Below are 57671 nucleotides of genomic sequence, written 5' to 3'. Positions count from 1 at the left end.
CATTACTCGTGCCAGCAAAAACAATACTGGGCCGGTGATACTTTTCTTTTAAACGACCAGCAACAATACCGATAACCCCTTGATGCCAATCTTTTTGAAACAAAGAAATCGCATGCGGTAAGTTATCATCTGAAAAATTTAAGCTTTTTAATACTTGTTCTGCTTCTTGCTGCATCCCCTGCTCGATTTCCCGGCGCGACTTATTCAAATCATCAAGATCAGCAGCCATGACCCGAGCAGAAGCAAGGTCTTTAGCAAGTAAACAATTAATACCGTACGACATATCGTCTAAACGCCCTGCGGCATTTATTCTTGGACCCAAAGCAAAACCAAAATCACTGGCAACTATCTTTTTCTGATCTTTACCGGCTATTTCGAGCAACGCTTGAATGCCTGGGCGCGTAACCCCAGCACGAATTCTTTTTAAGCCTTGTTCAACCAAAATTCGATTATTGTTATCAAGAGAAACAACATCGGCTACTGTCCCTAAGGCAACTAAGTCAAGGAGTTGAGCAATATTAGGCTCTGCTATATTTTTGTCAACGAACCAGTTTTTCTCACGTAAATATTTACGCATTGCCATCATAAAATAAAAAGCAACACCAACACCCGCCAGCGCTTTACTGGCGAAGTCACAGCCAACTTGGTTGGGATTAATAATAGCGTCGGCATCAGGTAGTGTCATGCCCGGTAAGTGATGGTCAGTAACAATAACACCTAATCCTAATGACTTGGCTTTAGCGACGCCGGCAACACAACTAATACCATTATCAACGGTTATTAATAGCTCTGCGCCTTGCTTAGCAGCTATTTCGACAATTTCTGGTGTTAAACCATAACCATATATAAATCGGTTAGGTACTAGAAATTGATAATTTTCACAGCCAAACAAACGTAAAGCTTCCATCATTAATGCGGTGCTGGTCGCACCATCGGCATCAAAATCCCCAATAATGGCAATGTTTTTATTCGCGACTAAGCCTTCATATAAAACCTCACAGCCTTGATTAATACCTTTTAAACTTTCAATGGCACAGAGTTGGCTGACATTAAGTTCGAGTTCAATTGCCTTATCAATACCGCGGCTGGCATATATTTGCTTAATAAGTGGATGAAGATGATTGGGAAGATGGTTATCTTCGACTTTGACACGGCGTACTATTTGCTTTTGCATAAGGAGAGTTTCTGATGATTAATTCAATGAGGTTAAGAGAGCAAAATGGCAGGCTATTGGGCCTGCCATTTAGGTTAGATCATTAACAAACGATTATAATTTATCCTGCCATTTTCATCTGTTCAATTATAGCAACAAGCGCATCGGGTTCTTGATAGCCAGGTAACATCATACCGTTTTCTAAAATAACAGCCGGTGTGCCACTAACCCCAACTTGACGACCAAAATCAAACTCACCTTCAATGGGCTTATCACATATACGTTGAGCAACACTTGAACCCATTTTAGCTTTTGTTAACGCATCTGCTGGATTTTCGTGACACCAAATAGAACGTAAATCTTTAAAGCCTTGAGAATATTGACCAGAACGGTCTTTCACACCTGAACGAGGGTAAGCTAAATAACGTACTGTGATACCTTTATCATTATATTCATCCATTTGTTCATGCATCTTGCGGCAGTAGCCACAAGTGATGTCGGTGAATACGGTAACAACATGCTTTTCATTTTTTGCTGGATAGACAATCATCGCATCAGCAAATTTGTCCATACCGTCAAGTCGAACTTGTGCTAAACTTGCTTCTGAATAATTGACAACCTTGCCGCCTAAACCATAGAGTTTACCTTGAATGAAAAATTTACCATCGGCACTCGCATAGAACAAACCTTGGTTAGTGATAAGTTCAACTAAACCAGGCATAGCTGATGGTTTAACGGCATCAATTTCTAAGCCTAACATTAAACTAAGCTTTGCTTTTAATTGAACCGCATCGAATTCGGTAGAATTATTGATGGTAGACGTGGTGGCTGAGACGCTATTTGCAACAACAGTCGGCTGCTCTACAGCAAACACTAAACCAGCAACACCAATACAAACCGCCGTAAGGGCAAGGGAAATTTTCTTAAACATTAATGACTTCCTAAAAGTAGAACTAACAATCGGTAATCTCAGTGATTACACAAGATTAATTGAGCTATATAACATGACCGTTTCTTGGTCGCTAAAATTACAGGGAATTGAAATAAAATGCAATAAACCTAGTCATATCACTCGATTAATAAGTGTAAACAGTCACTTTATAACGATATATATATTTTACTGCCTTGATATAAACTATCTGTTAAACTCTCGCAAAAATAGTGACCCTAATGTTAATCGGTCAATATCTTACTTCTAAGCTCAAAAAAGATGCTAAAGGCTACCTCATGAAAATTGGTTTATTTTACGGTTCTACCACTTGTTATACTGAAATGGCGGCGGAGAAAATTCAACAATATTTTGCTGATAAAGCAAAGTTCAAGACAGAGTTCGACGTTGAATTATTTAATATCAAAGAGACACCGCTAAGTAAGGTTGACGATTTCGACCTGGTTATTATGGGTATTTCTACTTGGGATTATGGTCAAATTCAAGAAGATTGGGAAGGCCATTGGGATGATATCGCGACTTTAGATTTATCAGGAAAAATTATCGCGCTTTATGGCATGGGTGACCAAATTGGTTATACCGAGTGGTTTCAAGATGCGCTGGGCATGTTGCATGAACAAGTCATCGCACAAGATGGTTTTGTGATTGGTTTTTGGCCCAACCTAGGTTATGAGTTTGAAGCCTCTAAAGCGCTCACCGAAGATAATAGTCAATTTGTCGGTTTGGCATTAGATGAAGACAATCAATACGAACAAAGTGATGAACGTATTGCGCTGTGGTGCCAACAAATTCAAAGAGAAATAGCTGAGATTATTGAAAGTGAATAAAAACTAAAAATAAATAGCTTTAGCTTTAGCTAAATAGCCTGTTTCGCTTTATAATTCATGGCAATATTATCCTGACCGAAATTATACTTTATGTTTGAGCAATTTGACCTAGATTCAGCCCTACTAGGCGGCATTACAAATGCTGGTTATAAAAAACCAACATCTATTCAAGAGTTGGTTTTACCTGTCGCCATGACAGGTAAAGATGTTTTAGCTTCAGCGCCAACGGGCACAGGTAAAACAGCTGCTTTTATATTACCTATCGCTCAACATTTGCTAGATTATCCGCGTAAAAGCCCAGGTTTTCCTCGGGTACTTATTTTATCGCCAACGCGCGAGCTTGCTATTCAAACCAGTGAGCAATGTACACAATTAACTGAATTAACTGATATTAAAACTGGCCTGATCACTGGCGGTGTTAGTTATGACAGCCATAAAGATGTCTTAACTAAGAACACCGATATTCTAGTTGCTACGCCAGGTCGTCTACTTGAATATCTTGAATCAGAACAATTTGAAGCCCGCGACATTGAAATTCTTGTACTTGATGAAGCTGACCGTATGCTTGATATGGGTTTCTCTGATGCGATTAACCGTATTGTTGGTGAAGCTCGCTGGCGTAAACAAACCATGCTTTTTTCAGCAACCCTCGAAGGTGCAGGTGTTTTACGTTTTTCAAAAGAAGTACTTAACGAGCCAGTATTTTTAGAGTCTCACCCATCACGAAAAGAAAAAGCCAAAATTCACCAATGGCTTCACTTAGCAGATGACAAAGAACATAAATTTAAATTATTAATCAACTTGTTAAAACAAGAAGGCTTTGAACGCACGGTTGTTTTTGCCAATAAACGTGAAACGGTCCAGCATTTGTCAGGAAAACTCTACGCTGAAGAAATCCCTTGTGCTTGGCTTGAAGGTAAAATGCCACAAGACAAACGTAATCATGCCATTAACCGATTACGCTCAGGCATGGTAAAAGTGTTGGTTGCTACTGATGTTGCTGCTCGTGGTTTAGATATTGATGACATTACTCATGTTATTAACTTTGATATGCCACGCAAAGCAGATATTTATTTACACCGTATTGGTCGTACAGGCAGAGCGGGTAATAAAGGTACAGCTATCTCTTTAGTTGAAGCACACGATATGCCAGTCATTGCCAAGATTGAACGTTACATGGACGAGCGTTTATCACGTCGAAATATTGAAGGCTTAAAACCACAATATAAAGAGTCTAAAGTTGCCTTGAAAAAACCTAAAATCAAAATTAGTAAATCACAGAAAAAAGCTAAGGCGAAAAAACAAGCAAAACGTGCAAACAAAAAGAAATAAAGGTAGAGTAGAAATATAGGAGGGTTTTCTAGTTTTGAAAGCCCTGATTATCATATTGATTTGTTAGGTAAAGTAAGTTTTAATTGATAATAAAAACCGTTTGCTATTACGCTAGGATGCACGGCATGGTCGAATAAATATATCGATGTTTGCGTGAATTGAATGAAGACAAAATATTTATTATGGCTAAAATACAATATAATAATGAAATAGAAGTGCAGGCCAAGTATTGGCTATCTCGCATTGAACAAGGATTATCGCAACAAGAGCGACAAGCTTTTGTTGCTTGGGTTAATCAAGAAAACAATCATCACTTAGCCCTTCATAAGTACTCACCTTCGACCAAAATTTCTAAGTTACTTGCCGAGTTTAATGGTTTATTTCCTTTAGAAAAAAAACACTCTCCTCACTCTAAAAAATTATTCATGCAATTATCAATGGCTGCCAGTGTTATTTTCTTTGGTATCATCACCAGTGAGTTTTTTTTAAATAAACCGATATTTTCGTTTTTTCAATCAACGTCATCTGAAGTTATTTACGATCAATTTTCAACAAAAATAGGCGAGCATAAAAAAGTGACCTTACCCGATGGTTCAAATGTCGAGTTAAACACTGATAGTTTACTCACTATTAGCTTCAGTGAAGGACATCGTCAATTAAATTTGATCAAAGGCGAAGCCTCTTTTGAAGTCGCAAAAGATAAATCACGCCCCTTTAGTGTCACTTCTGGGCAACAATCATTTACCGCTTTAGGCACCATTTTTAATGTACAAAAAAGCGATAATAATCAGTTAGAGTTAATTGTTACCGAAGGGCGAGTATTAATCGCTGATTCGAATGAAACATTACCGGCATTAACTGAAAAAATAGCCAGCACGGTTCAATTTCCGCAAAAGAATAGCATTATAGTTGCAGGTGAAAAATCGACTATAATCAACAAAATTCAATCACCGACAAATAAAATTTCATCACTCACATTATCTCATGAACTTTCCTGGAAAAAAGGCATACTTATTTTTGATGGTGAATCACTGGCCACTGCACTTGATGAAATTAGTCGCTATACCGATGTTAAATTTACCATCAAAGATAAAGCGCTTGCCCAAATGAAAGTGTCCGGTTATTTTAAGTCAGACGATGTTGGTACTTTATTAGATTCAATTAGCTATAATTTCGACCTAATATATACCAAGACAAGTCACAATACTGTAGTTATCACCAAAGCCACTGACGCCATAATTTAATGGTCAACGCCTCAAGTAGGCTATAGATAAATACAGTGAATGAAAATTATAAATAGAAGGTGAGCTTTCTGTATTCAACGAACACAATTAAAGCACTAGTTGACACCTTGCTAAACTATTTATTTAAAGAAAGAAAAAAGCAGCCACTTAGTGCCGTTTTAATAAAAAAAGTGATACATTTTTTTTGTTCATTCTTTATTATTCTTCCATTATCTTTTAGTTTAACTACTCAAGCTAAAGTACAAGCTATTGCACCTAATATAACGCACTTTTCTGTCGCCGCTCAATCCGTTGATCAAGCATTAATTAAACTTGCCCAGCAAGCCGATCAGACCATTATATTTTCTTATGATTTAACCCGACGTTTTAACAGTAATGCCATAGAGGGTTATTACTCAGTTTCTTTGGCTTTGAGGAAACTCCTTAAAAATACGGGTCTTCATGCAGAAGTAAATAATAAAGGCCAATGGTCGATAAAGCAGAAAAATAACGTTACCGCACAGAGCAAGTCTAAACAAAAAATTAATACCACAGAAAAAGCCAAATCCATTGAAAAAATAGTTATTGTAGGTAGTCATATTAATGGCAGAACCGTAAAAGAGTTACCTGTTCCTGTTGATATTATATCTGCTGACACTCTGCGTAATAGTGGCCAGACTAACCTTGGTCAAATATTGCAGGCACTAGTACCTTCTTTTAATTTTTCTCGTTCAGCAATAAGTGATGGCAGTGACGTATTACAGCCAGCAACGTTGCGTGGTTTAGGGCCAGATCAGACACTGATTTTATTAAATGGCAAGCGTCGTCATCAAGCGAGTTTAATTCATATTAATAGCTCTGTTGGGCGAGGTACAGCCGGAACAGATATGAATGCCATTCCAGTAGGAGCGATTAAACGTATTGAAATTTTACGTGATGGTGCAGCCGCACAATATGGTTCGGATGCTATAGCGGGTGTTATTAATATTGTGTTAAACGATAGTAGTGAACAAACAACCTTATTAACATCAGCTGGTGCTTATGAGCAAGGCGATGGTCAAGATTATCAGCTATCTTATACACAAGGTTTGCCGTTGGGTGATGATGGTTTTATCAATGCCACATTAAGTTTAGTCGACCATCAAAGTACCAACCGCTCAGGTTTACATGGTGCCTGCCAATTTGGCCAGTGCACTCAATTGGACAATGGTCATTGGCAAACCGATGATCCAAGAGAGTTAACAGCTAACCGAGCAACATTTCGTATTGGCGACCCTTCGTATCAACAACTTTCTTTTGCCGCAAACAGTACATTTGAACTGAATCACGGGCAACTTTATGGCTTTTTAACCTATTCACATCGAGAAAATCAATCTGCCGCTTTTTTTCGTCACAGCGCGAATAGTAATGAAAACCCATTATTAAGCGATGGGCAAGCCGTTATTCCTCAAGGTTATTTACCCAAAATAGATTCAGATATAAAAGATATGTCATACAATTTTGGCTATAAAGCGGCTTTCGATAATGACAGCGCCATTGATATTTCATATACCTATGGCAAGAACCAAATAGACTATACGACTAAAGATTCACTTAATGCTTCTTACGCTAACTATCTATCACAAACCAGTGACTTAACAGCAGATGAATTACGTGCTCAATTACCAAAGTCTGCTTTTGCTTACGGGCTATCTTTGTCACTTGAGACAGTGAATTTACTCTTCAGCCAAGACTATGAAAATTATTCACTCGCGTTAGGCACAGAATTTCGCCAAGAAATATACAAAATAATACCAGGTAACCCCTACAGCTTTCAGGATTATGATACTGACAATAATCAAGCATTGTTTGACCAAGATGCCGCCGGTGGTATTCAAGGTTTTCCAGGAGTTGCACCTGAACTTGCGGTTAACGAGAGCCGAGATGTTGTTTCAATTTTTGCGGAGTCTGTGACCCAAATCAATAACTCTATCGAGCTCAGTGCGGCCATTCGCTATGATGATTATGATATATTTGGTAACAGTACCAACACAAAAGTTGCGGTGCATTGGCAAGCACACCAACAACTTATTTTACGTGGTGCCTATAGCACAGGTTTTCGTGCACCTTCTATGCAGCAAATGTATTTCAATAATATCAGTACACAGTTTATTGTTGACGAAAGTGGCTCTCTGTTGAGTGAAGAAGTGGAAACCTTCAGAAATGACAGTACTTTGACCACTCGACTCGGGGTGCCTTCTTTAAAAGAAGAAGAATCTGATAACCTCAGTGTTGGCTTTATCTACAGCCCTACTGATAATATAGATATAAGTGTTGATTTTTATCAGATTGATATTGATAACCGTATTGTCATTAGTAGTAAATTGGGCATGGGAATATCACCTCTACTCGATCAAGCTTTTACTGAGGAGTCTGCTACCAAAGGACAGTTTTTCTTAAATGGCGCTGATACCGCAACTCAAGGGACAGATATTGTTGCTACTTGGCAGACTCAAGCTTTTGCTGGAGATATTAACTTCACCTTGGCGGCAAACTTTACCAATACTGAGGTAACCAAGTTATTTACACCTGATCACAGCACTCTGCATACCATTAGCGTTGAAGAAATTTTTTCACAACAAGATATTTCTATCATTGAAGAGTGGCAACCACGCAATAAAATAAGTCTAAACACCCTCTATAAAAACCAGCATTGGACCATCAATATATTATTCAATCACTATGGTAAATATACGATAACCGATGGTGGTAAACAAACTTATGGCGAAGAGCTATTAACTGATATTAGCGTTAGCCATCAAATGACAAAAAATCTTGCGGTCACTGTGGGTAGTCATAATTTATTTAATGTTATGCCTGACAAAAATCGTATAGGAAACTCTCGAGGAGGCACGATTGAAGATCAACAAGGTAATATCATTGTTGATAGCCCGGGTGTATTTAAATATTCACGCCGTTCAGCTCCTTTCGGTTTTAACGGCGCTTATTTTTATGCAAGTCTGCAGTATAATTTTTAAGGGTGTGATGTTAACACTTAATAATAAGTAACCGCTTTAATTTCACGTTTTGGTGAAGAAGCTAAATAAATATTATAAACATCTTCAAAGTCTAAACTTAACTCTGTGGTATAGCTGTCGCCAACAGGATAGCTTTTAATCACTTTAGCTGCGCGGATAACACCTTGAACTGACGCCGACACTTCATTTTTACCCATTATCAGTTGTGACATGGTCATTTCACCATTTATTTTTTGCCCATAAACTTGTTCTGCAAGTTCGGCATAAGCGGCAAGCTTTGAGGCATTAATCGCCATCAACATGCGCTGAGTTTCATGTTGGGAGTTTTGCAAACTTATCGGCGCTTGACCAATAGCATGTAACACTGGGAAGGTTTCAGGTTTAACACTTTGCCATTGTACGTGTTTGTCATAAACACTAGAACAACTGACGAGTAACAAAGCCAAACTACCAGCGGTTAATATATTAAGAATAATTTTTTTCATCATAAATACCAAAAGTTAGTCCTACATCAATGTAAAAAACTAATTAACAATTTTAATTGAACGTTCGTCATCTGCTAACATAACGCTGTTTCGAATAATTAATCCATCTTTTATCCGAACACTTTCATCTTGATTAATCTGTTCACCTATTACCCAGCTTGGAATAAAAGATTGTGCCGTGGCAACAACAACACGTGATTGCATTCCAATCATCCGAGCATTAATCATCACACCATTTTCTTGTTCCATCATGGTACCGGTTACAACATAGTCAATAATCTGCCGCTCTGGTAGCTCTTTCCAGTCGCGACTAAAAACATAATCGCCTTGAGCAGTAACACGAATATGTCCCGTCGTTTTAAAATCAATAACAACTAAACCATGGCGCTGTAATTCATGAACAAAGTTCTCTGATATTTGATTACCCAGCCAATTAGTTGACTCAAGGTTTTCTAATTCGACAAAAGAAGCTACCGCGATAGGTGTTTTAGGATTTACAAAAGAGCTACTTTCAAGCATCTGATAAGTAAGCCCTTTAACCACATCTGCTATCGCATGCCTAGGGAGATTGAAACTGTCAATTTCACCTCGCACTTCTTGCTTTGATTTATAAAAATTATCTTCATCACTCATCATATTCATTGATGAACACGACATCAACGTTGGAATAAATAATGGAATAAGCCACTTTTTCATTGAGCTCCCCTTAATCGCTCTGAAAGCGAATAATCAGTTTTGCAGTAATATCGATAAACGACATTAAATAGTTTCTAAAATAAATAAAGCACAAATCGCGCCAATCTATAAAGTTACCAGAGCATAAAAATAAGTGGGCATAGAAACTGCATATTCGACAGGAGATATTAAACCCTTTTTACTGACGGACTTCATATGCGTTTATTTATATCAGCTCTACTTTTATTTTTTATCACTCTTTCTGCTGATGCCCAGTGGTATGAAGCTCAGGGAAAGTCAGTAATAATGCAGGGCAATGCCGAACGAGCAAAAACATTAGCCATAGAGAACGCATTAAAAAAAGCCTTACTGGTTGCCGGTGCTTCAGTATCGAGTGTGCAAAAAACGGTTAACGGATTATTGACACAAAATGAAATTAATATTCGCGCCAGCGGTACTGTTAATTCTTTTGAGCTGGTTGATGAAAATTATGAGGGCAATTTGGTCACCGTAACCATTCGTGCTGACATCTTCCCACAAAGTAAACAGTGCTTCTCTTCTGATTATCGAAAGTCTTTATTAATTACCCGTAGTAACTTAATGCATAGAGAGCAAGCAAGTATCGGTAAAGTTTATGCGCTTGATAATAAATTGATGGCTAAGCTTGCTTATAAAATTAACAACCAAGGTATTTATCTAGACACCAGATTGTTGTTAAAAGAAAAGTCTCAGTTCTCAAGATTAAATAACAGTTTGCAAGTTGAAGCAATAAAAAGTCTTACCATGTCGTTAGCTAATATCAGCGATACTCAGTATGTCATGTATTCTGAAATTAATGACATTAGCTTTGCACAGGGCTCAACCAATGGTTGGCAGTTTTGGCAAGAAGATGTTTTTAACCGTCAGTTTAGTGTCAGCCTATATATTTACAACGGTAGTAATGGTGAATCTGTCTTCACTAAGCAGTACCGTAGCTCTGCCCCATGGGAATTTGGCAAACGTCAGCAAGTTGATGTTCATAGCGAAGTATTCTGGCAAAGCCAATACGGAATGGCTATTGAAAAAGTGTTAGGCGATATGATCATTGATATCGACGAAAATATGATGTGTCAACCTACTCGAGGCAAGATAGTACAAATAGCCGGTAATTCGTTAACGATTAATTTAGGCAAAAAGCATGGCGTAAAAGTTGGTGATGAGTTTTCTCTATTACATTTAAATAATATCATTACTGACGCAGGAAAAACCTATGCCGGTTTTAACGTTAGCCCTTACACAGTAAAAATAACGCAGGTGTCTCAGCAAAGTGCACAGGCAATGACTACTGATGGGCAATTACTGGGTAACATCCAATTAAATGATTTAGCGGTCCGTTACTAGCTTCATCGTTATATCGATAGTTAACGTTAACAGCAGGCTGTTAACGTTAACATTGCCACTGTTTTTCGCCTTACTCGTTTGACACAGTAATACGTTTGATCAATAAAGCTGAAAGCCCTGCAAACAAAGCGGAAATAATTAAACAGGTAATTAAGTTAGTAAATTGATAAATAACACCTGACATCACGGTACCTAATAACCTTCCCAGGGCATTAGCCATATAATAAAAGCCAACGTCCATAGAAACGCCATCTTCTTTCGCCATGGCTACGATCACATAGCTATGCAGCGCGGAATTAATAGCAAAAACAGCCCCAAAAATAAATAAACCAGCGATAATGATGATTTCAGTACTGATGTTGAGCTTGGTCGCATAAAACATCAACAGTGCTAACAACAAGGTGACACTGGATAAAATCATACCCCAAGTAAATAACAAATGACCGTTGATATTATGTTGGTTGTTTTTAATAAAAAATTTAGGTGTTGAGCCTTGAACAATACCATATGCGATAATCCATAACGCCATAAATATCCCAACATTAGTATGTTGCCAACCTAAATTACTGACCAAATATATCGGTAATCCAACAACAAACCAAATATCTCTAGCGGCAAATAAAAATAAGCGCGCGCCCGCCAAGTAATTTAATGATGGGTGATTTGAGAATATCTCTTTAAATTTAACGTTGTGCTTTGCCTTACCTAAATCACCCTGTAATAATAATAGACTAAGCACAAAAACAATCGCCAACACACTCGCCATTATTAGCATTGCTGCTGAAAATCCGACGGTACTTAGTAACCAGGCACCTAGGAAAAAACCTATGCCCTTTAAGGCGTTTTTTGATCCCGTCAGATAAGCAACCCAACGAAAAAGAACAGCGTGATCTTGGTTGTTATTGGTCGTTGGTACCAGCGTTTTAATACTACTTTTAGCGCTCATCTTATTAAGATCTTTCGCTATACCCGACAGCGCTTGTGCCAACATAACCCAAATAACGGTTAAATATTGCTCAGGAACTGTCAGCATTAATAATGCAAAAACTTGGCTGAACAGACCAATATTCATGGTTTTATTCAAACCAATTTTTGCTCCTAACCATCCACCCACTAAGTTGGTAATCACGCCAAAAACTTCATAAAATAGAAATAACATCGCAATGGCAAGCGGGGAATAACCTAGATGATGAAAATGTAATAATACCAGCATACGCAAAGCACCATCGGTTAAAGTGAAAAACCAATAGTTAGTGGTAATTAATAGATACTGTTTTACCGCACTAGGCAGTGCGGTTATTTTGTTTAACATAAAGGTACCAACAATGGTATTTTCGATTGATGTTGGCGAATACTAATAAATAACCAAAAGTATTTAACACTAGCGTAACGCCAAGATATTATTCGTTTAAAAACGCCGTCTATGTCGACATTCTCAAAGACTAGTGCTTAATATCAGATCGCCCAACTAACAACATTAACTCTGCAGCTCGATTGGCATAACCCCATTCGTTGTCATACCACAAATACATTTTCAATTGGGTATCGTTAACAACCATGGTTGATAACGCATCAACAATACATGAACGTGGATCCGTTTTATAATCAACAGAGACCAAAGGACGTTCTTCATAGCCAAGTATATTTTTTAACTCTCCTTGCGCCGCCGTAGACATCAATTGATTGATTTCTTCAACAGTTACGGCTCGATTTAGCTCAAATACACAGTCAGTAATTGAGGCATTCGCTAACGGAACTCGCACGGCATGACCATTTAATTTTCCCTTCAGCTCAGGAAAAATATGGGTAATAGCGGTTGCAGACCCGGTAGTCGTTGGAATTAAACTTTGGCCACAAGCTCGTGCTCGACGTAAATCTTTATGAGGCGCATCAAGGATAGTTTGCGTATTAGTAATATCATGGATAGTTGTCATACTCCCGTGTTTTATGCCAACACTGTTTTGGAGAACTTTAACCACTGGCGCTAAACAATTAGTGGTACAAGAAGCAGCAGTGACAATTTTATGCTGTGCTTTGTTATAAAGGTGATGATTAACACCCATGACAATATTTAAGGCGCCCTCTTCTTTTACGGGTGCTGTGACCATAACCCGTTTAACACCTTGTGCTAAATAAGCGCTTAATAGCTTAGTCGTTTTCATCACTCCAGAAGCTTCTACAACAACATCACATTGTGACCAATCGGTTTCAGCTATGGTTAAATTATGACTAATATTAATGCGATGTTCACCGTCTTCATCACAAACGACCATTTGATTATTGTCGACTTGTGCATCAAATTTCCAACGACCATGAATAGAATCAAAATTCAGTAAGTGTGCTAATGTTTTAGCGTCACCTGCGGGATCATTAATTTGAATAAACTCTATTTCTGGCCATTGCCATGCCGCACGCAAAACTAAACGTCCTATGCGACCAAAGCCATTAATACCTACTTTAATTGTCATGATTTATTCCTCTTTATTTCGGTTATTCGCAACATTTTTGCTGTCTGCTTGGACGATTGCCCATATCAATAAGGTTTGTTACACATGCGCTTAAATATGCTTGATTGTTAAGACTTGATAACTCGATGACTTCTTTTTGCCAAAGTGGCATAGCATCAACGAGACTATAAAAAACCCAGCGTCCTACTTTTCGTTCACTGAGAATATGATGCAATTTAAGTTGAGCAATATGACGTGATATTTTAGGTTGGGATAAAGACAAAGCGGCCGTTAATTCACAGACACACAATTCCTTTTCCGTTTGTATCAGTAAGATTATTTTTAGCCGAGTATCATCAGCTAAATTTTTAAAAAATTGAACCGCCCTATCATTATTCATAACTGGCACCGCATTTATCCGAAAGCTAATTTGGAGCATATATAAAATAACAATATACAGCTAACATATGATTTTTCATACATATGAAAAATCATATGTTATTTTATATTGAAAGTGTATGCAAATAACCTTTTTAAATAAAAGCAGTGGTTAGATAAAATGAGCAAAAAAAAGCATGAGTTAACTCATGCTTTGGTGTTAAAAACTAAACCAGGCTAAATTTCTACCATGTCACCTTTACTTTGCAGCCATGTTTTTCTATCTGGACTACGTTTTTTTGACAGTAGCATATCCATTAACTCCATCGTTTCAGAGTGCTCATCTACAGTTAGTTGCACTAAACGACGGGTATTTGGATCCATTGTCGTTTCGCGTAGTTGCAGAGGGTTCATTTCACCCAGACCTTTGAAACGTTGCACATTAACTTTACCCCGTTTTTTCTCAGCTTCTATTCGATCTAAAACACCGTCTTTTTCGGCTTCATCTAAGGCATAGAAAACTTCTTTACCGACATCGATACGATAAAGTGGTGGCATAGCCACATAAACATGGCCGCGTTGCACTAAGGGTAAAAAGTGCTGCATGAATAAAGCACATAATAACGTCGCAATATGAAGACCATCGGAATCGGCATCGGCAAGAATACAAATTTTACCGTAGCGCAATTCTGATAAATCATCGCTATCGGGATCTATGCCTAATGCCACTGAAATATCATGGACCTCTTGTGAAGCCAGTATTTGTCCGGAATCGACTTCCCAGGTATTTAAAATTTTACCTCTAAGCGGCATAATTGCCTGAAACTCACGATCTCTTGCTTGTTTAGCACTACCTCCTGCCGAGTCTCCTTCCACTAAAAATAATTCTGTTCGGGCAATATCTTGACTGCCACAATCAGTTAATTTCCCAGGTAAAGCAGGTCCTTGAGTGATTTTTTTACGAATAATTTTTTTGCTGGCACGCAAACGTCGCTGCGCATTTGAAATACAAAATTCAGCAAGGTTTTCTGCGATTTCAGTGTGTTCATTTAACCATAAACTAAAAGAATCTTTTACCACACCGGTAACGAAAGCGGCGCATTGTCGAGAAGATAAGCGTTCTTTAGTTTGTCCTGCAAATTGTGGTTCTTGCATTTTCACCGATAAAATATATGAACATTTGTCCCATATATCATCTGGCGTTAATTTTACACCACGAGGAATGAGATTTCTAAATTCACAAAACTCGCGCATTGACTCCAATAAACCTTGACGTAAACCATTAACGTGTGTACCACCTTGGATGGTTGGAATTAAATTAACATAACTCTCTCCAATCCCCTCACCACCTTCAGAGAGCCAAGTTACTGCCCAATCAGCTGCTTCATGCGAAGAAGAAAAAGTCCCAACAAAAGGATCCTCAGGTAAACAAATACAGCTTTTAAGAGAATCTTTCAGATAGTCGACTAAACCATCTTCGTAATACCATTGATATTTTTTATCTTCATTCTTGTCATGAAACTTGATGGTCAAGCCTGGACATAAAACAGCTTTCGCTTTTAATAAGTGAACTAAGCGACGCACTGAAAAATTTGCTGAATCAAAATATTTAGGATCAGGCCAAAATTTTACGCGTGAACCGGTATTTCTTCGGCCAACCGTACCAGTTTCATGTAACTCTTCAACTTTTTCGCCATGCTCAAAAGCCATTTCATACACTTTACTGTCACGGCGAACTGAAACATCTACGCGGGTAGAAAGAGCGTTAACCACAGAAATGCCAACACCATGCAAACCACCAGAAAATTGATAATTTTTATTGGAAAATTTACCACCAGCATGAAGTTTACAGAAAATAAGCTCAACACCTGAGACACCTTCTTCGGGATGAATATCGGTTGGCATACCTCGACCATCATCAATAATTTCGAGTGATTGGTCTTTATCGAGCACAACGGTGATATTTTGCGCATGCCCAGCCAAAGCCTCATCAACCGAGTTATCAATAACTTCTTGACCTAAATGATTAGGGCGAGAAGTATCTGTGTACATACCTGGACGGTGTCGTACTGGGTCTAGACCACTGAGGACTTCAATGGAGTCTGAATTATATTGTTCGCTCATTTAACTATTCTAATAATGATTATGATTAAAAAATGTTTTAATACCTATCGGTCTACTTTATTGACTTTTAGGGTATAAATTAAAAAACATCGCAATTTTAGGTAACACTTTCGAGTAATCAATAAAGCTGTGATCCCCGCCTTGCTGGACAATTATTTGGCAGTCACAATATTTATCGACAGCTTTTTGATAATCTAACACTTCATCGCCTGTTTGTACCATGACCAAGTAATTATTTTTCGAAATAAATTGTTGTTCAAGACTTTTTAATGACTCAATAAAATGCTTTTCAATGTAATAAACTTCCTGGGTGTAAGGATTAGTTTGTTCACCTAAATAATCAACTAATAATTCAAAGGGCTTTACCGCAGGATTAATTAATACAGCTTTGCCTTGATATTTCTCTGATAAATACGTTGAAAAATAGCCACCTAGTGATGAACCAATAAAATACCAAATGTTTTCTTTATCGATTTTTGAGTCTATTAGTGTCGCTAATTGTTCGATAACAGCCGTTGGTGACGAAGCTAACTGAGGGCTAAAAAATGAGACTTCGGGAAAATTATCATTAAAATAATGCTTTGTCAGTTGCGCTTTCATCGATTGTGGTGATGAATTAAAACCATGTAGATATAAAATATTAACCTGTTTTGACATTTTATTCCTTTGTTAAAAAGTAGCTGTCTGACTTTATTTTTCCATCAGTAAATAGCGAAAAAACACGATAGCCTGGCCCTTGTCCGTTTGAAGCACCAGCGCTTTTATTCGTGTCAAATTGAATCGATGTAGCGGGACAGGTAAATAAAGGTATGGCTGGTGATTGGTTTGAATACAAGGTTAATGCTTGATGCACATGCCCACAGGTAATGGCTTTGATACTCGAAAACTTATTAATCGTTTGCCAAAACTCTGCTTGATTTTCTAAACCGTGTTGATCAATAAAATAACCAACATCTAATGGGTGATGATGCATCATCACTAATTGATGTTTTTTACCATCCACGATTGACTCAAATGCAGATAAATCACTTGGTGTTACTAGACCTTTCGGTGTTTCACTTTTACTATTAAGTAAAACAATTTGCCAATATTTATCATTAAAGACTTTTTCACCATTGAAAGGAGGAACAGATAAATATTTATCCAATAACTCGAGTTCATCATGATTCCCCGCCAAATAATAAAAAGGTAACGTTATGTTACTTTCAACAACAGCTTGCACAAAAAGTTGATAAGACTTTTCACTATGGTCTTGAGTTATATCACCGGTGAATACAATAGCATCTACTAAATGCTGATTTTTAATCTCGTGTAATACACTGACTAAGTTATGGTAAACATTAGCACCATGATGCAAACCATCTGTTTGAGAAAACAAATGGCAGTCGCTTATTTGCGCAATTTTAAAAATAGAAGACAAAAGGATTACTCAAAAAGTGATAAGTTGACTTGGCCTAACTTTAAACAAAGTTGCAGCCATTCTTTAAGAAACTGATTAATTTGCTCTTTTTCATCAGGTAAATGCATTTTACTATTGGGGTAATCGTAACGAGGTTGAACTTGTTTAATGTCTTGATTACTGATCACCTCAGCCATTCGAGCATCATGGTATAAGCGGATAATCATTTTGGGACGTAAAATGTGGTCAAATACCGTTTTATTATTGTTATCTTCTTCAGTAACTAGTGGTTTTGTCTTAGGCAGTTCTTGACAAATACTCACCAAGCTGGTGTAACGAGTAATTTCGAGTATTGTTATCTTATAGGATAAAAAATCAGAAATAAAAAAACACCGCTCATCACCAACCGCTTCTTCATTGTTCTGACTGGCCAATAAGCGAACTAAAAACATATAATTAACGTCACAAAGATTCATTAAGGTTGATAATCTTGGCTGATATTTTTTATTTTGCTGTATCATTTACGAAGACCATTTCTGCTGTAGTTGATGAAAGTTATTTTGTAACCATTGTAACCCAATTATTGTTGCTGCATTGGTGATTTTTCCATTTTCTAACAACGACATGGCTTGCTCTCTTGACATAACATGCAACAAAATATCTTCATTTTCAGTCTCTAAACCGTGCACGCCTGAGACATTTTTGCTGTCTATGTTAGCAACATATAAATGTATAACTTCGCTCATACCACCAGGACTTGAAAAATACTCCAGCACTTTATCGAGTTGATTAGCATTTAACGTTAAGTCAGCTTCTTCTTTAGCTTCTCGAATAGCAACATCAATAGGTGATTCATCTTGACCAAACATACCGGCGACAAACTCTAATAGCCATGGCGTATCTCCTTGACCAATAGCGCCAACCCGAAATTGTTCGATTAACACAACGCGATCAGAGGTCGCATCATAAGGAATAACGACTACTGCATGACCACGTTCAAAAACTTCGCGCGTTAATACTTTACTTTCGCCACCATCAAATAATCGATGGCTAAGTTGATACTCATCCATTTTAAAAACACCTTGGTAGCAGGTTTTTTGTTGATAGATGGTGACGTCTTTATTTGAAAACTTTGATGGCTTTGTATTTTTGTTAGGCATTGAGTGGCTTTATTTCCCATATAAAAAATTTAAATAAATGAAGATACTATAATAAAGCGACCACTAGCATAAAACATTTTGTTACACTAGAATGCATTCGCAAACACTTATTATATTTAGCTAATTCAAAAATCAAGATACGATAGTATCATAACAATATAGCGTACATGGCACACTCAAAGGAATAGCTCACTCATGAAAAAAACAATTACGGCACTCATCATTGGTTTGGTTTGTGTAACTAATACTACGTTAGTTAACGCTGAAGATTTATTGAGCGTTTATCAACAAGCACAAAAAAATGATCCTACCGTATTGAGATCAAAGGCTTTATTTAACGCATCAAAAGAAGGCATAGATCAAGCCCGAGCTGTTTTATTACCAGAGATCAGTGCTGCAGCTAGCTACACAATGAGTAAAGATCAATTTATTCCAACATCAGATGATGGACAATCATCAAATAGAACATTGACCAATAAATCTGATACTTTGCGCTATGGCTTGAGTTTAAGTATGCCATTATACAATCATAGTACATGGCTAAGATTAGATAATGCCAAAAAAGCCGCACACCGCAGTGATGTTTCTTATCAAGCAGCAAAACAAGAGTTGATTGTTAGAGTAACGACCGCTTATTTTGATGTTTTAAGTGCTAAAGACGATTTAGATTTTGCTAAAGCAGAGAAAGCGGCTATTGAACGTCAATTAGAACAGACAAAGCAACGTTATTCTGTTGGTCTAAAAGCGGTAACAGACGTGCATGAAGCACAGTCGCAATACGATAATGCCGTTACTTCTGAAATTCGCGCTGAAAATAGTGTTTACACTGCAGAAGAAGCGTTAAGGGTAATTACCAATGTGTATCCAAGAGATTTAAGTGTTTTAAACACTGAACGTTTCAGTACCTCACGCCCTATACCCGACAGTGCAAACGAGTGGCAACAAACAGCAGAAGCAAAAAATTTAGATTTAATTAGCCAAAAAATAGCGGTTGATGTCGCTAAAGAGAATATTAATATCGCAAGATCTGGTCATTATCCAACATTAAGTTTATCGGGCAGTTATGGTGCTAGAGATCAAGATAACGAAGTTAACAATGCTACTTTTGAAAACCCGGCTCTAGATAGTCAGTCTATCGGCATAACGTTAAACGTACCTATTTATTCTGGTGGGGCTACGTCAAGTGCTGTTCGCGAGGCACAGAGCAACTATGTTGCTGCCAGTCAAGATTTAGAGTTAACTTATCGTAATGTTGTTCGTAATACACGTAATGCTTACAACACCGTTATTGCTGCTGTTTCGGCAATCAAAGCCCTTGAGCAAGCTGTTGTTAGTGCTGATAGTGCATTAAAAGCAACGGACGCTGGTTTTGAAGTAGGAACTCGTACTATTGTTGATGTATTAGATAGCACGCGTAATTTATATAACGCAAAACGTAACTTATCATCAACACGCTATAACTATGTACAATCAATTTTATCGTTAAAACGTGCGGCAGGTACAATCAGTGAGCAAGACTTAATCAACATCAACCAAGGGTTAAGTGCCGCTAAGTAAGCTTATTAAACCTCCTTTGTGAAGTATTGATTGTAAGTATAAAAATTATTGATATAAAAAACCCTGATATTTCAGGGTTTTTTTATTGTCTACAACTTTATTGTTATTAACTGAACATAGTTTTTACATTAGTAACCATCTGTTGAAATTCTTCACTTTCCATAAAGTCAACGTCGGGTAAAATACCTTTATTCACATAGCTTTTTAATAGCACTTCACAGGTTGATACATTCTTGAAAATACCGTTGTAAATAGCCCCCGCACGAATGAAATCCAAATAATGAGTTTCAGGAGGTAGTACCGTTAAATCACTCCAACTGGTCACTAAGGTGATAAATTCATCTGAGAATCCCCACGCTTTAGTCACTTCTCCACCAATATCCGCAGCTAACTTAGCAATAGCTTGCTGCAAAAAAGTCGGGTTAGCGAAAACATCAGGATGATTTTCAGCTTCAGTTAAAATCGGTAAAACACCAATATTATGAACCAGTGCCGCCAATGTTAAGGTGTCTAACGTTAATGATGTGTGTTTATGGTCTTGAATATAAAAAGTTATTAAACTGATGGCAACCGCTGCTACGTCGACGGTTTTTTTCCATGACTTTTTCAAATACATTGAAACTATTTCATTTTTTGAGACAAATACTTGCTCTAACGCCATCGCTGTTGCGATACTTTTTATTTGGCGCAAACCGATGCGAGTAACAGCCTGGTTGACTGTTTCAACTTTAACTGAACGTCCTAAAATAACGCTATTCGCTACTTTCAACATACCCAAAGATAAAGCAGGATCATAACTGATAATATCGCTCATTTGTTTTAAATTAATGTTTGGGTCATCAGCCGCTTGGCGGACTTTCAGTGCGACTTCTGGCAAGGTTGGAAGTACAAGCGCATCTTGTTTAATTTTTTCTACTAAAATTGTATAAAGGGCATTTTCAGTTCCCATAGTCTCACCTTAATTATTATTATCAATTATTGATTGTATTACATTAAAAAGTAGCACACTTTTTGGCTTATATTATTAATTTAGGTCAAATATTAGTAAATTTTTCAATGCTGTATATTTATCAAATAAACGACTTTATTAAAGATATTACGTCCGTTATAGCAGTGGTTCTAGATGCACTGATTTTAGAAGATATATGTATTAACTGTCATAGGTGCTAACTAGCATGCCCTAATGAGGCTATTGCATTGGGTAACATGATTTATGAGATTGACGTGGATGAATGCACTGAATGTGTTGGCCATAATGATAAGCCGACTTGTATTGGCGTTTGTCCTATTGATTGTATCAAAAAAGATCTAAAGCATAGTAAAAATAAGCAAACCTTATTAGCTAAATTTATCACTATGCATAGTTAACAGCAACTTCATCGACTAAAACAATAACGTGCAATTGCTCAGTTGATGAAGTTTGTATTTAAACAGATATAGCGGCTTTTATATGAGCGTGGCATTGATAATTCACTAATTCAAAGTCTTCAAAAGTAAAATCAAAAATACTTTTTATCTCAGGATTAATTTTCATGGTTGGCAAAGCTAGCGGAGTGCGACTCAGCTGTTCATCAACTTGTTCCATATGGTTTGAATATAAATGAGCATCTCCGAAAGTATGAACAAAATCACCTAGTTCTAAATCACAAACTTGGGCGATCATCATGGTAAATAATGCATAACTTGCAATATTGAACGGTACACCTAGAAAAATGTCGGCACTGCGTTGATATAATTGACACGACAGCTTGCCATTGAGTACATAGAATTGAAAAAGCGTATGGCACGGGGGTAACGCCTGTTTGCCCTGTGCAGCATTCTCTGCAGGGCTTATAGATGTATCAGGTAATAAGGCAGGATTCCAAGCGGTAATAATATGACGTCGTGAATCGGGGTTATTTTTTAAATCATCAATCAATTGCGTAAGTTGATCAATTGTTTCGCCATTGGCTGATGGCCAATTACGCCACTGTACGCCATATACAGGACCTAGTTCACCCGACTCTGTTGCCCAAGCATCCCAAATTTTAACGCCATTCTCACTTAAGTAAGCGATATTAGACTCACCTTTAATAAACCATAATAATTCATGGATAATGGATTTTAAATGACATTTTTTAGTGGTGACCAGTGGAAAGCCTTTTGCTAAGTCAAAGCGCATTTGATAACCAAAAATACTTTTGGTGCCTGTACCTGTGCGATCTGATTTTTGTACGCCGTTATCACGAACATGTCGCATGAGATCTAAATATTCTTTCACTGTCTTTCCTTCTCTAAAAAATTTTAATTTTAAACAAATGCTATTGTACTAACTTAGTATCATTTTAACTGCTACTAGCATCAAAAATATCGCAAATGCTTTCTTGATAGTACCTACCGGTAGCTTACTCGCCGCCTTAACACCTATTGGAGCAAAAAGAGAAGACGTAATAATGATACCAAGCAAAGCAGGTAAATAAACATAGCCTAAGCTATATTTGGGTAAGTTTTCTTCTCCCCAACCCGCAATCACATAGCCGCTAACACCGAATATGGCCACAACCATACCACTCACCGTGGCAACACCAATGCATTGGCGCAGAGGGACTTTAAAGTAACTTAATATAGGGACTAGAATAGCACCACCAGCAATGCCCATCAGACTTGCTAAAATACCAGTAAAAAAGCCAATAGCTTTAACAATTATATTTTTGGGTAGTTTTTCATCATCATTGTGATTAATTAATTTATTTTTCTTCGCTCTATTAATAGCAATAAACATATAAGACGAAAGTAAAAAAACAGCAATAGCAAAAGTATTTTTTAGTGCAACAACAGAAAGCATATCCGCAATAAATCCACCAAGTAACGATCCTAATGCAATCGCCATCATTAGTTGCTTAGCAAGTGGCCAAGGTATATTGCTATTACGGTGATGAGCTAACGCCGCAGAAAGTGAAGTAACAACAATAGTGGCTAACGAGGTCGCAAGCGCCATTGGCATAACTAAGTTCGGTTCAATTCCTAACTGCGGTAATAAATACACCAAAGCGGGTACAATTATCAACCCGCCACCTATGCCTAAAAGACCAGCAGAGAAACCGACCACTGACCCGAGTAACACGCAAATTAAAAAGATACTTAATAACATTGTTTACTGCTTTTTAAGTTAAATTAACCGGAAACACTACCTACCGGTACGTACGAAACTGCTTAAACCGAATTGTTCAAGTTGTTCATTTAAATAACTGTGTACTTGTTTGGATGTTGAAAGGGTTAACACATGCGCCAACATCATTTTTACTTGATGAAAATCAACATGGCGGATCACCCATTTAATTTTTGCGATATTATGCGCGTTCATACTTAATTTGTCATATCCCATCGCTAATAATAATAAAGCACCTGCTGGTTCGCTGGCTAGCTCGCCGCATAGGCTCAGAGGTACCAGTGAGCTAGCTGATTGTTCAGCAATATGGTTAAGCGCTCTTAAAACAGCTGGATGATATGAATTATATAACGCCGATACGCGGGCATTATTTCGGTCAACCGCTAATAAATATTGAGTTAAATCATTACTGCCCACTGAAAAGAAATCAACTTTACTGGCTAATTCAGGCAATTGATAAATAATACCTGGCACCTCGATCATTATACCGATTTTTGGACGAGTGAGCTTTTCTTCACCAATAAAATCAAATTCATTAGACAGTTCATAATAAGCTTGATTGATTAAGCGGGTTGCTTCGTCTACCTCTAAAGTACTTGAAATCATCGGCAACATAATTTCTAAATTATTTAAGCCAACATTCGCTCGTAACATTGCTCGTACTTGCAAGAGAAAAATTTCAGGATGATCAAGTGTAATGCGAATACCACGCCAACCAAGAAATGGATTATCTTCATTGATCGGAAAATAGGGTAGTGACTTGTCACCACCAACGTCTAAAGTACGCATAGTTACAGGCTGATCAGGAAAAGCACGTAATACTTGACGATAAAGTTCCGTTTGCTCTGACTCAGAAGGAAAGCAGCTGCGGTTCATAAAAGGAATTTCAGTACGATACAAACCGATCCCTACAGCACCTGAGTTTTTTGAATATTCAAACCCTGATGAAAGCCCTGCATTAAGTTGCAACTCAATGGTTTGACCATCTTTGGTAATAGCAGGTAATTGTGCTACTTTTTTAACTTTATCGGCGAGTAATATCTCTTGAGCGATTAAGTGTTGATATTCACGTTGTAAGGCTTCATTAGGCTGAACAAAAAGCTCACCACTAAAGCCATCCACAATACAGTTCTTCTGGTGTAATCGACTAAGCGATATTTTCTCAATACCCATTACAGCTGGTACACCTAGTGCTCTTGCTAAGATAGCAGCATGAGAATTATTGGAGCCATGAAGCGAGACTACACCTTTTAAGCCTTGGTGCTGGTATTGTGCAAGCATAGCTGCCGTTACTTCTTCAGCAACCAGTATAAATTCTTGAGGAAGTTCTTGCTCTTTTATATTTAATTTTTTTAAGTTAAGTAATAATCGATTACCTAAGTCACGTATATCACTGGCCCTTTCACGCAAATAACGGTCATCTAAGGCCTCAAACTGAATAACATAGTTATCTATGATTTGTTTTAAAGCACTTTCAGCAGTCCAACCTGATATTATTTTTTGGGTAACTTCTTTAGTAATATTTGCATTATTTAATAACTGCTTGTACATATCGAAAATATCTAAAGTACTCTCCGCAATAATACCTCGCAAGTTACTGGCCATGAAATCAAAATCTATGCGTGTTTTCGCCACGGCTTCTTCAAAGAATTGCAACTCTAGCGTTGGGGCTGTAGTTCGTTGTAAAGAAACAGAAGCTAAACTTACCGCTGGATACACAACATACATTTCACCAATCATTACTCCTGATGAGCCAGCAACCCCCTGTAATGCTTTAGTCCAATGACTATTAGCATCTTGCTCAGTGATTAACACATTAGCCTCGGCATTGGCCAATGAAGTGGCTAGTTGGGCTGACAAGGTAACTAAGAATGCTTCTTCATTTTCGGTAAAGTGCCTAGCCTCTTTTTGTTGAATCGCCAGTATGCCCAGCACTTTTCGTCGATGAATAATGGGGGTCCCCAGAAAGGCATTTAGTTCGTCTTCCTCCACTTCAGGGGCATGAATAAATTGAGGATGGTTTTGCGCATTAGCAATGTTAAGTGGTTCCTCTCGCTGGCCAACTAAACCGACTAAGCCTTCAGTAAAACCAATAGTTGTTTGACCTAATGAACCTTCTGCCAGACCGTCAGAGGCAACCAATAAAAAATGTTGTTTGAGGTGGTCAGCAAGATAAATTGAACAACAGTCAGTATTCATCGTTTCTTTTATTTGTTCCACCATACGATGTAATGCACTGTCGAGTTCAGCGTTTTGGCTAAATTCTAGAACAATTCTCCGTAGGATAGTTAACATACTGCTCCTTAAATAAAAATGCCCGTTCACTTTAAGATATAGGGCCATCTTTAAGTGATACGGGTATATTATACATTTGTGTTTTGTCGTATAAAACTGCTACATAATAATAATCAACTACGACGTTTACGGTTTTGATGGCGATAAGAAGGCATAGACGCCTGAGCAAATTCTTTCATCACTTTACGGTAAACTTCACGTTTAAAAGACACTACCTGACGCACTGGGTACCAGTAACTTACCCAACGCCAATCATCAAATTCTGGATGAGCAGAATGAAGTAAGTCAACCGCAGACTCTTCTGAAGTTAGCTTAAGTAAAAACCATTTCTGTTTTTGCCCAATACAGACAGGTTTACTTTCATGCCTAATTAAACGTTTTGGTAATTTATATCTCAGCCAGTGTTTGGTCGAAGCAACAATACTGACATGTTCCGGTTTTAATCCCACTTCTTCGTGCAATTCTCGGTACATAGTTTCTTCTGCTGTTTCTCCCTCATCAACCCCCCCTTGTGGATATTGCCACGAGTGTTGACCATAACGCCTAGCCCAAAATACTTGTCCTCTATCATTGATTATGACTATGCCGACATTAGCTCTATAGCCTTCAGCATCTATCAAAGGAATTCCCAATAACTTTCATAAAATATATCTTGATTCTTCCATAATATGGGCTTGCGGGCAATTAATTAATTTTTTATTTTATCTAGACCATAGCGTCAAAAGTTATGAATCTTTATACTGAGTAAAGAAAAGTCACGACTAAAGAGTTTACTCATTAAAATTAATATCCCTGCTAACGAAGATGATTTACTAGAAAGAGCGCAAGCACTTGCTGGACTTAATTTAGCTGAAATAGCTGAACAAGCAGGCGTAGTAGTCCCTGACAATTTAACGAGAGAAAAAGGTTGGATAGGTCTTTTACTTGAACAGGTCCTTGGCGCTAATGCGGGGTCAAAACCTGAACCTGACTTTCCACATTTAGGTATTGAATTAAAATCGTTACCCATTAACATGCAAGGTAAACCTTTAGAGACAACATTTGTATGTGTTGCACCTTTGACTGGCTTAGTAGGGGCTAGTTGGAAAACCAGCCATATACGTAACAAAATGGCGCGTGTTTTATGGGTTCCGGTAATTTCTGAACGACATATACCAATAGGCGAGCGTATAGTTGGTACCCCTTTTATTTGGTCCCCCTCTTATGAAGAAGAACAATTACTCGCTCTAGACTGGCAAGAGCTTACCGATATGATTGTATTAGGTGAAGTAGAAAATATCTCAGGAAAACATGGGCAAGTGTTACAACTTCGCCCAAAAGCGGCCAATAGCCAAGCTAAGACACAAGCCTTTAATAAACACGGCGAGCCCTTTAAAACACTGCCGCGTGGCTTCTATTTAAAAACATCTTTTACACACATGTTATTACGTAATCATTTGCGTATTGATTAAGCACAGTCCTTTTATCAGCAGAGGTTTAAAATAACCAACAACACTGCTCAGTTTACAAATAAATATGGCGGTGCTAGCAGGCGAATAACTGGCGATCACAAGTGGTTAGTTTTCTAGCTACTCTTATATGCTAGGTCTCTCCAGCAGGTCAGATAAACTATTACTTTAACTGGGCAAAATATAGATGAAAAAAAACCAACTCGAAAGTTGGTTTTTTTCAATTTTCAGCTTTTCAGCAAATGTGGTGGGCGCGGCAGGAGTCGAACCTGCGACTGGAAGTGGTTAGTTTCGTAGCCACTCTTATATGCTCGGTCTCCCCAGCAAGTTAGATAAACTATCACTTTATGCTAGGCAAAATATAGACGAAAAAAAACCAATCCAAAGATTGGTTTATTTCTGCTTTTCAGCAAATGTGGTGGGCGCGGCAGGAGTCAAACCTGCGACCGGAAGTGGTTAGTTTCGTAGCCACTCTTATATGCTCGGTCTCCCCAGCAAGTTAGATAAACTATCACTTTACTTTAGACGAAAAAAAACCAATCCAAAGATTGGTTTATTTCTGCTTTTCAGCAAATGTGGTGGGCGCGGCAGGAGTCGAACCTGCGACCGCCTGGTTCGTAGCCAGGTACTCTATCCAGCTGAGCTACGCGCCCACATTAAACTTTATTTACTATCTTGTTCAAAGATAACACCCATTATTTTTATAAGCCTTGGTATTTGCTTAACAACTCAAAATACCTCCTAAGGATGATACTTGAGTTTTTTAACTGCTATATTTTAGAAGAAAAAAAACCAATCCTAAGATTGGTTTATTTCAGCTTTACAGCAAATGTGGTGGGCGCGGCAGGAGTCGAACCTGCGACCGCCTGGTTCGTAGCCAGGTACTCTATCCAGCTGAGCTACGCGCCCACATTAAACCTTATTTAATATCTCGTTTGAAGATAATATCTATTAATTTTATAAGCGATGATATTTGCTTAGTCCACATTCCAATAAAGAAAAGTGGTGGGCGCGGCAGGAGTCGAACCTGCGACCGCCTGGTTCGTAGCCAGGTACTCTATCCAGCTGAGCTACGCGCCCTCACATGAACTATTTTTTATATCTTAGTCTAAAGATAGCAAATTGCTTTGCATTTATTACTTTTACCGCAGTTACCTTTAATAAAAGTAATGGCGGAGAGCGAGAGATTCGAACTCTCGAACGGATTTAAAGCCGTTACTCCCTTAGCAGGGGAGCTCCTTCGGCCACTCGGACAGCTCTCCATTTTTACTTCTTTACTGTAGAGTTCTAATGCGTACTTTAAAATACATCTTAGAAAAAACTCTCTATCAGGCTAGTAGCCAGATACTCCTTTAACAGGTGATCGTCTTCAACCAATCGGTCACATCTCCAGTGGGTGCGAATACTAATGGATCGAGAAAATAAGTCAACAATATTTTCTATTTTTCTGTACTTTTAAATCTGTTTGCTGAGATTTCAACCAACAAGGCTATTTTTCAAGCTCAAAAAGATTATTGTCACTAAATTAATGCTAAAAAAAATTAATATTAGTCATTAAAAAAGTCGGCAATTGCCGACTTTTTTAATGAAGGTATTCAACAAAGCTAAAATTTATTACCTGTTTCGGCTTCGCTACTGTCACTTCCTGTTTTTTCTGCTTGTATGCGCATGTAAATTTCTTCACGGTGAACAGATATTTCTTTTGGTGCATTTACACCAATACGAACCTGATTACCCTTTACACCTAAAACAGTGACGGTAACTTCGTCACCAATCATTAACGTTTCACCAACCCTACGAGTTAAAATTAACATCCTAAATATCCTTTATGTTTAAAAGCCAGTCCACTAAAAAATTATAAGCTAGTAATAAATTTAGTTTAATTTTGGTAAAAGTACATAATAAAAATTAAAAACTTTGTAAAAAATAGTTACTTAAGTTCACTAAGACCCAGTTTTACCACTATTTACAAAGATTTTATTACCACAAGTGATAATCAGTTATTAACTTTGCACTTATAACCAATATTGGCATTCTAGCAAGCTTATTCAAGCAATAAAGTGATTTTTTGAAATTAATTATAACTATTTGTTATTATTAATATTGTAGTTAACGCAGGTTAACTCTGCATTAACAGCTAAGTAACCTAATTTGCTGTTTAAAAGATTTACCCACAAAAAAGGAGCTAAAACGCTCCTTAATGAAATATATTAGCTTACTATAATATTACGATAACTGGTCAATTAACCATGCTTTCGCTGCGTCTAATGCCATAGGTAAATTCTCTGGTTTGCTGCCACCAGCTTGTGCCATATCTGGACGTCCACCTCCTTTACCACCAACATGCTGTGCTGCGGCATTAACTAAATCACCGGCTTTTACCTGTCCAGTGAGATCTTTAGTTACACCGGCGATCAAACCTACTTTTCCGTCTGATGCTGTGCCTAATAAAATGATCCCTGAGCCTATTTTATTCTTGAGTTCATCCATCATGCCGCGAAGCGCTTTAGACTCGATACCGGCTAAATCTGCAATAAGTACCTTAACACCATTAACATCTATAGCCTCACTGATTAAGTCAGAACCGGCTTGAGCCGCTACTTGCTGTTTTAGGATTTGAATTTCTTTTTCGAGTTGCTTACCGCGACTAATTAATTGCTCAACTTTTCCTGGCATACTCGCCACATCAGATTTAACCATTGAAGCAACTAAGCTTAGATTTGAACCTTGCTGCTCAGTAAAAGCAAGTGCACACTCACCAGAAACAGCTTCTATGCGACGAACACCTGCAGCTATGCCTGATTCTGACACTATTTTAACAAAGCCAATATCGCCAGTACGATCAACATGAACACCACCACAAAGCTCGGTAGAAAAACCACCTAAAGTAACCACTCGTACTTCATCGTCGTATTTCTCACCAAATAAAGCCATAGCGCCTTTTTCTTTAGCTTCGTCTATCTGCATTAAGTTGGTTTCACGAGACAAGTTATTACGTATTTCTTGGTTAACTAAACGTTCAACAGTTTGCAACTCTTGCGCGGTAACCCCTTCAAAGTGAGAGAAGTCAAAACGTAACTTTTCAGCATCACATAACGAACCTTTTTGCGTAACATGTTCACCCAAGACGCTACGCAATGCCGCATGAAGAAGGTGAGTAGCCGTGTGGTTTTTAACGATAGCTGCGCGTCGCTCGGTATTTATCTCCGCTTTTACTAGGCGATTTAAGCCAATATTTACGCGAGCAATTCCTTTATGAGCAAAGGCGTTACCCATTTTAGTGGTGTCGTGTACTTCAAATATACCGTCATCAATATGAAGAAGGCCTTGGTCTCCTGCTTGGCCACCAGATTCCGCATAAAAAGGTGTTTTGTCCAAAATAACAATGCCCTGCTCGCCTGCTTTTAACTCAGCAACCGACGCTTCGTTATTGAATAATTCAACAATCGTTGCGGAGAATTCATTACGGGTATAACCTTTAAACTGTGTGTTGTGGTCAGATTTAAGCTGGTCGTTATAGTTAGAACCAAACTGACTTGCTTGCTGAGCACGTTCACGTTGAAGTCCCATAGCAATGTCAAAACCATTGTGGTCGACTTTTAATTGACGTTCTCGGGCAATATCTGCCGTTAAATCGGCAGGAAAACCATAGGTGTCATAAAGTTTAAAGGTATCGTCACCTGAAATAGTATCGCCTTTAAGGTTCGCTAAAATATCTTCAAGTAAGATCATGCCACGATCTAGCGTGCGGCCAAATTGCTCTTCTTCGATACGTAATATTTTTTCAATAACCGTTTGTTGGCTAATAAGCTCAGGGTAGGCTTCACCCATTTGCTTACCTAATGAAACAACTAGTCGATGAAAGAAGTGTGATTTTGCTTCTAATTTATGACCGTGGCGTACGGCACGTCGAATAATACGACGTAATACATAGCCACGACCTTCGTTTGAAGGCATAACGCCATCGGCTATTAAGAAGCTACATGAGCGAATATGATCGGCAATGACACGCAAAGATTTATGTTCTAAATCATTGCACTGTAATAACTCAGCAGTATCTTTAATTAAGCCTTGAAAAATATCAATTTCATAATTGCTATGCACGCCTTGCATTATTGCTGAAATGCGTTCTAAGCCCATACCTGTATCAACAGAAGGCTTTGGCAAGTTTTCCATGGTACCGTCAGCATGACGGTTGTACTGCATAAAAACTAAGTTCCAAATTTCAATAAAACGGTCACCATCTTCATCTGGTGAGCCTGGAGGTCCACCAAAAATATTTTCACCGTGATCATAGAATATTTCAGAACAAGGTCCACATGGCCCCGTATCACCCATTGACCAAAAGTTGTCTGACTCGTACTTTTTACTGGGTGACTTATCACCGATACGAATAATTTTATCTACCGGAATACCTATTTCGTCACGCCAAAAAGCAAAGGCTTCTTCGTCACTGTCATAAACAGTCACTAAAAGCTTTTCTTTAGGTAAAGCTAATTTGACGGTTAAAAATTCCCAGGCAAAACGTATAGCGTCTTGTTTAAAATAATCACCAAAACTAAAGTTACCTAACATTTCAAAGAAAGTATGATGGCGCGCCGTATAGCCAACGTTCTCTAAGTCGTTATGTTTACCACCAGCACGAACACAACGTTGTGATGAGGTTGCACGAGTATAACTTCTACTCTCTGCCCCTAAAAAAACGTCCTTAAAAGGAACCATACCGGCATTGGTAAATAATAACGTCGCGTCATTACCTGGAACTAATGAACTACTTGGAACAATTTGATGTTGCTTCGAAGCATAAAAGTCTAAAAAAGTCTGTCGTAATTGTGCACTAGTTTTAATCATGGGAATGTTCACTCTCTGAAAAGTTAATTCTTGAATTTATTCGTTTAATCGCTATGAGTATATTTAATCAATATCATGATTTCATCCGAAGAGAAACCTCGAGACTGCATAAATCGAATGCGTTTTAATTTATCTTTTTGATCTTTAATTGTACTTTCGCCAAAGCGTTTATTATACGCAAGCTCGGCTTGAAGATACCAATCAATTTGCTGATTTTTACTCAGTTCAACTATAATAGTATCGCAAACGCCTTTTTGTTCCAATTCATTGCTAATATAAAGCCAACCATAACCTTTATTAAGGCGGCTACCAAACAAAGACTCGGCAAAACGTTGGTCACTCAAATAGTTTTTTTCAATTAGAAATTCAAGGACTGGCGTAATTTCATCTTCACTGTGTTCACGAAATTTGAGCTTTTGCATTAACTCTTCATAAGAATGCTCGCGACGAGAGAGGATACCTACCGAACAATGTAAGATAGCTTTGTTCAATGATTCATTACCTTTAAAGACGTTTTACCGCTTATATTATCTTTAAATTAACAGATAATTATAGTGTTCAATTATTTAAATTTTAGATAAATAATAAGTTTTTACTTTGAGTGAATAATCACGCAGAATAAGTTGTTATAAAAGTAAGCGTAAAGTTTGCAGATAAACAGCAAAATAAAACAGGGATCTGTATGAAGGTATGTTTTAAGAACCTCAGTCAAATGTTCACCATTTTTTGTATGACATTATTGCTTTCTGCCTGTGGTGGTTCTAATGATAAATCAAAAAATTACGCCATTAACGCTGATGTTTCAACGATTAGCTTTAGCAATGAGATAATTACTGAGTTTGACGATTCAATAACCGTTAATGTTACTTTTGCTGGCGACGGTTTATTAGTGGGTTATGCCCCTGACTCCCAACCCGTGGGCTGGCTAGCCTTTAGAACTGAAAACCTAACCAGTAATTCTGCCACTGTTCATATTGATTTAACCCAAGCAGACCAAATTAATTTAGGTGAATACGTCACAAAGTTGCGTTTTTCAACGGGCGAACTCTCTGATAATGGCGCAACCTTAGTGCATCATGACATCAACGTTTCATTACTTATTTGGCAAGCAAATATAGATACTGAGCTGGTCAGTTTTCGTGGCACCTTTGGTGATGTCAGCATTCCAAGCCAAACAATCGCTATCACCAGTGAGAGTAATAACTGGCAGTTAAGCAGTGATATTGACTGGATAACTTTTGACATATCTTCAGGTTCCGGTGATGCAACGGTCACCGTTACCCCCAATATTAGCAGTTTTACTGCCGCGCAGTTATCAAGTGGGAATATTATACTCACCGAAACAACAACGGGTGATACTAAGCTTATCCCTGTAGAAGTTGGTTTAGATAATCAGTATTTATATGCCAACCAAGCCAGCTTAGCTTTTACGTCAACCGCGAATATTTCAGTGCTTGAGCAAACCATCAAAGTCAGTACCAACAGCAACGCTGAAATAAATTGGCAAGCAAGTTCTGCCTCAACCTGGTTAACCTTAACAAAACTCGACAATGACTTTCTTAAGGTTGCTGTTGATGTTAATGCCATGCCGGTAGCAGCGATAAATCAAACTGAAATAACCCTCAATGCCATTGAAAATGAAGTTGTTATGGGGCATGTTCTACCGGTATCATTATTTCAAAGTACTGAGCAAACAGAAACTAAAGTTATCACCGACATAGCCGCAAATATCGATACCGTAATAGCAGCACCTAACATGCCCTACTTTTATGTTGGCTCAGAAAACAACTTACTTGTTTATCAACAATATAGCGGTGAATTAATTGCAACCATCGCTATCGCTCCTGATAACACCCTACTTGAGCAATTTATTGTTCATCCTGACGGTAGTAAATTACTAGCAAAAGCGCTTGAAGTTGTTATCAATGAAGACGAGACCACCACTGAAGTTGTTCATCGTTATAATATCAATTTAAGCGATTATAGTTTTACTGAAGTTGCATCACCAACCATAGAGTTTGAACCTAGCCGTTACGTACAATTTTCTGGCCGATACTTTATTGTCACGCAAACACTTGAATATGCAGATGAAGAGTTACAACGCTTATTTTGGGATCGTGAGAATATCTTTTTCACCGCAACCATTGACCAAGCCAGTGAAACAGAAGCTTTATATGCACTAGACTTTCAAACAGCAACCTTAAATCGCTATAACGCAAAAATTAATGACTTCAGTCAAGATAAAATCATTACGACCTTAACCCATGAATATAAACCAGAACGGTTAGCTGAAGCCGATAGTATTTCAAGCTTTGTCGTTAATCATAACGAAACCGCGCTTTATCTTATTAGCCCAACAAGTGAATACATTAGCTTTGATGGCACCGCTTTTACCGATATGGGATTACTCAACCAAGCAGAGGGTGCAACGACGTTATTTGTTGAAAAGTCGAATAACAATTTTGCCCATTATCTGCGTTTTGTTCCCGCTAGCGGCTTCGTTGTGAATGTTTACAACCAAGCATCAGCACTGACTGCTACCATTGAAACTCAGGGACAACAGCCGACCAGCATTGATATTTCATCTGATAATAAACGCTTGTTAGTGAACGCGGTAAATAGTACTCAAATAGAAATGGTAACTTTAGCGCAGTTTGATGTGTCGGCATCTCAGTTGTCCTTTAATACTACCTTAGGCAATGCCAGCGTTGCTAGCCAGGAATTGACTATTTCAGGCGTGAGTAATTCATGGCAAGCAACAACAGATGTTTCATGGTTATCTTTTACTCAAACAACAACGCAAGAGAGTAAAACGCTTGTTATTTCCATTGATTCAAATGAGATCGTCGGTTGGGGTTTATTTACCGGTATCATTACTCTTACCGACCCAGAGACAGGTATCAATGTACAAGTAGTGGTTGAGTTAGCGGTTGATGAAATAAGGTTATTCAGTAACGCTTCAGCACTAACCTTTACTTCACAAGCGGACAAGTCAACGCTCAGTCATACAGTAGATATTGTCACCAATAAATCCAGTGCGGTAGCTTGGCAAGCACAAAGTAATGTTAATTGGTTAACGTTAACGGCTGATACCGTTAATAACACCCTAGCGATCGACGCCGATCCAAGCAAAATAACGACTAATGGTTTGTACTATGGCGAAATCACCTTAGCACCGGTCAATAGTTCTGAAAGCGTCAAGGGTACAATAAAAGTCAGCTTTGAAAAGGGCGACTTTGACACAACAAGCATCAGTGAAATTGTTATCACTGATATTACACCTAATACCTCAGCTGTCGTATTAGACCCACTGCGTCCTAATATTTATATCGGCCAAGGTGATGTGATAAAAGTGTTTAATATTATTACTGGCGCTGCAATAACAACGATTAATTCACCGCTTGGCGGTGTTGATTTAACCGACTTGGTTATTCACCCGGATGGCTCACTCCTGTTGGCTTCAAATAGTGAAAACTACAACGATGAAAATGGGCAGCCACAAACGCGTATTAATCATTATCAAATAAACCTTAACGATTTCAGTATTAACTTACTGCCAGCTGCTGACATAGATCTACAATTTAGGCCTAAAACTATCGCGATAGTCGCCGGTAAAGCCATTGTTATCAGTCAAGCGTTAGAATATGCAAACTTAGCCTTAGCGGTGCAGTTTTGGGATAGAGAAAACATTTTCAACTCACCCATCATCTATGACGTACCGGCAAGCAATCATGTTATTGCTTATAACGCTAACACTTCAGCATTGCTACAATATACCTTAGCGTATAATGCCTTTACTGCTGAAAGTGTTCAACAAATTGCCAGTAATGAAAATATTAACAGCGCTTATAGTGGCGTTTTATCAAATATAGTCACCAGTAGTCGTGGTGCAGATCTTTATACAGCGAGCACCACTTCAGAGTGGACAACTTTTGATGGTACAAGTTTTACTGACCAAGGCGTTTTGCGAGCGAGTATACGAACGGTTAACGTAGCCATTGACTCGGCTAATAATAGTTATTTCTATCGTTTCGATAGTAGTGGCGTTTTTATTCTCAGTAAATATGATGCAAACCAACAAGCCTTATTTACCGTTGGGTATACTGCCGGTTCTGTTGACAGTTATATATCGCCAAACTACCAGCGAATAATTCACTACAATTCGACTGCAAATAGCTTAGTACTTGATTATATTCCTGATTAAGCTTAGCTACATATTGCACTTATGTAATCCCGTGCTCGCACGGGATTTTTATTTCCGCTAAAGCCTACTTATTTTATTCTGTATTTTACAAAAATAATCAAGATAAAAGCTGACAACTTAACAATTCAGCTTTTTTAACCGGTTACTCACCGTTTTTAAACGTGCTGCGTCTTGTAGCTTGGTCGAGTGCAACATAGAATAAATTCATTAGCTTTGTCTATACGATATTAACAAAATCATTTAATTGTCTAACATTTAATAAAGGTCATTTATGAAAAAGCGCTTACTCGCCCCACTTGCTATTGCTATCACATTAGCCGGTTGTCAGTCGTACGACGATAACAAGAATCAAATCAAAGAAAGTCAGCAAATAATTAAAAAAGCTGAACATATAAATCCATTGTTCAGTGCATTTACTACGCCACACGGCATTCCCCCTTTTGATCAAATTAAAAAAAGTGATTACTTACCCGCATTTGAGCAAGCCATTAGTGAAAATAAAATAGAAATTTCCACTATCGCCAATGCTACTAACACAGCAACATTTGCAAATACCATTGAAGCGATGGAAAAGTCAGGTGATTTTCTTAACCGCGTCAGTAATGTATTTTACGGTTTAACCGGTTCAATGTCTGACGAAGAAATGCGCAATATTGCCAAAGCAGTATCACCACAATTATCAGCGTTAAATGACGATATTAATCTTAATGCAAAATTATTTGCTCGGGTAAAAACGGTTTATGACAAAAAAGATCAACTGAATTTACAAGTAAACGAATTAACCTTACTTGAGAAAACCTACAAAGGTTTTGTCCGTGGTGGTGCTAATTTATCAGACGCTGACAAAGTAAAATTACGCCAATTTAATACGCAATTGAGTGAATTAAGCTTAAGATTTGGCGAAAATTTATTACACGAAACGAACAGTTTTGAAATGGTTATTGATAACAAGGCTGATTTAAACGGTTTACCTGACGATATTATTGCCGCCGCCGCTGTTACGGCAAGCGACAGAGGCCATGAGGGTAAATGGGTATTCACCACTCATCGTCCTAGCAAAAATCCCTTTTTAACCTATGCAACTAACCGTAAATTACGGGAAACCTTATATAAAGGTTACACCATGCGCGGTAACAATGACGATGAGTTTGATAACAAGAGTATTGCTGCAGAAACAGCCAGCTTACGTTACCAAAAAGCACAGTTATTAGGTTATAAAACTCACGCACATTTTGTCCTTGAAAATGCGACGGCTAAAACACCTGAAAACGTATTTGGTTTATTAAATAAAGTATGGCCAGCCGCTTTAGCAAGAGCAAAAGAAGAGTCAGCTGATATGCAAAAGCTGGCTAACTCACAAGGCTCTAAAATTGAAATAGAAGCCTGGGATTGGTGGTACTACGCTGAGAAAATTCGTAAAGCTCGCTACGATATAGATGCAGCAGAAACTAAGCCTTATTTTTCACTTGAAGGGACTTTACAAGGTATTTTCTTCACTGCTGAAAAATTATGGGGCGTAACCTTTAAAGAACGCAACGACTTACCTAAATACCATGAAGATGTACGCACCTTTGAAGTCTTTGATAAAGACGGCAGCTATGTTGGTATTTATATGACTGACCATTACGTGCGCGAAAGTAAACGTGGTGGTGCTTGGATGAGCAGCTTCCGTAAACAACATCGTATGTATGGTGAAGAAGTTACCCCTATTATCTACAACGTATTAAATTATCCACGCCCGGTCGGTGATACGCCAACATTATTAACTTTTGATCAAGCATCGACCTTATTTCATGAATTCGGTCATGCAATTCAGGGCTTGTTGTCTAACGGTTATTACCGTTCACAAACTGGTACTGCTTTACCACGTGACTATGTTGAATATCCTTCACAAGTCATGGAAAATTGGATGACTGAGCCAGAAGTATTAGCAAACTTTGCTAAGCACTATAAAACAGGTGAAGTTATTCCAATGGCATTAGTTGATAAAATTCAAGCTTCAGGTAAATTTAATCAAGGTTTTGGTACCACTGAATACCTTGGTGCGGCTTTACTTGACATGAGCTGGCATTCTTTAGAAACAGCAGAGCTGCAAGATGCTGCCGTATTTGAGCAAAAGGTCTTATCTGAAATTGGCTTAATCAAAGAGATATCACCTCGTTATAGAACAGGTTACTTTTCTCATATATTCTCTGGCGGTTATTCATCAGGTTATTACGGCTACATTTGGTCAAATATCTATGATGCAGATACTTGGTTAGCGTTTAAAGAAAATGGCATATTCGATGAGAAAACTGCAGATTTATACCGTAAGCATATCTTAGAGCCCGGTGGTAGTGAAGATCCCACCATAATGTACCGTCGCTTTAGAGGTCAAGACCCTAAAGTTCAACCTTTGCTTGACCGTCGTGGTTTAACAACAACTAAATAACGTTAACCCTAATATTATTAATATTCGTTATTTAAGACTCCATCATGCTGGTACTAGATTTATATGAGTCTCAGCATGATGATTTATAACTGAAAATGATATTAACTGAGATAGCGCTTTATAGTTGCTAAAAAAAACTAAGTGCTTTTATTCCCATCCTGATATCATTCTCACTACTGTTGTCTTTAACGGGATAACGTCCAGTTTTAAAAATTTTTAATAAAAGTTTATTTGTATTGTTTATAACCTAATAATGTAATAATAATATTCTTTCAACGCCATATAGCTCACTAAAGTTAACCCCCCATTATGAAGTTAAAATCTGCTGTATTACTCATATTGAAAGGTTTTGTAAAAATGAGTATTATTTTCAATAACCGTAAAATAAAGCCTTCGCTGTTTTTATTTTTGCTGATACTTTTTCCTTCCTGCGTTTCATTCGCTGCAGTGCAATCAACTCGGTTTGAGCGTCTATCTATTGAAGATGGCCTACCACAAAGTGATGTAAATCAAATACTACAAGATAGACAAGGCTTCATATGGGCAGGGACTTCCAACGGGTTAGCACGTTATGACGGCTATACGTTTAAAGTATTTAAGCATAGTGGTAAAAATAAGAACTCACTAACAGGCAATGTGATTCGAACTATATTTGAAGATAAAAATGCGAACCTATGGATAGGTACAGAATTTGGACTTAACCACTTTAATCCGAGAACTGAACAGTTTAGACACTTTCGTCACAATGCTAATAATCCAAATAGCTTAAGCCATGATGTTGTCAATGCAATAACTCAAGACCGCTTAGGCAATATCTGGATAGGTACTCGGGGCGGACTTAATCGTTTTGATCCAAAAACAGGGCAATTTACTCATTATAAATATAATATAAATAATCCAAAGAGTTTAAGCCATAATAATGTCTGGGCAATATTAGAGGATAATAACGGCGAAATTTGGGTTGGCACTCATGCTGGTCTTAGTCGTTTTAATGCAAAAACCGAGCAATTTACTCATTACTTTCACAATGCTAACGACCCCAATAGCATAACTCAAGGAACAGTTTGGTCAATAATTACCGATAGGCAAGATAATCTTTGGATGATTACTGAAGACGGCTTAAATCGATTTAGTCTGCAAACTGAGCAATTTACTCATTACCGCCATGAGGCTAATAATGCTAATAGTTTAAGTGATGGCGTAGTTTTAACGTTAGCAGCTGATAAAAACGGCAACCTTTGGATTGGGACAAGTTTAGGATTAAATAGACTGAACCTTGAAACTGAGGCTTTCACCTATTACCGTCATGAAGAGGCTAATATAAATAGCCTAGGCTCTGGTAATGTTATGGCTATTTTAGAGGACAGAGAAGGCAATATTTGGTCAGGGACTAACAAAGCGGGTCTTAGCCGCTTCAATCCAAAAATAGAGCAGTTTGGTCATTACCGTCGAGATGCATTTACCCCCGGGAGCTTAAGTAGTAATTGGGTTGCTGCGATCGTTGAAGACCAGCAAGGCGATCTTTGGGTGGGGGTTGATTCAGAAGGTATTAATCGCTTTAATAAAAAAACTCAGCAGTTTGAGCATTATAGTATAAATAAAACTAACCTAGAAAATATAAGTAATAACTGGGTTAACGCAATAACTAAAGATCACCAAGGCAATATTTGGTTTAGCACTAGGAGTGCATTAAATAAATTTACCCTCAAAACAGAAGTATTCAGTACTTATCGGCATAACTTGGATGATTCAGACAGTTTAGGTAGCAGAGGTATCCAAGCGATAACTGAAGACAGCCAAAATAACCTTTGGGTAGGTACTGCTAATGGCCTAGATTATTTTCTCCCTAAAACTGCAAAATTCAGGACCTATCAGCATAGTGAAGTTAATTTAAACAGTTTGAGCCATAACCATGTTTTAGCAATAACTGAAGATAACCAAAAAAATCTTTGGGTGGCTACTGTTGAGGGCCTTAATTATTTCAATCCTAAGACTGAAGTATTTATTCATTATCGTCATGATATGACTCAACCAAACAGTTTAAGTCATAATTATATTAGCTCAATAGCTTTAGATGACGAGGGTAACCTTTGGGTAGGCACCATGAATGGCTTAAACCTTATGGATATGAAGTCGGGGGAGTTTGTACGTTTTACCGAAGAGGATGGATTACCTGATAGCACCATTTATGCAATAGAGATTGATGATCAAGGTTATTTATGGATAAGTACCAATCAAGGCTTATCTCAATTTAACCCCAAGTCTAAAACGTTTAAAAATTATGATGTTGGCGATGGCTTACAAAGTAATGAATTTAATGCTGGCGCTTCTTATAAGAGTGACAGTGGCGAATTGTTTTTTGGCGGTATTAATGGTTTTAATCGATTTTTTCCTAATAAGCTAATTCAGGATAACAATAAACCTGTGGTCGTTTTCACCGAAATGCTATTGTTGAATCAATCAGTCGCTATCGATGCCAATAAAGAACACGATAAAAATAAGGCAAAACCTGAAGATGGTACATTTTTTTTGGAGAAAGGGATCCATGCAACATCAGCGATCACTTTAAGCCACAAAGAAAATTTAGTGGCGTTTGAGTTTAGTGCTTTACATTTTTCTGCCCCGAAAAAAAATCAATATGCATACAAGCTTGAAGGTTTTGATGACCATTGGATAATGACCGATTATAAAAATCGCCGAGCAACATACACAAATCTATCTGATGGTGAATACTTACTAAGAGTAAAAGCAAGCAACCCTGATGGTATTTGGAATGAAGAAGGTGTTTCACTTAAAATAACCGTGCTACCACCGTTCTGGAACTCTTGGTGGGCATATACCTTATATTTCATCTCATCTTTGCTCATATTAGTCTTTTTCATTAAGGCTCATCAAAAAAAAGCAATTTTTGAACGTGACCTTATTAAGCAATTAGAGCATCAAGTTTCCACACAAACGGCTTCAATCAAACAAGAATCGAAAAAGGTTATTAAAGCGAATGAAGTTAAATCTCAATTCTTAGCGAATATGAGCCATGAGATAAGAACACCTTTAACCTCTATTATTGGCCAAACTGAAGCGATATTACATGGTGATATTGATAACAGTACTGATAGTATAAAAGTCATCTATAATAATAGCTTACATTTACTGAGCTTGTTGAATGATACCCTAGATTTAAGTAAAATAGAGGCAAATAAATTTGAATTAGAAATAACGGCCTTAGATCTCATACAAATACTTGTCGACATTAAAAATATTTTCTCAGAACAAGCTAAATCTAAGGGCTTAAATTTCACCATACACCATACTTTGCCCTCCCCTTTTATGATCAATATTGATGGCTTTCGTTTAAAGCAAATTCTTATTAACCTTTGTTCAAATGCCATTAAGTTCACTGAAAAAGGGGATGTTGCTATTGAAATATACGCGCAGCATTATAATCATATCAACGAATTAACCTTCAAAATACGTGATACAGGCATAGGTATCAGTGATGAACAATTAATAAGAGTGTTTGACGCCTTTACACAAGCAGATACCAGCATTAGTCGGCGCTTTGGTGGCTCAGGTTTAGGGTTAAATTTATCTGAAAAATTAGCTGACTTCATGGGGGGAATAATCGATGTTGAAAGTGAGATAGGTCAAGGCAGTATTTTTACCTTGATATTACCCTTTACTCCCACCAGTTCAACTGAGATTGTAAAAGAATTCGAAGTAACAAAGAAGACCTTCAGTGGCGCTATTTTATTGGCTGAAGACCATGATGATAATAGGCATTTAATGAGCAGGCTACTGACCGGACTAGGTTTTGAGGTTTATACTGCGACAAACGGCTACGAAGTAATAGCGTCTTACTTTAAAAATAAACCTGATTTAATCTTACTTGATATTCAGATGCCAAAAATGGATGGTATAGAAGCGATAAAAATTCTAAGAGCTAGAGCTTGTGAAGTGCCGATTATTGCATTAACGGCAAATACCTTAGCCAAAGATCTAGAACAATATTTAGCGCTAGGATTTAATGGATTTCAAGCTAAGCCTTTTGAGCGACAAACCTTTATCAATACCATCGCTAAGTATTTTGAACAGCCTATCAAAATTAGCCACGAAGACAGTAGCTCGCTAACTAATAGCAGCATTGATATATCTGATTTGGTTGCTAAATTTGAAGTGGGTTTAATTGCAGAACATAAAAACTTCATATTGTTGAATCAAACGAATGATAATGATGCACTTGCTAAGCAAGCACATAAACTAGCTGGAGCCGCACAAATGTTTGGTTATAACAACATAACACGAGTCGCAATGAGCTTAGAGTCCAATATTAAGAGAAAAAATTATGCCGCTATTAAATCTAGCACCCATGAGCTTATTGCGGCGTTATTAACGGTTATTAACAAAAGCGACTGATAACGTTTCTCATCATTTTATTGTTAGCACATTTGAAGCATATTAATTAGGCTCTTAGCACCATATCCTACTGATCGCCGTAAACGTAAAAACCCCAGTAAGTGCAAACTTACTGGGGTTTTTATTAGCTTCAACTAAAAGAAACACTTACTTCATATAAGGGTCACTTTCAAAAAAAGCAAAAACGGTATCAAAGGCAGGTTCTTGATATTGCTTCAAGCCGGTATCACGAAAATCAATATCTATTTGACTTCTTACTAGGGTTTTCTTAACAAAACTACCCGCAATAATTTCTACTTGTAGTTCTTTTATAAGTTGAATACACGCTTCTAATTTAAAGCCGATCGGTCCACCAGAAAATTTACCTTTTAAAGCGCGACCACGGATAACAACTTTATCAACGTGATAGTCTTCCATCAATTTAGCAAAGGTAAATTGGAAGTGTTGTACTGCTTCGGAATCACCTGCATCTACTAAAGATATTTTTTGCACGCGCGTTTGCGGAATATCATACAAACCGTTTTCACGTGACATAATACAAATAATTGCATCATTACCTTTTAATTCAACACCACATATTCTCATAAAGTTATACCAATTCAATTAATTTCGATTTTCGCGGTCGCATTATATACCTAAATAGTAGATACCGAAACGAATTAATGACATTTGTCATTTTAAGTCATGACAAAGTGCTCTAATACTAAAACTAGATACTTGAAATACTTGTTTTCGCCAAGGGGGAATAAACAAAATTCTTCTTTAACTTAAAACAAAATATAAGCGAGAATACGATGAAAACTACATTATTTAAATTAGCAATTACCGTTTCATTAATGTTAAGTACTCAGGCGCAAGCTGATCAGCAAACCATTACAGCTATTGAAAATGCGTCAATGGAATTAAACTTAACAGAATTAGTAAATATTAAAGAATCCAGCAACGGTTACGACCGAGCTTTAGCGAATTATCGTCTTGGGTTCAATTACAGTTTTCTTCAACAGCAAGACAAAGGCACTGCTGCGTTAAACCGAGCAACAGAACAATTAACTGAACTGGTTAAAATTAATAATCAAGACAATGAAAGTTGGGCGCTACTAGCGCAGGTTTACGGATTACGTATTGCATATCAACCGATGAGCGGGATTGAATTAGGTCCTAAAGCAATAAACGCATTGACAACAGCCCAAAAAATTTCACCTAACAATCCACGTGTATTACTCTTTACAGGTGTAAGTAAATATAATACACCTGCCATGTTTGGTGGAAGTAAACATCAAGCATTAATAGAGTTATCTAATGCCATTGAACAATACAATAACGATCAATATTCTGAGTATCATTGGGGATTTGCAGAAGCATATACATGGCGCGGATTAACGCAATTGGAACTAGGTAATAAAGAGGCCGCATTGGCCGATTGGGCAAAAGCAGTAGAGGTATCCCCTAATTACAGTTGGGCAAAAAATCTACTTCAGAAGAATACTTAAATATCTATTAAAATCTTAAGCTGCTGATATTAAAATAATATAATTAATTACAGATTCAGCAGCACCTCATTAAATATGATATAAATAGCGCGTTTTAGTTAACTAATATCATACGAAGTTTTGGACATTGAAATGAATATCAATAATAGCACTTTTGTAGCACCGAGCTTAACCGAAAACCAAATTGTACTGTGGACATGGCTTCCGCTGTTTTTTTCGCTATTTTATTTTTTTCCTCTATTTGCCAACTGGCAAAATTTCGATGTTATACAAATATCTGGTTCGCTCATCGTTTATAGTTGTTTTATTTATTTTTATATTACTGGTCAAAGTAATGATGAACGAATGGCTATTCGTCCTATTTTTGCTATTTTACTTTTAAGTTTTCTCGGTACATATTTTACCCCCGGCACATTTACCTTATTTGCCTTTGCAAGTTATTTTATTGGTTATTATTACCCTGCCCCAAAAAGTATAATAGGTTTAGGGATCACGATTGGTCTCATTTTTATTACTGCGGCAGTCTTTGATCTCGTCAACTTTTTTTTCATAACTCCTGCACTTTTTTGTAGTATTCCAAACTTTTTATTTGGTTTAGCTGAGCGTCGTAGCCGCAAGCAAAAATTGTCAGAACAACGCAGTCAACAGCAAATAGAGCAATTAGCAACGGTTGCTGAACGCGAAAGAATTGCACGAGACTTACATGATTTACTCGGCCACACACTCTCTTCAATCGCACTAAAAGCAGAGCTTGCCGAGAAGCTAGCTAAAGCAGGACAAATAAAAAAATCAATTGATGAAATATCACATGTTGCAAAAATTACGCGTGAAACATTAAGTGAAGTTAGACAAGCCGTTTCAGGTTATAAAGCTAAAGATCCACAAGCTGAAATCAATAAAGCATTTGCTCGTTTAATTGATAGAAATTTCACGGTAACACAGCAAGTGTTATTACAAAAATTAACAGCAAAAGCAGAAAGTTCGTTATTACTTATTATTAGGGAAGCAATAACGAACATTCTTCGTCACAGTAACGGTGATAACGTTATCGCTAAAACTCAACAAACTGAAGATTCGTTATGTCTCACAATATGCGACAACGGTTCTCATTACCAAGACGAAAATAGAGAACCTAAGTTCAGTAACGGGCTGATAGGAATAGTAGAGCGCGTTAAGGAACTCAATGGACAGTTCACCATAAATACAAAACAAGGGTTTGAGTTAAAAATTAGTTTACCATCAGAGGCTTTCATCAATGAAAAATGAAGTATTAAATAAAAAGATCAAAGTAATTATCGCTGAAGATCAAGCACTCATAAGAGGAGCATTAACAGCCTTACTTAATTTAGAGGCAGATATTGAAATTGTTGGCGAAGCTGAAAATGGCGTTGAAGCAGTGAAACTTATTAATAAAAACAGTACCGATATTTTACTAACTGATATTGAAATGCCTTTAATGAGTGGCTTAGAGTTAGCGCAAATCACAGCAAAAAATCACCCCTATATTAAAACAGTTGTCATCACTACGTTTGGTCGTGCTGGATATATTAAGCGCGCTTTGACTATTGGCGTTAAAGGTTTCTTACTTAAAGATACTCCGTCTGATGAGTTGGCAGCGGCTCTGAGAAAAGTAATGCAAGGGAAAAAAGTAATAGACCCTGAATTAGCAATTGCTGCCCTAGATGATGTCGACCCATTATCAGACAAAGAGCGTAAAGCTTTGAAATTAGCAAGTGAAGGTAAAACAACAAACGATATTGCTCAATTGTTATTTCTATCAGAAGGAACTATTCGAAATTATTTGTCGGAATGTATTTCTAAACTCAACGCGACTAATCGTATTGATGCTGCCAGAATAGCGCAACAAAAAGGCTGGCTCTGAGCTAATAATCGACAAAACTATTTAGTGCCTTTTAGCTCAACATTATGTTTTTTAGTATAATCAAGATAGTCTTCTAATGCTTGTGGATTACCTCGGTTCTTCTGGCATACACTTTTTTGATATTGATAACTAAACATATCAAACCATTGATCTAATAATTTTGCGTTTACTGGCTCTTCTGCCATTGCTAACATTCTTGCGGCAACTTCTGCGGTAGCAAACTGATAGTTTTCTTCGGCAATGCGTATTTGATAGCGAGAGGTATTAGCCGCTTCGTCAAGTAAATGTGGGTCAAAAGCAGCAATGGGAAATTGGTTCAAGTAAGGACTTTTACGAAACATTTTTTTCGCTTCACGCCAGCAACCATCCAACATAACAAAGAGTGGTCTTTTACCTGAAGGTATGGTCATTTCATTACAAAAAACCTCACGTTCAGCCTGTGCATATTGTTGTGGAAAAACAACATAAGGTTGCCATTGCTCGTCGTTTAAAATGGCTAACATTTCTTTATTTTCTTTAGTTCTTGACCAAAGAAATGCAAAGGTATCTGGCACGACATCAGCAATTAACTTGCCTGTATTACTCGGTTTTAGTACTTCGGTATCATACATCAATAATAAAAAACCGGCATTACTGGTAGATTTTGGCGAATATGAACAAATACAATGAGGTTTTGCTAGACGACATAAGTCACAACGTAAAACGCGTTGTCCACGAGACTTGTAAGTCGTCGTGCTCAGACTCATACGATAATGATGAAGTTTATGTACAGCGTGCATAAGTGTAATTAAGACCAATTAAAACATAAAAAAATAGCGGCAATTAGAGCCGCTACTTTAGTGATTTTTAGTTTGATGTGCAATGCTTAAAACTGCGGTTTACTGAATAAGTTAACTTACTCAAACCCATTGGGGTTTTGTGACTGCCAGCGCCAAGTATCAGCAATCATAGTATTTAAATTGCGTGTTGCTTGCCAGCCTAATAGGCTGTTTGCTAATGATGCATCAGCGTAAACAGTGCCAATATCACCCGCGCGGCGCGGCACCACTTTATAGGCGATATTTTGACCACTAATTTGCTCAAAAGTATTCACTATTTCTAATACTGAAGTGCCATTACCCGTGCCGATATTAATCGCTTTACAACCTTGTATTTTCGTTAAACTTTCTAACGCTTTAACATGACCAATCGCTAAATCTACCACATGAATGTAATCGCGAACACCTGTGCCATCTGGCGTGTCGTAATTATCTCCAAATACTTGTAGTTGAGGTAAACGCCCTACTGCCACTTGAGCAACATAGGGTAATAAGTTATTAGGAATACCGTTAGGGTTTTCACCAATAGTCCCCGATTCATGTGCGCCAATCGGGTTAAAATAACGTAAGCAGGCGATTGACCATTCACTATCACTTTTTGCTAAATCAAACAGTACATGCTCAACCATTAACTTAGTTTGACCATAAGGGTTAGTCGCAGAGGTTGGCATAGTCTCATCTAATGGTGATGGGTTATTCTCACCATAAACCGTCGCTGAAGAACTAAAAACTAAATTTTTAACACCATGTTTAGCCATAACTTGAAATAAAGTAACAGAGCCTGAAACATTATTTTGATAGTAACTCAGTGGTATTTCGTTGGACTCACCAACCGCTTTTAAGCCAGCAAAATGCACAACAGCTTCAATATCATGTTCTTTGAAAACAGCATCAAGCGCAGCTTCATCACAAATATCAGCTTTAATGAAAGTGACTGTTTTGCCGGTAATTGCTTTTACGCGATTAAGGACTAAGGTAGATGAATTTGATAAGTTATCAACGATGATAATATCTTTATCTAATTTAAGTAACTCTACCACGGTATGACTACCGATATATCCAGTACCACCGGTGATTAATAAACTCATTTTTAGTCCTTTTTTAAATAGATTCGTAATCTTAAAGCCGCCATATTGATACTGAAATTCATTCAGGATGACGATGGGAAAGTGATACTTTATTTAATCACTATATTATGAGGGATATTCTGACACTGTCGCGATAAACTTACTAAGGATTTTTTGAATAATTAATATCTCTACCGTGTCTGCTCGACTGTTAACCTTAGCCTTAATGCTTAATATTATCAGACTAAATTCTACGAAAAAATATTATCAGTGATTTAATACACCCCAAATAAGCATAGTGACCGTTATGTTCTACTATCCAGCAATATAAAGTACAGACAAGACTTCGCCACTACTTTATTAGTTTGGGTGAATTAACATCATCCTTCTGCTAGCTCTCTTGCACAAAGGAACGCTTTTATTTCATCACGAGAACCCAAAATATGCTGTTTTAACAAAGCAACAGACTTTTCAATATTACCTGCTTTACATAAAGCGAGTAATTCATTGTGTTCAGATTCTGCTTTTGAAATACCCCCTGCCCATAATAAATGCATGCGAATATAACGGTCTGCATTTTTATTCAAGGTATTTACTAAGTCTTGTGTTTGCGGACGATTTGCCCCTGAGTATAAGCAATTATGGTAATCAGAATTTAATTCACTCCAGGTATTAGCAGCATTCTCTTTACCAAGCGCTTTGTCTAATTTCCCAAGAAGTTCTGTCGCTTCGTCAAGTTTTTCAACCGTAAGACGAGGGATTGATGACGCCAACAAATCAGCTTCCAACATAGCCCGTAGTTCAAATAACTCATCAACTTGACTAGCATTTAGCTCGGTAGCTGTAGCGCCTTTATGCGGTTCAAAAGCAACTAAACCTTCAGCTTCTAATTGTAGTAACGCTTCACGTACCGGAATTCGACTAACATTTAACTCTTCGGCTAATGCCGCTTGCCGTAAAGGTTGCCCTGCTTGAATTTCGCCACTGAGGATCTTCTCTCTAAGGGTTTCAACAACTAACTGAGTTCGGGTTTTATAAACAATGGTCATAAAGTACTTCTCTTACAAGTGTGGTGACATTATAAGGGTTTATTAACTAAAAAAAAGCGACTAACAAATATTAGCCGCTTATTGTTGTTATCCATGAAAGTTATAACTTCAAAACCTACTGACTTAATAATGTAGTTAGTGACTCATCGGTCATATTTTAATAACCAATGGTAAATGGAGGCGTTTATTAGCATTCCCAACAGTGATTGCAATTATTTAATTAGCGCTAAGAAAAGTAGCAATGGCTGAAATCACTCATTTTAAAAGCCCTTTACTTGTCTTTGAGAAGACCTCAGCTAGCACTATTAAGTGTCAATTTACCCATAACCTTTTTAATTATCTATAAAATAAAGACTATCCAAATAGTTAAGAATTCTTTAAGTAACACTATACAATATTAAATAATAAGATAACTAATAACACATTATCAACATAACCATAATAACAAGTAAAATAAAAATCAACTTATGCTAGAACAAACAAAGACCACTTAACTATACATAATTAACTAGCAAATAATTAACTAGCAAATAATGATTTAGCTATTGTTAAATAAATCGTTACCTTAAGCTGAGTTATCGATTAGTTAGTTTGATTAATTAAATTAATAAGTCAGTTATCACAGCTGACAATTGATTATATAAAACATTTCTCATTGACGTTTTTCGCCATAACACACCAATTTCTCGATAATAATCTTGGTCTAATGGTGCTATGGTTAACCCCTCATTTTCCCCAATATTTTTCTTTACCGCCATTTCAGGCAAAAAAGTAAAACCTTGATGAAAAGCGGTCATCTGTACTAATGTTGATAAGCTTGACGCAGAAAAAGAATGAATACGCGATTTATCAGCAAGTTTACATGCTGACAAGGCATGTTCAGTAAGGCAATGCTCTGATGATAATAGGAAAATACTCTGTTCCGGTAAATGTTTATAACTGTCTGTTTGTTGAAATGTCTCTACTAGCCTTTTATTACCTGCCATAAAAAACCTGTCTTTACCTACTAATCGACAATGAAAATTATTTACTCCTATTGGCAACGCTAGAATCAACACATCTATTTCACCATTATTAAGCATATTCATTAAGTTTTCAGTGGTATCTTCACGTAAAAACAAGGCTAAATCAGGAAGTTTACTTTGGCAGGCGCGCACAAAATCAGTTAAGAGAAATGGCGCAATCGTTGGAATACAACCAATACTTACGGTGCCGGTATACTCACTACCTTGTTGTTTTGCAAAGCTGACTAATTCGTTGGCCGAGACTAGTAACTGTCGGGATTTCTCAACAACTTCAATGCCCTGAGTCGTAAATAAAAAAGATTTGTTGTCACGTTCAATTAATTGACAATTTAGCTGTTCTTCTAATTTTAGAATAGCGCTGCTTAAGGTTGACTGACTAACAAAGCATGCACTAGCTGCTCGATGAAAATTTTGTTCTTGGTAAAGCGCAATTAAATAGCGTAAATGTTTAAGATTCGGTAAAAACATAAGGCAAAGTCCAAAGGGTAATGACGATTAATTTATCACATCACAATTAAATAAAACGATTATGATTTAACAAACACCGAATAAGGACCCGAGGACAAAAGTATAAATTTATTGTTAACTTGTCATTTTAATCAATAAACCGAGTATAAAGTTGATGAATATTAATTCAATCCATCGATTTCTTTAATTTTTTCTAAAGATACGGTAAAGTTAGAGGATTAATTTACACCATCATATAGGAAGCAACATGTCACAAGCATCAGCACGTCATTTATTAGTAGATACAGAAGAGCAATGTTTAACGCTTAAAGCACAAATCGAAGATGGAGCAGATTTTGCGGTTGTAGCGCAGGAGCACTCAAACTGTCCTTCAAAAATGCAAGGTGGAGATTTAGGATCATTTGGCCGTGGTCAAATGGTACCAGAATTTGATGAAGTGGTTTTCACTGCTGATTTAAACACAGTTCAAGGACCAGTAAAAACGCAATTTGGTTATCATTTATTAGAAGTAACGGCTCGCTCTTAATAGTCAGCTTGCTTAAAAATCGATAAAGGAAAGGTTATCAATGGCAAAAATTATAATATTGATGTTTCTTTTATCGATTTCAAATCACTGCCAAGCTAATTCTATTGCAATTGACGCGGTAAAAGCAGATGAAAAAATAATTCATTACCTTGCTGATAAATCTATCACTAACTTTCAAATAACTTACCAGCAACTCGAGCTTGGTGATATTTGTGGATTTGTTGGTTGCCAATGGCGAAAACTCGTTTCTGTCGTCGTAACGTCTAGAAGTGCTAATGCACCATCAACAACCATTGTCGCGCTTGTTGAAGGCATAGTACCTAACAACCAAGAACAACCTAAGGTTACCTTTGTAACGTTAAACAATAGCCTACCCAACACGCTAACCTTTATTAATTAACGAACGCGTTAATACCTTATTAATTTGTTAGATACTTTCATTATTTTCTCGAATCTTTATTTATTTTTCCTTATATAAATCATTGCCTATTTCACAAATATCACTTCGCATAAATTTTTTTAAACAATAATTTATTGATAGAGTTGTTAATTAAATATTAATAATAGATCAATTTGTTGCTAAAGATGTTAAATCAATGTTACGGTTGATTTGTCAGCAAAGACTGGCTAAAAAATCCTCAAGGCCATTGGAGGACAAATTAATCAAAGGAATGAGGGAGGAAAATAAAAATATCACTTGGCTTTTAATGCAAGTATAAATTAAGTAAAATTAGGAACACTTAATGCAAAATAATAATAAGATTTCTCAACTTTCATTCCTTATTGGCGCAGCACTTACCGCTGCAACAATGAACGCAACAGCTGTTGAAATGAGCGCCAGTTCACTGCAACAAGAAACAAACACCGGAACACCGGTTATGGCACCAGCAAGCCCAAGTCCAGTGCTTGGAAATTACCCGCTGGTAATCAAAAACCCTGCAGAACAAGCCTTTCAAAACATCATTTCAAATCAAAGCTCATACGGCTCAGTTGGTAATGAAAAATTTAAAGTTCGACGCCAATGGACTGATGAATTAGGTAAAAGCCATACTCACTTTGATCAAACGATTAACGGTATTAAAGTTTATGGTACAAGTATGATTATGCATACTAATTCGCCAATAAATACTTTTAACGCAAGTAATAGTGCAAGTAGCGTTTATAAAGTTACGGGTAAATTAGCCACTAATTCATTACCTTCGTTTTCAGTAATGAACAACGCTAGTGCATTAAGCAATGACTCTGCACAAGCACTGGTTGCTGCTGAAAGTGTTGGAGACGTGTTAAATATTCCAGAGCTTGCTTACGTGTACCTACCACTTTCAGAAGAAACTAAACTCGCTTATAGACTAGAAGTATCATGGGATAATGGCGGTGAAGACTTTGGTCGTGATTTTATATACTTTGATGTGAATACTTCTGAAATCTTAGCGAGAGAGCCACAAGTACATTCTGCTAAAAATTGGCGGACATACACGCTTAATGGCGGTTCGGCAAACTCGGCTCCAGGTACTTTGTTATGTACTAACACACAAAGTTGTGGCAGTAACGCCGCAGCACAACGTGTACATGATGGCGCGTCAAAAGTGTATGACTATTATCAAAGTAAATTTGGTCGCGACAGCCTTGATAACAATGGAATGACACTCGTATCTAGTGTTGATTTAGGCGTAGTTAACGCTTATTGGACGGGCTCACAAATGATGTATGGTCAAGCATCTGGTGGCATGAACGACTTTACCAGTGACTTTGATATCATAGGTCATGAATTAACACACGGTGTCACAGATAAAACGGCAAACCTAATTTATGCCAATGCATCAGGCGCCTTAAACGAAGCTTGGTCAGATATTCTTGGTATCTCAGCCGAAGCTTACCGTAATGGCACAACAAGTTCTTCATGGTTATTGGGAGATGGTTTATATAACACTCAAGGTCAGGCCTTACGTTACATGGATAATCCAACTCAAGATAATTACTCAAAAGATTGGTACCCAGAGCGCATTCCTTTTGTAAGTAACCCAAGTAATAGTAATGACCAAGGTGGTGTTCACGGTAACTCAGGTATTGCTAATTTAGCTTATGTTTTGTTGGTAGACGGTGGTACTCATCCGCGCAACAAATCAACGGCACAAGTACCCAGTATAGGTATGGCAAAGGCCGAAAAGATTTTCTATCGTGCACTTGTTACCTACATGAATCAAAATACTAATTTTGCGGGTGCAAGAGCGGCAACAGCTCAAGCCGCACAAGATTTATATGGTGCTACCGAAAAAACAGCAGTAGAAACGGCTTGGTGTGCTGTAGGTGTTGGTGCTTGTCCGACAACAGGAACACCTCCAACGGGTAATGTATTAACCAATGGTGTTGCTGCCACGAACCTAAGTGCGTCAACAAATGCAGACGTTGTTTACACGATGGAAGTTCCATCGGGCGCAACAGATATCAGCTTTTTAACAACGGGTGGTTCTGGTGATGCTGATATGTATGTTAAGTTTGGTTCAGCACCTACCGATTCAAGCTATGACTGTCGTCCTTATAAAGGCGGAAATGTAGAGTCTTGTGCAGGTACATCAACGGGTGGAACATATTATGTTCGAGTCAAAGCCTATTCAGCATTTTCGGGAGTTAGCTTAACAGGTAGTTTTACAGAAGCTGCTACAGGAAATCCTGCGCTTAATGGTTCAGAGTCGAATGTTGCTGTATCAAAAGGACAGTGGAAGCGCTTTACTCAAGTTTTACCTGCAGGTTATGCCGATCTGACTATTAGCCTTTCAGGGGGGTCAGGTGATGCTGACTTATATATTCGCCGAGGAGCACAATCAACAGCTTCTGCCTATGATTGTCGACCTTATAAAAATGGTAACAATGAAAGCTGTAGCTTTACAACCCCTGCTGCAGGTACATGGTATATAGATATATTTGGCTATAGTACAGCTTCAGGTATGACATTAACATTGCAAGCAAATCCATAAAATTATTTATAATCATTACTTTATAAATAATAAATAAGTTAAGACTAGCCGGTGCTTTTGGCTAGTCTTTTTTTATCCACTTATTTAGTTTTTTAAAACGAAGTGCTAAAAGAAGAAAAGTAATAAAAAGATAAATACTCGGTTCTATGATTTCAGACTTTACCGACCAATAAAAATGAATCCCAACAAGAACAACGGCTAAGTAAACCCAATTATGGAGCTTTTGCCAATTTTTACCCATTTTTTTTCTTAATAACGAAACTGATGTTATCGCAAGCGTTAACAAAATCAATAAGCCCGCCATACCAATAGTAATATAAGGTCGTTCAAGTATTTCACTCACAAATAGTGACCAATCAAACTGCACTTCAAACACTAGGAAATTGGTTAAATGTAGGAAAGCATAAGTAAAGCTATATAAGCCTACTAAACGGCGAACTTTTAATAATATTGATATTTTAAAACGCTTACTTAAAGGCGTTATCATTAAACTTAACAACAATAAATTAAACGCACCAATACCGGTAAAGTGAATAATGGCTTCAACTGGGTCAGCGCCTAGTTGATCAGTAAAAGCCAGATAATAAGCATTGGCTAGCGGTAAAAAAGCCGCAAGGTGGACAAAAACTTTAAACAAAATAACTTTATACTTCATAGAGATGATACGACTCAAGTTATTACTACAGATTAGTGGGGCAATAAAGCCCCTACTCACGATTTTACCCTGTCGCTATTTTTAAAAGTTTTTTCGTAAATCAAGGTTTCTATATAGATCGGCAACTTCCTCACCGTAGCCATTAAAAGGCAAAGTATCGATACGGTTACGCGCAAACAATCCGCCAGAAGTTAATCTTCGTTCACTGGCTTGACTCCACCTTGGATGGTCAACTTCAGGATTAACATTGGCATAAAAGCCGTATTCGTTAGGGGCTAAAATATTCCATGTTGACGCAGGAGGATGTTCAACAAATTTTATTGCAACAATCGACTTAATACTTTTAAAACCATATTTCCATGGCACCACTAAACGGATTGGCGCACCATTTTGTGCTGGTAATGTTTTGCCATAGAGACCGACACTCATTAGGGTAAGTGGGTTCATCGCCTCATCAATACGTAACCCTTCCACATAAGGGTAATCAATACCGCCGCCCATTCGCCTACTTGCTTGTCCGGGCATTTGCTCTGGGTCGTGTAAGGTTTCAAAAGCAACATACTTAGCTCGAGAGTTCGGCTGTGCCTTTTTTAATAGTTTTGATAATTCAAAGCCAACCCATGGGATAACCATTGACCAAGCTTCTACACATCGCAGCCGATAAATGCGCTCTTCAAGGGCAAAACTTTTCGTTAAATCATCTAAATCTAAAGTATAAGGCTTATCACACTCACCACTTATCGTGAGCTGCCAAGGTTTAATATTGAAGTTTTGCGCATTATTAACGGGATCGTTTTTACCTATACCAAATTCATAAAAATTATTATGACTGGTTACCTTAGCTTCAGGTGTCAGCACTTCAGTATTATTAGTAGCGTCAGCCGTGAACTTTAAAGGATAACGTTGAAAGGTGTTTTCTGGTTCTGATGAAAAAAAATCTAAACCTTGGGCGTTTACAGTGCTAGATATAGTTGAAGATAATAAAGTACCGGCACCGAAGAAACCCATTTGCTTAATAAGCTGCCTACGCTTTAAGTAAACACTTTCGCTGGTAACTTGATGTTCTTTTAGTGCAGATTTTCCAGGAGATTTAATTAACATATGGCTACTTCTCAGGTTATTAATTAACTAACGATAAACCAATAGACCCGAGAAATAGAGAAATACTTCATTATTTATAAAATAATATTACTGTCCTATCAATTAACGGGCAAATTGATGTAAATAATCAATCACAGCAGACGATTCATATAACCAAGTAACCTTTTGGTTTTCATCAGTGATTTTCAAACAAGGTACCGTACGTTTTCCACCTTCTTTGATTAACTCTTCACGATAATTTTCATTTTGATTAATATTACGTAATTCGATATTTAAACCATCGCGTTTTATAGAACGACGAACTTTCACACAAAAAGGACAAGCGGGTAATTGATATAAGCTCAAGTGTTGAGTGCTTGTATCTATTTCAGCTTGCAACTGAGTTGTTCTTTTTGGGCCGCTCGGTGAAAAAACAAAATTTAACAATAAGATGATACGACCAATAATCCAGCGAACAATAAACATAAATCAACTTCTCTTTATTTAAAAAAAACACTAGACTGTCTAAAAACAGCCACCCTAATTTTGCGCGAGTTTAACATATCTACTTGGTTAACACTGCTTTCATTTTGCACAAATGGCTATCTACCACATCATATCGTCAGGAATTTGATAATCGGCATAAGGATCGTCAGCTTCAATTAAATCACTTTCCACTTTATCATTTTGTACTAAAATAACACTAGCATCTAAAGTCGCTACTTTTGCTGCGGTTTCTGCTGTGACTAAATAGCTCTGTTCAGTTAACCCACAAACCGCTAATCGGCCATTAACTAAAGCTCTATGGGTAACCGCGTTAACAAATAACTTTTTAATTTTACTGTTAAAGGTGTAATTATATTCTGTTTCACCGGTAACATTTTTTATTTGATGGTGTTCGAGTATTTGTTGAATACGTAACATTTTTTCTTTGTTGGCGAGCTGTTGCTTTCTTTCTTCATTGAGCGCGGTGTCTTTCGCCAATTTTTCTTTTTGAGCTTTAGCTAAGTCTTGCTTTACTTGTTCTTGTAAACTTTCGTCTTTTGCTACGCCACTGCGTTTTTGTTTATTTGATTTACGCTGGCTTGTATTTGCTTGTCGCGCTTTTTGCTTAGTCGTTAAGCCTGCTTTTAATAGCTGATCTTGTAAAGATGCCATACAAACTCCTTAATTAGGTTTATCAATAGTAATTATTGCTATTCTATCGGGAAAAATAGCAATAAAAAAGTAGCTCGGCTTTTCTTTGTACATAAACCGATAATAATCTTCTATCATTAAATATTAACTTTATAAATAATAAGGTAATCTAGCACGTCTAAATATCCTAAATACACCACATTATGAATAGATTTAAACATATATTAATTGGTTTCTTGCTGATCTTATTTTTAGTTGTTACAAGTTTAGGTACTTGGATTTACAGCCAAATTGATAGCGCGTTACCGGTACTTGAAGGAAAGCGAACATTACTTGGCTTGAGTGATACAGCCATTGTTGAGCGCGATAGTCAGGGTATTGTCACCATAAAAGCGAAGAAACGTAACGATGTTGCAGTCGCCACAGGGTTTATACATGCCCAAGAACGTTTTTTTCAGATGGACCTACTGCGCCGTAATTCAGCAGGCGAACTCGCCAGCTTATTTGGCGAAAAAGCCTTACCACATGATAAAGAGATCCGCCGTCATCGCTTTCGTGAGCGTGCTAGAGCGATAGTTGCACAACTTCCTAAAAAAGATTTGG

The 57671-nt window shown here is 37.4% G+C and carries 46 protein-coding genes and 4 tRNA genes (2 of these 50 running past the window's edge); 17 read left to right on the top strand and 33 right to left on the bottom strand.

The features are described from left to right. A protein-coding gene (gene recJ, locus H4J67_RS05060) for a single-stranded-DNA-specific exonuclease RecJ (protein ID WP_182203065.1) crosses the window boundary here: on the bottom strand, positions 1–1174 show its 5' portion. Its footprint begins 572 nt before the window's first position; the window shows 1174 of its 1746 coding nt (coding positions 1–1174); it begins with the start codon at positions 1172–1174; the stop codon falls past the left edge of the window. Positions 1175–1274: 100 nt separating this feature from the next. After that, the gene (gene dsbC / locus H4J67_RS05055; protein WP_182175793.1) at positions 1275–2084 is read right to left on the bottom strand and encodes a bifunctional protein-disulfide isomerase/oxidoreductase DsbC; all 810 of its coding nucleotides are present in this window, start codon (positions 2082–2084) and stop codon (positions 1275–1277) included. 296 nt (positions 2085–2380) lie between these two features. Here dsbC and fldB point away from each other — a divergent pair, with 296 nt between their 5' ends. The 4 genes from fldB to H4J67_RS05035 all read left to right on the top strand — a co-directional run bounded on the left by fldB (position 2381) and on the right by H4J67_RS05035 (position 8501). Beyond that, positions 2381–2929 carry a flavodoxin FldB gene (gene fldB / locus H4J67_RS05050; protein ID WP_182175794.1) on the top strand — a complete coding sequence of 183 codons (549 nt, stop codon included), beginning with the start codon at positions 2381–2383 and terminating at the stop codon, positions 2927–2929. Positions 2930–3019: 90 nt separating this feature from the next. Then, complete coding sequence (gene srmB, locus H4J67_RS05045) at positions 3020–4261, top strand: ATP-dependent RNA helicase SrmB (RefSeq protein WP_070376001.1); 1242 nt, start codon at positions 3020–3022, stop codon at positions 4259–4261. Positions 4262–4443: 182 nt separating this feature from the next. Beyond that, positions 4444–5505, top strand: coding sequence for a FecR family protein (locus H4J67_RS05040; RefSeq protein ID WP_182175795.1), 1062 nt, complete (start codon positions 4444–4446; stop codon positions 5503–5505). Positions 5506–5612: 107 nt separating this feature from the next. After that, positions 5613–8501, top strand: a complete 2889-nt coding sequence (locus tag H4J67_RS05035; RefSeq protein ID WP_259368497.1) for a TonB-dependent receptor — start codon at positions 5613–5615, stop codon at positions 8499–8501. 17 nt (positions 8502–8518) lie between these two features. Here the strand turns inward: H4J67_RS05035 and H4J67_RS05030 are convergent, their stop codons facing one another. Both H4J67_RS05030 and H4J67_RS05025 read right to left on the bottom strand, forming a co-directional pair. Beyond that, a complete protein-coding gene (locus H4J67_RS05030; RefSeq protein WP_182175880.1) occupies positions 8519–8986 on the bottom strand; it encodes an LPP20 family lipoprotein in 468 nt (155 codons plus the stop codon). A gap of 39 nt (positions 8987–9025) precedes the next feature. Next, positions 9026–9682 carry a FlgO family outer membrane protein gene (locus tag H4J67_RS05025; RefSeq protein ID WP_182175796.1) on the bottom strand — a complete coding sequence of 219 codons (657 nt, stop codon included), beginning with the start codon at positions 9680–9682 and terminating at the stop codon, positions 9026–9028. A gap of 195 nt (positions 9683–9877) precedes the next feature. Between H4J67_RS05025 and H4J67_RS05020 the strand changes: the two genes are divergently transcribed. Beyond that, positions 9878–11041, top strand: coding sequence for a flagella assembly protein FlgT (locus tag H4J67_RS05020; RefSeq protein ID WP_182203063.1), 1164 nt, complete (start codon positions 9878–9880; stop codon positions 11039–11041). Positions 11042–11111: 70 nt separating this feature from the next. On the opposite strand, the gene arsJ is transcribed toward H4J67_RS05020, so the two are convergent. The 8 genes from arsJ to nudF form a co-directional block, all read right to left on the bottom strand. Beyond that, the gene (gene arsJ, locus H4J67_RS05015) at positions 11112–12353 is read right to left on the bottom strand and encodes an organoarsenical effux MFS transporter ArsJ (RefSeq protein ID WP_182175798.1); all 1242 of its coding nucleotides are present in this window, start codon (positions 12351–12353) and stop codon (positions 11112–11114) included. A gap of 130 nt (positions 12354–12483) precedes the next feature. Then, positions 12484–13509: an ArsJ-associated glyceraldehyde-3-phosphate dehydrogenase gene (locus tag H4J67_RS05010; RefSeq protein WP_182203061.1), complete on the bottom strand. Its 1026-nt coding sequence runs from the start codon at positions 13507–13509 to the stop codon at positions 12484–12486. Positions 13510–13531: 22 nt separating this feature from the next. Further along, complete coding sequence (locus tag H4J67_RS05005; RefSeq protein ID WP_182175800.1) at positions 13532–13888, bottom strand: metalloregulator ArsR/SmtB family transcription factor; 357 nt, start codon at positions 13886–13888, stop codon at positions 13532–13534. 215 nt (positions 13889–14103) lie between these two features. Further along, complete coding sequence (gene parE, locus H4J67_RS05000; protein ID WP_182175801.1) at positions 14104–15990, bottom strand: DNA topoisomerase IV subunit B; 1887 nt, start codon at positions 15988–15990, stop codon at positions 14104–14106. Positions 15991–16047: 57 nt separating this feature from the next. Then, positions 16048–16647 (bottom strand): YqiA/YcfP family alpha/beta fold hydrolase, encoded by a 600-nt coding sequence (locus H4J67_RS04995; protein WP_182175802.1) that lies wholly within the window; start codon positions 16645–16647, stop codon positions 16048–16050. A 1-nt stretch (position 16648) separates the two neighbouring features. Beyond that, positions 16649–17410: a metallophosphoesterase gene (locus H4J67_RS04990; protein WP_220471614.1), complete on the bottom strand. Its 762-nt coding sequence runs from the start codon at positions 17408–17410 to the stop codon at positions 16649–16651. Positions 17411–17415: 5 nt separating this feature from the next. Next, complete coding sequence (locus H4J67_RS04985) at positions 17416–17910, bottom strand: DUF1249 domain-containing protein (protein WP_182203059.1); 495 nt, start codon at positions 17908–17910, stop codon at positions 17416–17418. Further along, positions 17911–18549 carry an ADP-ribose diphosphatase gene (gene nudF, locus H4J67_RS04980; protein ID WP_182175804.1) on the bottom strand — a complete coding sequence of 213 codons (639 nt, stop codon included), beginning with the start codon at positions 18547–18549 and terminating at the stop codon, positions 17911–17913. It lies immediately after the preceding gene. 195 nt (positions 18550–18744) lie between these two features. On the opposite strand from nudF, the gene tolC reads away from it, so the two are divergent. Then, on the top strand, positions 18745–20106 hold the full coding sequence (gene tolC, locus H4J67_RS04975) for an outer membrane channel protein TolC (protein ID WP_182175805.1): 1362 nt from the start codon (positions 18745–18747) through the stop codon (positions 20104–20106). 106 nt (positions 20107–20212) lie between these two features. On the opposite strand, the gene H4J67_RS04970 is transcribed toward tolC, so the two are convergent. From H4J67_RS04970 to rppH, 5 genes are all read right to left on the bottom strand, one after another. Further along, the gene (locus tag H4J67_RS04970) at positions 20213–21055 is read right to left on the bottom strand and encodes an HDOD domain-containing protein (RefSeq protein ID WP_182175806.1); all 843 of its coding nucleotides are present in this window, start codon (positions 21053–21055) and stop codon (positions 20213–20215) included. A gap of 477 nt (positions 21056–21532) precedes the next feature. Continuing rightward, positions 21533–22366, bottom strand: coding sequence for a thymidylate synthase (locus H4J67_RS04965; protein WP_182175807.1), 834 nt, complete (start codon positions 22364–22366; stop codon positions 21533–21535). Between the two features lie 48 nt (positions 22367–22414). After that, complete coding sequence (locus tag H4J67_RS04960) at positions 22415–23236, bottom strand: sulfite exporter TauE/SafE family protein (RefSeq protein ID WP_182175808.1); 822 nt, start codon at positions 23234–23236, stop codon at positions 22415–22417. Positions 23237–23272: 36 nt separating this feature from the next. After that, positions 23273–25549, bottom strand: coding sequence for a phosphoenolpyruvate--protein phosphotransferase (gene ptsP / locus H4J67_RS04955; protein ID WP_182203057.1), 2277 nt, complete (start codon positions 25547–25549; stop codon positions 23273–23275). A gap of 113 nt (positions 25550–25662) precedes the next feature. Continuing rightward, positions 25663–26169 (bottom strand): RNA pyrophosphohydrolase, encoded by a 507-nt coding sequence (gene rppH / locus H4J67_RS04950; RefSeq protein WP_070375983.1) that lies wholly within the window; start codon positions 26167–26169, stop codon positions 25663–25665. 162 nt (positions 26170–26331) lie between these two features. On the opposite strand from rppH, the gene mutH reads away from it, so the two are divergent. Beyond that, positions 26332–27000 (top strand): DNA mismatch repair endonuclease MutH, encoded by a 669-nt coding sequence (gene mutH, locus H4J67_RS04945; RefSeq protein ID WP_182175882.1) that lies wholly within the window; start codon positions 26332–26334, stop codon positions 26998–27000. Between the two features lie 573 nt (positions 27001–27573). On the opposite strand, the gene H4J67_RS04940 is transcribed toward mutH, so the two are convergent. From H4J67_RS04940 to H4J67_RS04910, 7 genes are all read right to left on the bottom strand, one after another. After that, a tRNA-Arg gene (locus tag H4J67_RS04940) sits at positions 27574–27650 on the bottom strand. A gap of 179 nt (positions 27651–27829) precedes the next feature. Next, a tRNA-Arg gene (locus H4J67_RS04935) sits at positions 27830–27906 on the bottom strand. Positions 27907–28000: 94 nt separating this feature from the next. Further along, positions 28001–28077: transfer RNA gene (locus tag H4J67_RS04930), tRNA-Arg, on the bottom strand. A 90-nt stretch (positions 28078–28167) separates the two neighbouring features. Next, positions 28168–28259: transfer RNA gene (locus H4J67_RS04925), tRNA-Ser, on the bottom strand. Positions 28260–28601: 342 nt separating this feature from the next. Then, complete coding sequence (gene csrA, locus H4J67_RS04920) at positions 28602–28811, bottom strand: carbon storage regulator CsrA (protein ID WP_070375981.1); 210 nt, start codon at positions 28809–28811, stop codon at positions 28602–28604. A gap of 412 nt (positions 28812–29223) precedes the next feature. Then, positions 29224–31848 carry an alanine--tRNA ligase gene (gene alaS / locus H4J67_RS04915; protein WP_182203055.1) on the bottom strand — a complete coding sequence of 875 codons (2625 nt, stop codon included), beginning with the start codon at positions 31846–31848 and terminating at the stop codon, positions 29224–29226. Positions 31849–31892: 44 nt separating this feature from the next. After that, entirely contained in the window at positions 31893–32339 is a 447-nt protein-coding gene (locus H4J67_RS04910; protein WP_182175811.1) for a regulatory protein RecX, read from the bottom strand. 191 nt (positions 32340–32530) lie between these two features. On the opposite strand from H4J67_RS04910, the gene H4J67_RS04905 reads away from it, so the two are divergent. From H4J67_RS04905 to H4J67_RS04895, 3 genes are all read left to right on the top strand, one after another. Next, positions 32531–36052 carry a BACON domain-containing protein gene (locus H4J67_RS04905; protein ID WP_182203053.1) on the top strand — a complete coding sequence of 1174 codons (3522 nt, stop codon included), beginning with the start codon at positions 32531–32533 and terminating at the stop codon, positions 36050–36052. Between the two features lie 271 nt (positions 36053–36323). Continuing rightward, positions 36324–38483: a M3 family metallopeptidase gene (locus H4J67_RS04900; protein WP_182203051.1), complete on the top strand. Its 2160-nt coding sequence runs from the start codon at positions 36324–36326 to the stop codon at positions 38481–38483. Positions 38484–38840: 357 nt separating this feature from the next. Continuing rightward, on the top strand, positions 38841–42896 hold the full coding sequence (locus tag H4J67_RS04895; RefSeq protein ID WP_182203049.1) for a hybrid sensor histidine kinase/response regulator: 4056 nt from the start codon (positions 38841–38843) through the stop codon (positions 42894–42896). A gap of 147 nt (positions 42897–43043) precedes the next feature. Here the strand turns inward: H4J67_RS04895 and H4J67_RS04890 are convergent, their stop codons facing one another. Next, the gene (locus H4J67_RS04890; protein WP_070375975.1) at positions 43044–43481 is read right to left on the bottom strand and encodes a DUF3010 family protein; all 438 of its coding nucleotides are present in this window, start codon (positions 43479–43481) and stop codon (positions 43044–43046) included. Positions 43482–43690: 209 nt separating this feature from the next. Between H4J67_RS04890 and H4J67_RS04885 the strand changes: the two genes are divergently transcribed. The 3 genes from H4J67_RS04885 (at position 43691) to H4J67_RS04875 (ending at position 46268) form a co-directional block, all read left to right on the top strand. After that, positions 43691–44386, top strand: a complete 696-nt coding sequence (locus H4J67_RS04885) for a tetratricopeptide repeat protein (RefSeq protein ID WP_182203048.1) — start codon at positions 43691–43693, stop codon at positions 44384–44386. Positions 44387–44518: 132 nt separating this feature from the next. Further along, positions 44519–45652, top strand: a complete 1134-nt coding sequence (locus tag H4J67_RS04880) for a sensor histidine kinase (RefSeq protein WP_182175816.1) — start codon at positions 44519–44521, stop codon at positions 45650–45652. Next, positions 45642–46268, top strand: coding sequence for a response regulator transcription factor (locus H4J67_RS04875; protein ID WP_182175817.1), 627 nt, complete (start codon positions 45642–45644; stop codon positions 46266–46268). The genes H4J67_RS04880 and H4J67_RS04875 overlap by 11 nt, the downstream gene beginning before the upstream one ends. Positions 46269–46285: 17 nt before the next feature. Here H4J67_RS04875 and H4J67_RS04870 read toward each other — a convergent pair whose 3' ends face one another. From H4J67_RS04870 to H4J67_RS04855, 4 genes are all read right to left on the bottom strand, one after another. Further along, the gene (locus H4J67_RS04870; RefSeq protein ID WP_182203047.1) at positions 46286–47047 is read right to left on the bottom strand and encodes a tRNA-uridine aminocarboxypropyltransferase; all 762 of its coding nucleotides are present in this window, start codon (positions 47045–47047) and stop codon (positions 46286–46288) included. Positions 47048–47163: 116 nt separating this feature from the next. After that, positions 47164–48174, bottom strand: coding sequence for a UDP-glucose 4-epimerase GalE (gene galE, locus H4J67_RS04865; RefSeq protein WP_182203045.1), 1011 nt, complete (start codon positions 48172–48174; stop codon positions 47164–47166). Positions 48175–48533: 359 nt separating this feature from the next. After that, on the bottom strand, positions 48534–49202 hold the full coding sequence (locus H4J67_RS04860; RefSeq protein ID WP_070375969.1) for a GntR family transcriptional regulator: 669 nt from the start codon (positions 49200–49202) through the stop codon (positions 48534–48536). A gap of 599 nt (positions 49203–49801) precedes the next feature. Further along, a complete protein-coding gene (locus tag H4J67_RS04855) occupies positions 49802–50695 on the bottom strand; it encodes a hydrogen peroxide-inducible genes activator (protein WP_182175820.1) in 894 nt (297 codons plus the stop codon). 247 nt (positions 50696–50942) lie between these two features. Between H4J67_RS04855 and H4J67_RS04850 the strand changes: the two genes are divergently transcribed. The 3 genes from H4J67_RS04850 to H4J67_RS04840 all read left to right on the top strand — a co-directional run bounded on the left by H4J67_RS04850 (position 50943) and on the right by H4J67_RS04840 (position 54196). Next, a complete protein-coding gene (locus tag H4J67_RS04850; RefSeq protein ID WP_070375959.1) occupies positions 50943–51221 on the top strand; it encodes a peptidylprolyl isomerase in 279 nt (92 codons plus the stop codon). A gap of 40 nt (positions 51222–51261) precedes the next feature. Next, positions 51262–51621, top strand: a complete 360-nt coding sequence (locus tag H4J67_RS04845) for a hypothetical protein (RefSeq protein WP_182175821.1) — start codon at positions 51262–51264, stop codon at positions 51619–51621. A gap of 343 nt (positions 51622–51964) precedes the next feature. Beyond that, entirely contained in the window at positions 51965–54196 is a 2232-nt protein-coding gene (locus H4J67_RS04840) for a M4 family metallopeptidase (RefSeq protein ID WP_182203043.1), read from the top strand. Positions 54197–54257: 61 nt separating this feature from the next. On the opposite strand, the gene msrQ is transcribed toward H4J67_RS04840, so the two are convergent. The 4 genes from msrQ to H4J67_RS04820 form a co-directional block, all read right to left on the bottom strand. Further along, a complete protein-coding gene (gene msrQ, locus H4J67_RS04835; protein ID WP_182175823.1) occupies positions 54258–54851 on the bottom strand; it encodes a protein-methionine-sulfoxide reductase heme-binding subunit MsrQ in 594 nt (197 codons plus the stop codon). A gap of 81 nt (positions 54852–54932) precedes the next feature. Continuing rightward, positions 54933–55952 carry a protein-methionine-sulfoxide reductase catalytic subunit MsrP gene (gene msrP, locus H4J67_RS04830; RefSeq protein ID WP_182175824.1) on the bottom strand — a complete coding sequence of 340 codons (1020 nt, stop codon included), beginning with the start codon at positions 55950–55952 and terminating at the stop codon, positions 54933–54935. A gap of 102 nt (positions 55953–56054) precedes the next feature. After that, the gene (locus H4J67_RS04825) at positions 56055–56417 is read right to left on the bottom strand and encodes a glutaredoxin (protein ID WP_182175825.1); all 363 of its coding nucleotides are present in this window, start codon (positions 56415–56417) and stop codon (positions 56055–56057) included. Positions 56418–56537: 120 nt separating this feature from the next. Continuing rightward, entirely contained in the window at positions 56538–57089 is a 552-nt protein-coding gene (locus tag H4J67_RS04820) for a DUF2058 domain-containing protein (protein ID WP_182175826.1), read from the bottom strand. Between the two features lie 182 nt (positions 57090–57271). Here H4J67_RS04820 and H4J67_RS04815 point away from each other — a divergent pair, with 182 nt between their 5' ends. Beyond that, a protein-coding gene (locus H4J67_RS04815; protein ID WP_182203041.1) for a penicillin acylase family protein crosses the window boundary here: on the top strand, positions 57272–57671 show its 5' portion. The gene runs 2012 nt beyond the window's last position; the window shows 400 of its 2412 coding nt (coding positions 1–400); its start codon is at positions 57272–57274; its stop codon lies beyond the right edge, outside the window.

This window comes from Colwellia sp. BRX10-4, from assembly GCF_014077465.1.
Lineage (GTDB): Bacteria > Pseudomonadota > Gammaproteobacteria > Enterobacterales > Alteromonadaceae > Colwellia_A.
This window is presented reverse-complemented; position numbering and strand designations above follow the sequence as displayed.

Coding starts and splice junctions, on each gene's coding strand:
- H4J67_RS05010 (WP_182203061.1), bottom strand. CDS start 13,509: ATGACAATTAAAGTAGGTATTAATGGCTTTGGTCGCATAGGACGTTTA.
- H4J67_RS04875 (WP_182175817.1), top strand. CDS start 45,642: ATGAAAAATGAAGTATTAAATAAAAAGATCAAAGTAATTATCGCTGAA.
- alaS (WP_182203055.1), bottom strand. CDS start 31,848: ATGATTAAAACTAGTGCACAATTACGACAGACTTTTTTAGACTTTTAT.
- H4J67_RS04900 (WP_182203051.1), top strand. CDS start 36,324: ATGAAAAAGCGCTTACTCGCCCCACTTGCTATTGCTATCACATTAGCC.
- dsbC (WP_182175793.1), bottom strand. CDS start 2,084: ATGTTTAAGAAAATTTCCCTTGCCCTTACGGCGGTTTGTATTGGTGTT.
- H4J67_RS04960 (WP_182175808.1), bottom strand. CDS start 23,236: ATGTTATTAAGTATCTTTTTAATTTGCGTGTTACTCGGGTCAGTGGTC.
- H4J67_RS04890 (WP_070375975.1), bottom strand. CDS start 43,481: ATGAGAATATGTGGTGTTGAATTAAAAGGTAATGATGCAATTATTTGT.
- arsJ (WP_182175798.1), bottom strand. CDS start 12,353: ATGTTAAACAAAATAACCGCACTGCCTAGTGCGGTAAAACAGTATCTA.
- H4J67_RS04885 (WP_182203048.1), top strand. CDS start 43,691: ATGAAAACTACATTATTTAAATTAGCAATTACCGTTTCATTAATGTTA.
- H4J67_RS04845 (WP_182175821.1), top strand. CDS start 51,262: ATGGCAAAAATTATAATATTGATGTTTCTTTTATCGATTTCAAATCAC.
- msrP (WP_182175824.1), bottom strand. CDS start 55,952: ATGTTAATTAAATCTCCTGGAAAATCTGCACTAAAAGAACATCAAGTT.
- fldB (WP_182175794.1), top strand. CDS start 2,381: ATGAAAATTGGTTTATTTTACGGTTCTACCACTTGTTATACTGAAATG.
- csrA (WP_070375981.1), bottom strand. CDS start 28,811: ATGTTAATTTTAACTCGTAGGGTTGGTGAAACGTTAATGATTGGTGAC.
- H4J67_RS04855 (WP_182175820.1), bottom strand. CDS start 50,695: ATGTTTTTACCGAATCTTAAACATTTACGCTATTTAATTGCGCTTTAC.
- H4J67_RS04970 (WP_182175806.1), bottom strand. CDS start 21,055: ATGGGAACTGAAAATGCCCTTTATACAATTTTAGTAGAAAAAATTAAA.
- H4J67_RS04880 (WP_182175816.1), top strand. CDS start 44,519: ATGAATATCAATAATAGCACTTTTGTAGCACCGAGCTTAACCGAAAAC.
- H4J67_RS04825 (WP_182175825.1), bottom strand. CDS start 56,417: ATGTTTATTGTTCGCTGGATTATTGGTCGTATCATCTTATTGTTAAAT.
- nudF (WP_182175804.1), bottom strand. CDS start 18,549: ATGCCTAACAAAAATACAAAGCCATCAAAGTTTTCAAATAAAGACGTC.
- H4J67_RS04870 (WP_182203047.1), bottom strand. CDS start 47,047: ATGCACGCTGTACATAAACTTCATCATTATCGTATGAGTCTGAGCACG.
- H4J67_RS04860 (WP_070375969.1), bottom strand. CDS start 49,202: ATGACCATTGTTTATAAAACCCGAACTCAGTTAGTTGTTGAAACCCTT.
- H4J67_RS04905 (WP_182203053.1), top strand. CDS start 32,531: ATGAAGGTATGTTTTAAGAACCTCAGTCAAATGTTCACCATTTTTTGT.
- H4J67_RS05020 (WP_182203063.1), top strand. CDS start 9,878: ATGCGTTTATTTATATCAGCTCTACTTTTATTTTTTATCACTCTTTCT.
- H4J67_RS05030 (WP_182175880.1), bottom strand. CDS start 8,986: ATGAAAAAAATTATTCTTAATATATTAACCGCTGGTAGTTTGGCTTTG.
- H4J67_RS04985 (WP_182203059.1), bottom strand. CDS start 17,910: ATGATACAGCAAAATAAAAAATATCAGCCAAGATTATCAACCTTAATG.
- parE (WP_182175801.1), bottom strand. CDS start 15,990: ATGAGCGAACAATATAATTCAGACTCCATTGAAGTCCTCAGTGGTCTA.
- H4J67_RS04995 (WP_182175802.1), bottom strand. CDS start 16,647: ATGTCAAAACAGGTTAATATTTTATATCTACATGGTTTTAATTCATCA.
- H4J67_RS05040 (WP_182175795.1), top strand. CDS start 4,444: ATGGCTAAAATACAATATAATAATGAAATAGAAGTGCAGGCCAAGTAT.
- srmB (WP_070376001.1), top strand. CDS start 3,020: ATGTTTGAGCAATTTGACCTAGATTCAGCCCTACTAGGCGGCATTACA.
- tolC (WP_182175805.1), top strand. CDS start 18,745: ATGAAAAAAACAATTACGGCACTCATCATTGGTTTGGTTTGTGTAACT.
- H4J67_RS05005 (WP_182175800.1), bottom strand. CDS start 13,888: ATGAATAATGATAGGGCGGTTCAATTTTTTAAAAATTTAGCTGATGAT.
- ptsP (WP_182203057.1), bottom strand. CDS start 25,549: ATGTTAACTATCCTACGGAGAATTGTTCTAGAATTTAGCCAAAACGCT.
- H4J67_RS04840 (WP_182203043.1), top strand. CDS start 51,965: ATGCAAAATAATAATAAGATTTCTCAACTTTCATTCCTTATTGGCGCA.
- H4J67_RS04895 (WP_182203049.1), top strand. CDS start 38,841: ATGAGTATTATTTTCAATAACCGTAAAATAAAGCCTTCGCTGTTTTTA.
- galE (WP_182203045.1), bottom strand. CDS start 48,174: ATGAGTTTATTAATCACCGGTGGTACTGGATATATCGGTAGTCATACC.
- H4J67_RS05025 (WP_182175796.1), bottom strand. CDS start 9,682: ATGAAAAAGTGGCTTATTCCATTATTTATTCCAACGTTGATGTCGTGT.
- H4J67_RS04820 (WP_182175826.1), bottom strand. CDS start 57,089: ATGGCATCTTTACAAGATCAGCTATTAAAAGCAGGCTTAACGACTAAG.
- H4J67_RS04850 (WP_070375959.1), top strand. CDS start 50,943: ATGTCACAAGCATCAGCACGTCATTTATTAGTAGATACAGAAGAGCAA.
- msrQ (WP_182175823.1), bottom strand. CDS start 54,851: ATGAAGTATAAAGTTATTTTGTTTAAAGTTTTTGTCCACCTTGCGGCT.